This is a genomic window from Rhizobium mongolense USDA 1844 (assembly GCF_000419765.1).
GTDB classification, from domain to species: domain Bacteria; phylum Pseudomonadota; class Alphaproteobacteria; order Rhizobiales; family Rhizobiaceae; genus Rhizobium; species Rhizobium mongolense.
Genome location: NZ_ATTQ01000017.1, coordinates 1 through 57671, shown reverse-complemented (window position 1 = coordinate 57671; position 57671 = coordinate 1). Strand labels below are relative to the sequence as shown.

Annotated in this window: 50 protein-coding genes and 1 riboswitch; of the genes, 34 read left to right on the top strand and 16 right to left on the bottom strand. The window is 60.5% G+C overall.

Annotated features, from left to right (window positions below; all coding sequences use genetic code 11):
• The first annotated feature begins 102 nt into the window (after nt 1-102).
• Nucleotides 103-2061, top strand: coding sequence for a PBP1A family penicillin-binding protein (locus A3C3_RS0126670; protein ID WP_376774909.1), 1959 nt, complete (start codon nt 103-105; stop codon nt 2059-2061).
• Between the two features lie 232 nt (nt 2062-2293).
• On the opposite strand, the gene A3C3_RS0126665 is transcribed toward A3C3_RS0126670, so the two are convergent.
• The 3 genes from A3C3_RS0126665 to A3C3_RS0126655 are packed head-to-tail and all read right to left on the bottom strand — an operon-like array spanning nt 2294 to nt 5224.
• Complete coding sequence (locus A3C3_RS0126665) at nt 2294-2971, bottom strand: ABC transporter ATP-binding protein (protein WP_022717630.1); 678 nt, start codon at nt 2969-2971, stop codon at nt 2294-2296.
• On the bottom strand, nt 2968-4209 hold the full coding sequence (locus A3C3_RS0126660; RefSeq protein ID WP_022717629.1) for an ABC transporter permease: 1242 nt from the start codon (nt 4207-4209) through the stop codon (nt 2968-2970). The genes A3C3_RS0126665 and A3C3_RS0126660 overlap by 4 nt, the downstream gene beginning before the upstream one ends.
• A gap of 7 nt (nt 4210-4216) precedes the next feature.
• Nucleotides 4217-5224 carry an efflux RND transporter periplasmic adaptor subunit gene (locus tag A3C3_RS0126655; RefSeq protein WP_051154523.1) on the bottom strand — a complete coding sequence of 336 codons (1008 nt, stop codon included), beginning with the start codon at nt 5222-5224 and terminating at the stop codon, nt 4217-4219.
• Nucleotides 5225-5363: 139 nt separating this feature from the next.
• Here A3C3_RS0126655 and A3C3_RS0126650 point away from each other — a divergent pair, with 139 nt between their 5' ends.
• The 9 genes from A3C3_RS0126650 (at nt 5364) to A3C3_RS0126610 (ending at nt 15222) form a co-directional block, all read left to right on the top strand.
• Nucleotides 5364-6053 (top strand): TetR/AcrR family transcriptional regulator, encoded by a 690-nt coding sequence (locus tag A3C3_RS0126650; RefSeq protein ID WP_022717627.1) that lies wholly within the window; start codon nt 5364-5366, stop codon nt 6051-6053.
• Nucleotides 6054-6463: 410 nt separating this feature from the next.
• A complete protein-coding gene (locus tag A3C3_RS0126645) occupies nt 6464-7810 on the top strand; it encodes an ABC transporter substrate-binding protein (RefSeq protein WP_028740029.1) in 1347 nt (448 codons plus the stop codon).
• Between the two features lie 55 nt (nt 7811-7865).
• The gene (locus tag A3C3_RS0126640; protein ID WP_028740028.1) at nt 7866-9167 is read left to right on the top strand and encodes a carbohydrate ABC transporter permease; all 1302 of its coding nucleotides are present in this window, start codon (nt 7866-7868) and stop codon (nt 9165-9167) included.
• 2 nt (nt 9168-9169) lie between these two features.
• Nucleotides 9170-10012, top strand: coding sequence for a carbohydrate ABC transporter permease (locus A3C3_RS0126635; protein ID WP_022717624.1), 843 nt, complete (start codon nt 9170-9172; stop codon nt 10010-10012).
• Nucleotides 10012-11067 carry an ABC transporter ATP-binding protein gene (locus A3C3_RS0126630; RefSeq protein ID WP_022717623.1) on the top strand — a complete coding sequence of 352 codons (1056 nt, stop codon included), beginning with the start codon at nt 10012-10014 and terminating at the stop codon, nt 11065-11067. Before A3C3_RS0126635 ends, A3C3_RS0126630 begins: the two co-directional genes overlap by 1 nt.
• On the top strand, nt 11067-11846 hold the full coding sequence (locus A3C3_RS0126625) for a glycerophosphodiester phosphodiesterase (RefSeq protein WP_022717622.1): 780 nt from the start codon (nt 11067-11069) through the stop codon (nt 11844-11846). Before A3C3_RS0126630 ends, A3C3_RS0126625 begins: the two co-directional genes overlap by 1 nt.
• Nucleotides 11830-12834 carry a LacI family DNA-binding transcriptional regulator gene (locus A3C3_RS0126620; RefSeq protein WP_022717621.1) on the top strand — a complete coding sequence of 335 codons (1005 nt, stop codon included), beginning with the start codon at nt 11830-11832 and terminating at the stop codon, nt 12832-12834. The genes A3C3_RS0126625 and A3C3_RS0126620 overlap by 17 nt, the downstream gene beginning before the upstream one ends.
• Nucleotides 12834-13655: an inositol monophosphatase family protein gene (locus tag A3C3_RS0126615; RefSeq protein ID WP_022717620.1), complete on the top strand. Its 822-nt coding sequence runs from the start codon at nt 12834-12836 to the stop codon at nt 13653-13655. Before A3C3_RS0126620 ends, A3C3_RS0126615 begins: the two co-directional genes overlap by 1 nt.
• Before the next feature lie 79 nt (nt 13656-13734).
• Complete coding sequence (locus A3C3_RS0126610) at nt 13735-15222, top strand: sulfatase (protein WP_022717619.1); 1488 nt, start codon at nt 13735-13737, stop codon at nt 15220-15222.
• Nucleotides 15223-15282: 60 nt separating this feature from the next.
• Here the strand turns inward: A3C3_RS0126610 and A3C3_RS0126605 are convergent, their stop codons facing one another.
• Nucleotides 15283-16200 (bottom strand): LysR family transcriptional regulator, encoded by a 918-nt coding sequence (locus tag A3C3_RS0126605; RefSeq protein WP_022717618.1) that lies wholly within the window; start codon nt 16198-16200, stop codon nt 15283-15285.
• A 123-nt stretch (nt 16201-16323) separates the two neighbouring features.
• Here A3C3_RS0126605 and A3C3_RS0126600 point away from each other — a divergent pair, with 123 nt between their 5' ends.
• The 3 genes from A3C3_RS0126600 to A3C3_RS0126590 all read left to right on the top strand — a co-directional run bounded on the left by A3C3_RS0126600 (nt 16324) and on the right by A3C3_RS0126590 (nt 19862).
• Nucleotides 16324-16935: a glutathione S-transferase family protein gene (locus A3C3_RS0126600; protein ID WP_028740027.1), complete on the top strand. Its 612-nt coding sequence runs from the start codon at nt 16324-16326 to the stop codon at nt 16933-16935.
• An 11-nt stretch (nt 16936-16946) separates the two neighbouring features.
• Nucleotides 16947-17894, top strand: coding sequence for a pyridoxamine 5'-phosphate oxidase family protein (locus tag A3C3_RS0126595; RefSeq protein ID WP_028740026.1), 948 nt, complete (start codon nt 16947-16949; stop codon nt 17892-17894).
• A gap of 204 nt (nt 17895-18098) precedes the next feature.
• Entirely contained in the window at nt 18099-19862 is a 1764-nt protein-coding gene (locus tag A3C3_RS0126590; protein ID WP_022717616.1) for an adenylate/guanylate cyclase domain-containing protein, read from the top strand.
• 44 nt (nt 19863-19906) lie between these two features.
• On the opposite strand, the gene A3C3_RS0126585 is transcribed toward A3C3_RS0126590, so the two are convergent.
• The gene (locus A3C3_RS0126585; RefSeq protein WP_022717615.1) at nt 19907-20809 is read right to left on the bottom strand and encodes a DMT family transporter; all 903 of its coding nucleotides are present in this window, start codon (nt 20807-20809) and stop codon (nt 19907-19909) included.
• Between the two features lie 149 nt (nt 20810-20958).
• Between A3C3_RS0126585 and A3C3_RS0126580 the strand changes: the two genes are divergently transcribed.
• Both A3C3_RS0126580 and A3C3_RS0126575 read left to right on the top strand, forming a co-directional pair.
• Nucleotides 20959-21816, top strand: coding sequence for a helix-turn-helix domain-containing protein (locus A3C3_RS0126580; RefSeq protein WP_028740025.1), 858 nt, complete (start codon nt 20959-20961; stop codon nt 21814-21816).
• Nucleotides 21817-22116: 300 nt separating this feature from the next.
• The gene (locus A3C3_RS0126575; RefSeq protein ID WP_028740024.1) at nt 22117-23379 is read left to right on the top strand and encodes a glycerate kinase type-2 family protein; all 1263 of its coding nucleotides are present in this window, start codon (nt 22117-22119) and stop codon (nt 23377-23379) included.
• Here A3C3_RS0126575 and A3C3_RS39280 read toward each other — a convergent pair.
• Entirely contained in the window at nt 23357-24415 is a 1059-nt protein-coding gene (locus tag A3C3_RS39280) for an AraC family transcriptional regulator (RefSeq protein WP_022717613.1), read from the bottom strand. The two genes, A3C3_RS0126575 and A3C3_RS39280, sit on opposite strands and share 23 nt — an antisense overlap.
• A 144-nt stretch (nt 24416-24559) precedes the next feature.
• On the opposite strand from A3C3_RS39280, the gene A3C3_RS0126565 reads away from it, so the two are divergent.
• The 7 genes from A3C3_RS0126565 (at nt 24560) to lpdA (ending at nt 32654) form a co-directional block, all read left to right on the top strand.
• Entirely contained in the window at nt 24560-25327 is a 768-nt protein-coding gene (locus A3C3_RS0126565) for a 3-hydroxyacyl-CoA dehydrogenase (RefSeq protein ID WP_022717612.1), read from the top strand.
• A gap of 21 nt (nt 25328-25348) precedes the next feature.
• Nucleotides 25349-26536: an acetyl-CoA C-acyltransferase gene (locus tag A3C3_RS0126560; protein ID WP_022717611.1), complete on the top strand. Its 1188-nt coding sequence runs from the start codon at nt 25349-25351 to the stop codon at nt 26534-26536.
• 12 nt (nt 26537-26548) lie between these two features.
• Nucleotides 26549-27676: an acyl-CoA dehydrogenase family protein gene (locus tag A3C3_RS0126555; protein ID WP_022717610.1), complete on the top strand. Its 1128-nt coding sequence runs from the start codon at nt 26549-26551 to the stop codon at nt 27674-27676.
• A 64-nt stretch (nt 27677-27740) separates the two neighbouring features.
• Nucleotides 27741-28973: a 3-methyl-2-oxobutanoate dehydrogenase (2-methylpropanoyl-transferring) subunit alpha gene (locus A3C3_RS0126550; RefSeq protein ID WP_022717609.1), complete on the top strand. Its 1233-nt coding sequence runs from the start codon at nt 27741-27743 to the stop codon at nt 28971-28973.
• Between the two features lies 1 nt (nt 28974).
• The gene (locus A3C3_RS0126545; RefSeq protein ID WP_022717608.1) at nt 28975-29988 is read left to right on the top strand and encodes an alpha-ketoacid dehydrogenase subunit beta; all 1014 of its coding nucleotides are present in this window, start codon (nt 28975-28977) and stop codon (nt 29986-29988) included.
• 3 nt (nt 29989-29991) lie between these two features.
• Nucleotides 29992-31251 (top strand): dihydrolipoamide acetyltransferase family protein, encoded by a 1260-nt coding sequence (locus A3C3_RS0126540; protein ID WP_022717607.1) that lies wholly within the window; start codon nt 29992-29994, stop codon nt 31249-31251.
• Between the two features lie 5 nt (nt 31252-31256).
• Complete coding sequence (gene lpdA, locus A3C3_RS0126535) at nt 31257-32654, top strand: dihydrolipoyl dehydrogenase (RefSeq protein ID WP_022717606.1); 1398 nt, start codon at nt 31257-31259, stop codon at nt 32652-32654.
• A gap of 191 nt (nt 32655-32845) precedes the next feature.
• Here lpdA and A3C3_RS0126530 read toward each other — a convergent pair whose 3' ends face one another.
• From A3C3_RS0126530 to A3C3_RS0126485, 10 genes are all read right to left on the bottom strand, one after another.
• Nucleotides 32846-33457, bottom strand: a complete 612-nt coding sequence (locus A3C3_RS0126530; RefSeq protein WP_022717605.1) for a thiamine phosphate synthase — start codon at nt 33455-33457, stop codon at nt 32846-32848.
• Nucleotides 33454-34227, bottom strand: a complete 774-nt coding sequence (locus A3C3_RS0126525; protein ID WP_022717604.1) for a thiazole synthase — start codon at nt 34225-34227, stop codon at nt 33454-33456. Before A3C3_RS0126525 ends, A3C3_RS0126530 begins: the two co-directional genes overlap by 4 nt.
• A gap of 3 nt (nt 34228-34230) precedes the next feature.
• Nucleotides 34231-34428 (bottom strand): sulfur carrier protein ThiS, encoded by a 198-nt coding sequence (gene thiS, locus A3C3_RS0126520; protein WP_022717603.1) that lies wholly within the window; start codon nt 34426-34428, stop codon nt 34231-34233.
• Entirely contained in the window at nt 34425-35408 is a 984-nt protein-coding gene (gene thiO, locus A3C3_RS0126515; RefSeq protein WP_028740023.1) for a glycine oxidase ThiO, read from the bottom strand. The genes thiS and thiO overlap by 4 nt, the downstream gene beginning before the upstream one ends.
• Nucleotide 35409: 1 nt before the next feature.
• Nucleotides 35410-37236, bottom strand: coding sequence for a phosphomethylpyrimidine synthase ThiC (thiC, locus tag A3C3_RS0126510; protein WP_022717601.1), 1827 nt, complete (start codon nt 37234-37236; stop codon nt 35410-35412).
• Nucleotides 37237-37328: 92 nt separating this feature from the next.
• Nucleotides 37329-37440, bottom strand: a riboswitch (TPP riboswitch).
• A 63-nt stretch (nt 37441-37503) separates the two neighbouring features.
• Nucleotides 37504-38259: a 2-dehydro-3-deoxy-D-gluconate 5-dehydrogenase KduD gene (gene kduD, locus A3C3_RS0126505; RefSeq protein WP_022717600.1), complete on the bottom strand. Its 756-nt coding sequence runs from the start codon at nt 38257-38259 to the stop codon at nt 37504-37506.
• 4 nt (nt 38260-38263) lie between these two features.
• The gene (gene kduI, locus A3C3_RS0126500) at nt 38264-39100 is read right to left on the bottom strand and encodes a 5-dehydro-4-deoxy-D-glucuronate isomerase (protein WP_022717599.1); all 837 of its coding nucleotides are present in this window, start codon (nt 39098-39100) and stop codon (nt 38264-38266) included.
• A complete protein-coding gene (locus tag A3C3_RS0126495) occupies nt 39097-39867 on the bottom strand; it encodes a GntR family transcriptional regulator (protein ID WP_022717598.1) in 771 nt (256 codons plus the stop codon). Before A3C3_RS0126495 ends, kduI begins: the two co-directional genes overlap by 4 nt.
• Nucleotides 39868-40062: 195 nt before the next feature.
• Nucleotides 40063-41988 (bottom strand): DUF5054 domain-containing protein, encoded by a 1926-nt coding sequence (locus A3C3_RS0126490; RefSeq protein WP_022717597.1) that lies wholly within the window; start codon nt 41986-41988, stop codon nt 40063-40065.
• An 11-nt stretch (nt 41989-41999) separates the two neighbouring features.
• Nucleotides 42000-43040, bottom strand: coding sequence for a LacI family DNA-binding transcriptional regulator (locus A3C3_RS0126485; RefSeq protein ID WP_028740022.1), 1041 nt, complete (start codon nt 43038-43040; stop codon nt 42000-42002).
• A 300-nt stretch (nt 43041-43340) separates the two neighbouring features.
• Between A3C3_RS0126485 and A3C3_RS0126480 the strand changes: the two genes are divergently transcribed.
• The 12 genes from A3C3_RS0126480 to A3C3_RS0126425 all read left to right on the top strand — a co-directional run.
• Nucleotides 43341-44702 carry an extracellular solute-binding protein gene (locus tag A3C3_RS0126480; protein WP_022717595.1) on the top strand — a complete coding sequence of 454 codons (1362 nt, stop codon included), beginning with the start codon at nt 43341-43343 and terminating at the stop codon, nt 44700-44702.
• Between the two features lie 77 nt (nt 44703-44779).
• Entirely contained in the window at nt 44780-45688 is a 909-nt protein-coding gene (locus A3C3_RS0126475) for a carbohydrate ABC transporter permease (RefSeq protein ID WP_022717594.1), read from the top strand.
• Nucleotides 45688-46518, top strand: coding sequence for a carbohydrate ABC transporter permease (locus A3C3_RS0126470; RefSeq protein WP_022717593.1), 831 nt, complete (start codon nt 45688-45690; stop codon nt 46516-46518). The genes A3C3_RS0126475 and A3C3_RS0126470 overlap by 1 nt, the downstream gene beginning before the upstream one ends.
• Nucleotides 46519-46533: 15 nt before the next feature.
• The gene (locus A3C3_RS0126465) at nt 46534-47634 is read left to right on the top strand and encodes an ABC transporter ATP-binding protein (RefSeq protein WP_022717592.1); all 1101 of its coding nucleotides are present in this window, start codon (nt 46534-46536) and stop codon (nt 47632-47634) included.
• Nucleotides 47635-47645: 11 nt separating this feature from the next.
• Complete coding sequence (locus tag A3C3_RS0126460) at nt 47646-49046, top strand: CehA/McbA family metallohydrolase (protein ID WP_022717591.1); 1401 nt, start codon at nt 47646-47648, stop codon at nt 49044-49046.
• Nucleotides 49047-49201: 155 nt separating this feature from the next.
• Nucleotides 49202-49933: a FadR/GntR family transcriptional regulator gene (locus tag A3C3_RS0126455; protein ID WP_028740021.1), complete on the top strand. Its 732-nt coding sequence runs from the start codon at nt 49202-49204 to the stop codon at nt 49931-49933.
• A gap of 64 nt (nt 49934-49997) precedes the next feature.
• Entirely contained in the window at nt 49998-51506 is a 1509-nt protein-coding gene (locus A3C3_RS0126450; RefSeq protein ID WP_022717589.1) for an ABC transporter substrate-binding protein, read from the top strand.
• Nucleotides 51507-51571: 65 nt separating this feature from the next.
• Nucleotides 51572-52519, top strand: a complete 948-nt coding sequence (locus A3C3_RS0126445) for an ABC transporter permease (protein WP_022717588.1) — start codon at nt 51572-51574, stop codon at nt 52517-52519.
• Entirely contained in the window at nt 52516-53388 is an 873-nt protein-coding gene (locus A3C3_RS0126440; RefSeq protein WP_022717587.1) for an ABC transporter permease, read from the top strand. The genes A3C3_RS0126445 and A3C3_RS0126440 overlap by 4 nt, the downstream gene beginning before the upstream one ends.
• Before the next feature lie 12 nt (nt 53389-53400).
• On the top strand, nt 53401-55185 hold the full coding sequence (locus A3C3_RS0126435) for a gamma-glutamyltransferase family protein (RefSeq protein ID WP_022717586.1): 1785 nt from the start codon (nt 53401-53403) through the stop codon (nt 55183-55185).
• Between the two features lie 3 nt (nt 55186-55188).
• Nucleotides 55189-55944 carry a DUF1028 domain-containing protein gene (locus tag A3C3_RS0126430; RefSeq protein WP_022717585.1) on the top strand — a complete coding sequence of 252 codons (756 nt, stop codon included), beginning with the start codon at nt 55189-55191 and terminating at the stop codon, nt 55942-55944.
• Between the two features lie 28 nt (nt 55945-55972).
• Nucleotides 55973-57671 (top strand): ABC transporter ATP-binding protein (locus A3C3_RS0126425; RefSeq protein WP_022717584.1); only part of this gene is annotated, 1699 nt, incomplete at its 3' end.

Sequence of the window (57671 nt, the reverse complement as noted above, 5' to 3'; positions counted from 1 at the left end):
ATCAAGAAAAGACAACAGACGTCTGGAGCTCGAACGCCAAATGAGAAGTTTCGGCGGGTATCTGCTGCTTTTGCATCGCTTTCTGCCAAAGCGCGGTCCCGCATGGCAGCCATTCGCGCCGGAACGACCGGCATAAAGCAGGCCCGTCCGCTGAAACTGCGGTCATGGAAAGGGCTCGTCGCGCTCGCTCCTTTGCTGGGCTTGCTGATCCTGGCCGGCGTTCTGACTTGGGCGTTGAAGGATGTGCCGTGGCAAGAGATTGCCGATGGTTCCATGAAGCCCGTCATTGTATTGGAAACGGCGGACGGCGAACCTCTTGTTCGGCAGGGGCCTTATCAGGGACCCTATGCAGGGTACGAACAATTCCCCCCTCACCTCGTGGATGCAGTGCTTTCAATCGAGGACCGCCGGTTTATGGATCACCACGGCATCGACCTGAAAGGGATTGCGCGCGCGCTAATACGGAATTTTGAGGCAGGCTCGGTCGTCCAGGGGGGAAGCACGATCACACAGCAGTTGATCAAGCTGCAGTATCTCGAAAGTGACCGAACGCTGAAGCGAAAGATCCAGGAACTGGTGATCGCGTTCTGGCTGGAATGGAAGCTCGGCAAGCAGGAGATCCTGACGCGGTACCTGAATTCGGTCTACCTCGGCTCCGGCGCTACGGGAATGCCGGCAGCGGCACGGATCTATTTCAACAAGGATATCGGTGCGCTCGATATTCCAGAATCGGCGATGCTGGCGGGTCTGCTGAAGGCTCCGAGCCAGTTGAACCCGATCGACAATTTCGAGGGTGCACGCCAACGCACGGCAACAGTGCTCGACGCGATGGCCGCCAACGGCAAGCTTACCCCGCAAGAAGCCGACGCCGCCAAGAATGAATTCGCCGAACTGCACCCGACGACACCGACGCCGCGCTCCGGCAGTTGGTTCGCCGATTGGGTTTCGCCACAAGCGAGCGAGATCGCGGGCTCCTCTCCCGGCTCGACGACAGTGCGCACGACGTTGGTACCGCGTCTGCAGGAAATTGCCGAACGGGTGGTGAGACAGGCTCTCGACGAAGAGGGAAAGGCTCGCGGCGCATCGCAGGCGGCGCTGGTCGCCATGACGCCCGATGGTGCGGTTGTCGCAATGGTCGGCGGACACGACTACAAGACCAGCCAGTTCAACCGTGCTGTCACGGCGATGCGTCAGCCAGGCTCCACATTCAAGTTGTTCGTTTATTATGCTGCGTTGAAAAAGGGGCTTTCTCTGTCGGATCAGGTCCTCGACGGGCCCATCGAGATAAACGGATGGTCGCCCCAAAATTCCGGGGGTGGATACCGCGGCTGGGTTTCGCTGGCGGAGGCTTTTGCTCGCTCGTTGAATGCCGCCACCGCAGCCCTTGCCCAGGAGGTGGGACTGGACAGTGTCGCCGCGGCCGCCAAGGAGCTCGGCATAAACGCGGCCCTGACGACGGCGCCTGCCTTGTCGCTGGGTGCTTCGGAGGTGAGTTTGCTCGATCTGACCGGCGCCTACGCATCGGTACGCCTTGGAAGGGCGCCCGTCGAGCCGTGGGGTATTGTCGAATTTCAAGCATCTGGCCAGCCCAGAGGCTTCCGCGTAGGTGCCCAAGTGCCGGCGTCTATCGACCTCTCTCCGTATCAGCCGGACCTTCTTGCGTTACTGCAGTTGGTCGTTGAGCGTGGCACCGGCCGCGACGCCGATCCCGGCATGTTTGCGGCCGGCAAGACAGGTACCAGTCAGGACAACCGCGACGCCTGGTTCGTCGGCTTCACGGACGCCCTGGTCGCCGGAGTCTGGGTCGGAAACGACGATGACGCGCCAATGAAGGGTGTCACAGGAGGCGCACTTCCGGCTCGCATCTGGCGGGAATTCATGCAGGCGGCGATGGCTGAGCCTGCACCGCAGATCGATCCGGATACAGGAATGATGACAAGCGAAGAGAACGCCGCACCGTCCTGCAATATCACGGCCTGCTCCCGCAGTTATCGTTCGTTCCGCGCTTCTGACTGTACCTACCAACCCTATTATGGCGCTCGGCGTCTATGCGAGAAATAGCCCAACCCGTTTATTCCTCGCCGCGACGAGATTTGAAACCGGAGAGACCTGGCAGTGCAACGTCATCTCGGCGATCTTGGTGGTTGGTCTATACGCATGCTTCGTTCGACCAGCGTCAGCCCGCATGATCGCCCTTGCCGTCCAGGTCGTCGCGCTTTTCGGAGCATTGGTCGGAGCCTTCACCATCGCCATTGGATTTCGACCACAGCCAAATGCCTCCGCTCGCACGACCTCAAGGATGGGCGATCTTGCCATCCATGAGATGAATGCGCCGCCCCATACGGGCCGCCATATCGAGATCATGGGTGACGGCGACAACCGTCTTGCCGCGTTCGCGCACGAGCCCTTCGAGGATCGAAAAGACCTGCTCAGAACTTTGACTGTCGAGGCTTCCCGTCGGCTCGTCCGCAAGCAGGATGGGTGGATCATTCGCAAGCGAGCGTGCCACAGCGACCCGCTGCCGTTGACCGCCGGAAAGCTGATCTGGCCTCTTATCGATATGGTCGGCAAGGCCAAGCGATGCCAAGAGTTCTTCAGCTCGCGCCTGCATGGCCGGCCGGCTCAAACGGCCAAGCTTGCGCATCGGGATCTCAACGTTCTGCCGCGCCGTAAATTCTGGCAGGAGGAAATGGAACTGGAAGACGAAGCCCAGCATAGAGAGGCGGGTTTCGGCGCGTTCCCTTTGGTCCATCGGATCGGTGTCTCTGCCGCCTATCGAAAGCCTGCCGCTCGTCGGCTCGTCCAGCAGTCCCAACAGATAGAGCAGCGAAGACTTGCCGGAACCGGAAGGTCCAGTGATTGCAACGAATTCCCGCTCACCGATCGTCAAAGACACATCCTCGACCAGTGTTACGGGGACGGTTTCCGTCAAGATGCGTGTGAGGTTCTTCGCTTCAATCAAGGCGCTCATGTCGCACCCCTTATGATATCCACGGGATTAAGGCGTGCTGCACGCCTAGCCGGGAGATAGCCGGCAAAAGCCGCCGAGCTGAGCGCGAAACCTGAGGCAATTGCGTAATGCAGAATGCTCCAGGCAATCGGCAGACGTGTTATTTCCTGCCCTGTCGCAGCAAGCTCGAAGCGCACCAGGGACAAGGCATAGACGAGCGAGAAGCCAAGCAGCCAACCGAGCGCTGATCCGCCGGCCCCGATGGCGACGCCTTCGAGCAGAAACAGGCGCTGCATGTCTGCCTCGGCAAAACCGAGCGACTTCATGATGGCGATATCGCGCGCCTTTTCGTGAGTAATCGTCGAGATAATATTGTAGATGCCAAAACCAGCGACCAGCATGATTGCTGCGACAACGGTGTACATGATGACATTGCGGATCACGAGCGCTTCGAGGAGCGATTCATTGGCCTCCTGCCAAGCCTCGGCCCTATAGCCGAGTTCGGCCTCGATCCGGCGCGCCACCACTGGTGCGTCATCGGGATTGGCAAGCTTGATGCGGATCTCATTGATGGCGTTGGTGCGCGCGCTCAGGATCTGCGCGTTCTTCAGCAGGACATAAGCTTCGCCCTCATCCCGGGCGGTCGTACCGGTATGAAAGAGCCCGACGATCTTGAAATTGCGCGTGAGACCCTCGGACGAAACCGCGGCAACTGTATCGTTCAGTCCGGCGCCGAGGCGTTTTGCCATCGTATCGCCGATGACGATATTGTTCCCGCCTGCCGCAAGGGCTCCGAAACTACCCTCCACGAAATCGCCGATGATAGGCGACACGCTGCGCTCGGCGACCGGTTCGATGCCGATCACGGATGCTCCGACCTCGCGGCTGGAGTAACGAATGACACCTTGCAGCTTCAGGTCCGGTGCGAGCCGGCCGGGTATCCATGCCTCGAGCCAGGAGCGCGCGGCAGTCGGATTGATGATGCCGCGGCGGTCCTCCCGCGGCCTCAGTCCGAAGATCTCCGTCGCATGGAATACGGTTTCGGCCGGCTGCTGTCGCGCCGTTCGCTGCTCGTCGGTGATCTCGACATGCGGCATGGTATTGATCAACTGTTCCACAAAATCGTCCTGTCCGCCCTGCATGAGTGCCGCCATGGCGATGGAAAACCCGACACCGACGGCAACGCCGAACACGGCAACAAGTGTCTGCCGGCCGCGGCCGGCAATATGGGTGACGGCGATCTCGAAAATCAGCCGCATCAGAACCTCACTTCGCAGCACCGGTTATCGTAACCCGGGCCCCATCCTTCAGGTCCTGCGGAAACGGTGAAATCACGCGCGCCTTTTCATCCAGACCGGACCTAATCTCGATGCCACTCGGGCCGCGGATACCGGATTTGATCTCACGCAGCCGGGCGGAGTTTCCTTCGACGATGAAGACTTTCTCAGCCTGCATCGCAACGGCGGGAACCAGCAGTGCATTTTCCGAGACGCGGACGATGACGTTCACATCAGTCGACATACCGATCATCAGCGGCGTGTCGTCGGGAAGACGCAGCTTCACGCGATAAGTCTTCGTCACCGGATCGCCCTTCGGCGTTATGCTGCTGACGGTTGCATCGAGGGTCTGATCCTTGAAGGCATCAGATTTGAGCAGGGCCTTCTGTCCCAGCCGGAGCCGAGGAATATCCTCCTCGTTGACATCCGCGACCACGAGCAGCGGTTTTTGTTCCCCAACCCAGAAGAGCGCCGTTCCGAGATCGGCGACTTCGCCCACTTCGCCGTCTTGGCGAAGCACGACACCATCGATCGGAGCGCGAATGATGAAGCTGTCAAGGCGTGCCCGTTGGCCGGCCGCCAGCGCCTTGAGCTGCTGCACCTCACTGCTTGCCCGGTCGACTGACTGCTGGGCTGCGGTGTTTTTCTCCAGCATCAAATTGTAGCGCCGAAATTCCTGCTCCGCCAGCGCGAGCCGCGCCTCGAGCTCGGCAAGGGCCGCCCTCGCCTCGCTGTCATCGAGGCGAGCAAGTATGTCGCCCCTTTTTACGGCTGCACCTTCGCAGTTGCATTGCTCGACGATCCGTTCGCGTACCAGCGGCGTGACTTTTGCCCAAGTCAGAGGTTCAACAACGCCACTGGCATAGACGATTTCGGCAGCACTACCACGCGCCGGGACGACGACCGATACGGGGATGGGGTGCCAGACATACCAAGCGGCCAAACCGCCTGCCAAGGAGAGAGCGACGACAACGGAAAGCAAGCGGAACGGTCTCACGCCATCTGCCTTGAACTGCTGCTGTTGCCGAACCTATAGCATTAGACCGACCGTCGGTCTATAAATCTGAAGAATTCGACCGCAGCATCGAATTCCGCTCCGCTGGTCAGGGGAACATACGAAAGAAACGAGCGCCGCGATGCGTGTCAGAAAACACCCAGAAATCCGCTCGGGCGAATTGTTGGATTGCGCTCAGCGGCTCTTCTTCGCTCATGGCTACGATCATACCACGATCAACGACATCATTCGCGAAGCAGGCGTGTCGAAGGGTGCCTTCTATCACTATTTTCCCTCCAAGGAGGCGCTGCTTGAAGCATTCGCTGCCCGCCTTGCCCGCGAAAGCCTTGAAGAGATTCGACCGCTCCTGGACGATCCTACGCTCGACGCCGTGGGACGGCTGAACATTTTGTTCGCAGGATCGCGGCGCCTCAAGGTCGAGCTTGCCCCGCAACTGCGAACAGTATTCGATGTCATCTCCCGCCCGGAAAACATCGTGCTGTTCCACCGCATCGATCAGGCTGTGACCCGCATCGTGGTCCCGCTTTTGGCCGATGTTCTCCGAAAGGGAACAGAGGAGGGTCTCTTCGACGCGCCAGACGCCGAAGCGTACGCAGAGATGCTTCTCCTCTTTCGGCTTTCCCTCAGCAGCGTGATGCGCGAGGCCCTGATAAGGAGCCGCGAGGGCAATGTCGAGCAGGCCGTGAAGATGCTCGACAATCGCCTCAGGCTCTATGGTACTGCCATCGATCGCGTCCTGAAGTTGCCCGAGGGAACGATCGACGTAGCTGAAACGAGCTTTGTCCGAGCTTTGCTTGATGACTCTCAATAAAATGAGAGCCGTTGCGCAAAACTTTGCCGGCCAACCCGCCGGATGAGATTTACGCGACCAGCGGTCAGGACCGGAATAGGACAGCGGGGGGCTACCGCGAAACGGTGGGTTCTGGGCAAGGCGACCGGATGGTTTGGAATATTCGCAGCGCTATACTGTTCTCCTGTCGAAGGAGGATGCGGTCCGAAGGGTTTTCGAAGCCGGATTCGGCGCGCTGCGAAACGTCGCTTGCAATGTTTTTCCACCGAGTCATAATAATTTTGCACACGTGCTCAATATTGTCACGCGGTCGTTACGCAGATCCCCTAGAGCGGAAACCGTTCGCGCTTTTCATGGGATCTCCGGGCCGGCCGTCAGCAATGGTGATGGCCCGCCAAGAGGCTCGCACCAATCTCTGGGGAGATGAAGAGATGACTATTTTGCCGACATTGAAGTGCATGACCGTCGCGGCCGCCATCCTAGCCTCGACGACCGCCCTGTCCTTTGCCAAGGATCTGACCGTTACGGTCTGGGCCGGCGGCACAGGCCCAAACGACGTCTATCGCCTCGACGCAATCGATATTGCAGCCGAGCAGCTTCAGCGAGAAGCCGCTATCAAGGGCGAAGACCTCAAGATCAAGGTCGAGAAAAAGGCCTATAGCGGCTGGGAGGACTTCAAGCAGGCGATGACGCTTGCCGCCGAGGCGAAAACCGCTCCGAACATCGTCGTCACCGGCCACGAGGACATTGGCCCCTGGGCACAGTCCGGCCTGATCGTGCCGATTGAGGACTATGTCGACCTCGATTCCTGGCCGCTTAACAACATCTATGAAAACCTAATGGACATTGCCTCCTTCAGCGGCACGGTCTACGGCATCCCGCAGGACGCCGAGTCTCGCCCGATGTTCTTCTGGAAGCCTCACATGAAGGCGATCGGATATAACGATGCTGATCTCGACGCTCTGCCGCAGAAGGTCCAGGACGGCAGCTACACGATGAAGAACCTGCTGGAAGACGCCAAGAAGATGCAGGACAAGGGCCTCGTGCAGCCAGGCTATGGCTTCTACCCGCGCTACACCAACGGTCCGGATTTCTGGCAATTTTACACGAGCTTCGGCGGGACGATGGAAGAAGACGGCAAGCTGGTCTTCGACAAAGCTGCGATGCAGCGCGCGTACCAGTTCTTCGCCGATGCTGTAAAAGACGGCGTCACCAAGAAGAACCATATCGGGATGCCGGCCGACCAGTGGTGGAAGGAAGTGGCTTCCGGCAAGGCCGGGATCTGGCACGGCGGCACCTGGCATTATGCCCGCTACGTCAACCAGGAAGGCTTGAAGGACTTTTTCGGCAACGTCATCTTCACACTGATCCCGGCCGGCGAGGGTGGCAAAGCCAACACGCTGACGCATCCGCTGGTCTATCTTCTGACCTCGGGCCACGACAAGGACGACACCGAGATTGCCGCCCAGTTGATCAAGATCGCCTCCGAGCCGCGCATCAATGTGCTGCATGCGGTCAAGTCCGCGCATCTCGGCATTTCGAAGTCGGAAACCGAGATCGAGCTCTACTCCTCCGACCGCTGGACGCGCGAAGCCACCGAGCGGCTTCTGCCCTACGCCAACGCGATGCCCAACAATGCCGATTTCGGCACCTACTGGAACATCATGTGGAAGGGCCTCGAGGCCTCCTGGACAGGCGCCAAGAGCGTCGATGCTGCCGTCAACGACGTAGAAGGCGAGCTGAAGAGCACGCTCGGCGACAAAATCATCATCCGCTAAGCGCAAGCAAGCCTCCGGGCGGCCTCATCCGCCCGGATATTTTGCGGAGGCTTTCATGAGATCGTCCAGAACGCTCGGGCTCATAATGATCGCGCCGGCCGCGATCATGATTGTGCTGTTCTTCTTGATGCCGGTAGTCCTAACCGCCGTCTTTTCCTTCACGAACATGACGACCGCCACGGGCATTTCGGGCGGCGCCTACCAGATCGCCCCAAATTCGCTCATCGCGCTCAAGGGCGAGATGCCGGAGGTCGTGCAGCAGCTTACCGAGCCGCGCTACGCGATCGACGAGGAGGGTATCAAGGGCGTCGAGGGCCTTGCGCTTGAGCCTGGCATCGCCATGGAGCTGCGCGAAAAACATCTCGGTGAGGTCTTCTCTTCACGCCGCGAAGCCGAGCGCATGATCAAGGATCTTAACGACCGGCCATCGACCCGGGACGTCAAGCAAATCTCAGAGCAGTTCAACCGCTCCGTTGCCAATCTGCGTTTCTCGAGCAAGGAGGACCTTTTCACCTCGCTCGACAAGTTCGGCTTCAAGATGACGCCGGAACAGAAGGAAGGCCTCGCCAGCGCGACCTACACCGGCTGGAGCTGGACGACGGAGAACTTCTCGCGCATCGCCTCGTCACCGGACATGGCGCAGATCCTTTTCAACACATTGCTCTACGTCGCCCTTGTGCTCGTGCTCTTCAACACGAGCTACGCCATGCTCCTCGCGATCTGGACTCACTACATGCCGAACACGCAGGCAACGATTTTTCGGTCCGTCTGGCTCCTGCCGCGCATCACGCCCGTCGTTATCTATGTGCTGATGTGGAAATGGCTCGCCTGGGATACCGGCTTCATCTCCACCTTCATGGGCAAGTTCGGCTACTCGCCGAAGAACTATCTTCTCGACAACGCTTATAACGCTTGGCTCTTCGTGGTGCTGATCAACGGCTTCATCGGCGCCTCGATGGGCATGCTGGTCTTTTCCTCGGCGCTGAAGGCGATCCCGAAGAGCCAGTTCTTCGCAAGCGAGGTGGATGGCGCCAGCCGCTGGCAGCAGATCCGCTACATCATCCTGCCGCAGATGCGCTGGCCGATCCTGTTCGTCACCTGCTACCAGACGCTGTCGCTGCTTGCCTCCTTCAACGAAATCCTCCTTTCGACCCGCGGCGGGCCGGGCAAGGCGACCGAAGTCTGGTCGCTTGCCGCCTATCACACGGCGCTCAATAACTATGCGGGTAATCTGGAATATGGCCTTGGCGCCGCCATGGCGCTCGTCCTCGTGATTATCGGCATCATCCTGTCGCTCGCCTATCTGCGCGTCTTCAATTACGCCACGCTGGTTGCGCGGCCGCTCATCGAGGATTGATCATGGCGGAGAAATCGCAGCCCTCAGCGAACTACCGCACCTGGCCGGTCATTCTGGCGCTCGCCATCGTCAGCCTGCCGCTGGTGCTGATGTATGCCTATCTCTTCATCGATACGATCACCGACAAGCAACCGGCGGCGCTGATGCCCGATACGCTTACCCTGCGGCACTGGACATTCCTTTGGCAGACGCCGCCTGGAAGGCCGAACATCTGGCTGGTGACGCTGAACACGCTGATCTTCACCGCGAGTACGACGGCCGTCGTACTCCTCGTCTCTTCCATGGCGGGCTATGTGCTGTCGCGGCTGAACGTGCCTGCCCGCGGCTTCTTCCTTGCCGGCGTCATGGTGCTGCACGCCTTCCCGTCGGTCACACTCATCATCGCGATCTTCATCGTACTGCAGATGGTCGGACTCTATAATTCACTGATCGGCGTCATCCTTGTGAAGGCCGCAATCGATCTGCCACTCGGCATATGGCTGATGAAAGGGTTCTACGACAGCGTGCCCTGGGAGATAGAAATGGCCGGTGTCGTCGACGGTGCCTCGCGCTTTAGGGTCTGGCGCAGTCTCGTGCTGCCGCAGGTGCGTCCTGCGATCATGGCGCTGGCGCTCTTCTCCTTCCTTTCGGGCTGGGGAGAATTCATCCTGCCGCAGGTATTGGCCCCAGGCGGTCAGGTACAGGTGCTCTCGGTGTACCTTTCGGGGCTGATCGCCGATGACAACAATTTCGACTTCGGCACCTTCAAGGCGGTAGGCGTGTTCTACGTGATCCCGGTGCTGCTGCTTTACGGATTCTTCCACAAATATCTCATGAATATCTATGGCGGCGGGAGCAAAGGCTGATGCGTATCCTCCTCGACAATTTCTCGAAGAGCTTCGGCGCCACCAAGGTCATCGAGAACATGAACCTGCAAGTGGCCCACGGCGAGATGCTAGCCCTGCTCGGTCCTTCGGGCTGCGGCAAGTCGACGACGCTCTTTGCCGTTTGCGGCATCCATCGCCCCACTGGGGGCCGCATCCTGTTCGGTGACCGCGATGTTACCGATCTTCCGAGCCAGGTGCGAAATGTCGGCGTCGTGTTTCAGTCCTATGCGCTTTATCCGCACATGACGGTTGCCGAAAACATCGGCTTTCCCCTGAAGGTCAAGGCCATGCCCTCAGCCGACATCCGCAAGGAGGTCGACCGCATCGCCGCTCTCGTGCAGATCGGCAACTTGATGGGCCGCCACCCCTCTGAGCTTTCCGGCGGGCAGCAGCAGCGCGTGGCGCTCGCCCGCGCGCTGATCCGCAAACCGGACGTCCTGCTTCTCGACGAGCCGCTCGCCAATCTCGACGCAAAGCTCCGGCTGGAGATGCGCTCGGAAATCCGCCGCATCCAGCGCGAGACGGGCATCACCGCGATCCTGGTCACCCACGACCAGGTGGAAGCCATGAGCATGTGCGACCGCATCGCCATCATGAAAGAAGGTGAGATCATACAGATCGCAACACCGGCAGAGATGTATAGCGACCCGCGCACCGCCTTCGTTGCCGGCTTCCTGGGAAACCCGCCGATCACCTTCCTGCACGGCGTGGCGGCAAAGGGTGTCTTCTCCATTCCAGGCAGCGAGATCAAAGTTCCACTCCCCGCTTCGGTGGACGCCTCCGATGGCGCCAAGCTGATGCTCGGCGTGCGGCCGGAGCACTACAATCCAACCGGCGACGTGCCGGTCACAGGCGTCGTGAACTTCGCCGAAACGCAGGGCCGTGAAAATCTTTATGACGTGCGGCTTGCCGGGGGACCACTGCTGCGCTCCATCCAACCGGTCCGCCACGACATCAAGATCGGCGACGAGGTCACTTGGGCAATCGACAGCCGCAACGTGTTCATTTTCGACGAAGACGGACGGAGGCTCTGATGCAACGCGATTTCTCAGCCTTCTTCGAGCGCTATGGCTGGCCTGCCGGCAAGGGCCGGCTGCCTCTCTGCATCGGCCATCGTGGCGCGAGCGGGTATGCCCGCGAAAATACGCTCGCCGCCTTCCGTCTGGCGGCGGAGCTCGGGGCAGAAATGTGGGAGCTCGACACGCAGTTGACCAAGGACGGCGTCGTCGTCGTTTCCCATGACGACCATCTTAAGCGCGTCTTCGGCGTGGACAAGCGTATTTCGGAGATGGTGGCAACCGAGCTTGCCGCACTGGACGGCGTCGACGTCCCGACCTTCGAGGCGGTCGCCACCCTTGGCCGCGAGACCGGGACCGGGCTCTATATTGAGCTGAAAGCACCGGGAAGCGGCCTCCCCTGCTGGCAGCAACTGCTCGAAAAGGGCCAGCGCTTCGCCTGCCTCGGCTCCTTCGACATCGCACAGGTCCGCGAGCTTCGCGAAGCCGGTTGCGACTATCCGCTGTCTGTGCTTGTTCGCGTCGGCGATAATCCGCACGTGATCGGCGACGAGGCGGATGCCGACATCTTGCATCTTTGCTGGGAGCGCGCCGGCGAGCGGCCGCAAGATCTGGTCACCCCGGCGCTGATGGAGCGCGCCTTCGCAAGAGGCCGCGAGATCGTTTTGTGGCATGAGGAAAGAGGGCCGATCCTCGATGAGATCATGAAGCTGCCGGTGCTTGGTATCTGCACGGATCTGCCGGATATGATGCGCACCGGGCCGGGTGGGGAAAGAACGTTTGGCAGACAAGGATAAAGGACCGCGCAGAGTAACGTCTTTCGACGTGGCGCGCGTTGCGGGCGTCTCGCGCGCGGCCGTATCGCGCGCCTTCACGCCGGATGCGAGCGTTTCGCCGAAGACCCGCGAAAAGGTCTATCAAGCGGCCAAGGAGCTCGGCTACCGCGTCAACTACCTCGCGCGGAGCCTGACGAACAAGCGCTCCGATCTCGTCGGCGTCGTCGCCGCCGGGCTAGACAACCCATTCCGTACGCTTCAGATCGAGCATCTGGCGCGCACGCTCATTCTCCGCAATTTCCGTCCTATTCTGTTGCCGACCTCCAAGGAAGCTGATACCTCGACCGTCATCGGCCAGCTTCTGCATTATGCCGTCTCCGGCGTAATCGTGACATCGGACGCACCGCCGACGGAAATCTGCGAGCAGTGCGCCGCCGAAGGCGTGCCGATCGTGCTGATCAACAAGGGCGACGAGATTCCCTTTGTCGACCGCATCATTTCCGATGACCAGACCGCCGGAAATCTGGCCGCCGATCACCTGGTCGATAAAGGCGCCAGGCGTCTCGCCGCAATTGCCGCTTCCTCCGTCTCCTACACGGCACGCCGCCGCAGCGAGGCCTTCCTTGCCCGCTGCCGCCAGCGCGGCCTCGAGGCGCAGCTCTTCACCGTCGCGCTAAACGACTACCGAAGCGGCTTCGACGCGGCATCCGGGCTCATCTCCTTGGGAATCGACGGCGTCTTCTGCGCCAACGACTACATGGCCTGCGGCGTGATCGACCGTCTGATGTCGGGCCGCAGCCGCGAAGACGTACCCGCCATGCGCGTAATCGGCCATGACGATATTCCCCAGGCAAGCTGGGCTGCCTATGAGCTCACAACCATCCGCCAGCCTTGCGACCTGCAGGCCGACCAGGCGATCGGCTTGCTGATGAGCCGGATGGCTCAGCCGGATATGACGGCGCGCGTAGAATTCACGCCCGTTTCGTTGATCAAGAGAAGGACTGCCTGATGAGTTCCGCATTCGATCCCTCCGCCCTTGAGGCCCGCACTGCGGCGGCGATAGAGATCGCCCGCCATGTCGGCCGCGAGGCGGCCCGCTTCCGCGCGGAAATGGGTTCGGGATTGAAGGTCGAAAACAAGGGCCTGCAGGATTTCGTGACCGTCGCCGACCGCAATGCCGAGCGGGCCATTCGCGACGGACTGCTTGGGCTGTTCCCGCAAGACACCTTTGTGGGTGAGGAAACCGGCGGCGGAGCCGGCAGCGCTGGAACCTGGGTGGTCGATCCGATCGACGGTACGACGAACTACATTAGAGGCTTCCGCCACTGGGGCGTATCGATCGCATTTTGCGCCGAAGGCTGCCTGGAGATCGGCGTCGTTTACGATGCCGCCAAGGATTCTGTCGTCTCGGCAATCCGTGGCAGGGGCGCGTTTCGCGAGGGAACACCCATTCGTGCTGCGACGACGAACGATCCGGCCAATGCCATCTGCATTCTCGGCCATTCGCGCAAAACGAGCTTCGACGAGCACCTTGCCGTCTCCCGGCGCCTACATGAGCGCGGCATGGACTACCGCCGCATGGGCGCGGCCGCGATCGACCTCCTACGTGTCGCAGAGGGTGCGGCCGATCTCTATTACGAGCGGCATCTGAACGCATGGGATATGCTCGCAGGCGCACTCATCGCTTGCGAAGCGGGCGCGAAAGTGGCCATGCCCGCGTTATGCACTCTTCTGTTCGAAGGCGGCCCTGTCGTCGCCTATTCGCCGGGGCTTGCCCGGGAATTCGAATTCATCATGGAGATCGAGGGCCTGGCGCCGATGACGGACTGACCGGACTGCCATGCGCAACGCCCAGGCGTGGGCGGGCTGTGCCTGTCGTCAGGAGCAACCGCGTAAGAGGAGATTGCCAATGAAAACCGTCTTTGTTCTCTTCGATTCCCTCAATCGCCACATGCTCGGCTGCTACGGCGGATCTCGAATACCAACGCCGAACTTTGACCGCCTTGCCGGGCGCTCGATGGTCTATGACAAGCATTATGTGGGCTCGCTGCCCTGCATGCCGGCACGGCGGGATCTCCTGACAGGCCGCCTGACTTTTCTGCATCGCAGTTGGGGGCCTCTCGAACCATTTGACAATGCCTTTCCCGAGCTTCTCAAGCAGAAGGGCGTGCATAGCCACCTGATCACCGATCACTACCATTATTGGGAAGACGGCGGCGCGACCTATCACAATCGGTATTCGACCTTCGAGTTCGTGCGAGGTCAGGAGTCGGATCCGTGGAAGGCAATGGTGCAGCCACATTGGGAGCGTCTACGGGAAAAATATCACGAAGCACAGACCGGCGGCGGCCCGATCAGCAAGTATGGGCCATACATGATCAATCGAGAATTCATAAGGCAAGAAAAGGACTTTCCCTCTGTACAGTGCTTTGCGCATGGTTTGGAGTTTCTCGATCTCAATCGCCAGGCTGATGACTGGCTCCTGCAGATCGAAACATTCGATCCGCACGAACCCTTCTTCGCGCCGGAGCGCTTCAAGGAACCTTTCAAAACCGGATGGAATGGGCCAATCCGTGACTGGCCCCGCTATGGACGGGTTGAGGAACTGCCGGAAGAAGCTGATGAACTCAGAGCGAACTATTACGCGATCGTGTCACTATGCGATTTTTTGCTCGGCCAGCTGCTCGATTACTTCGATACACATGATATGTGGAAAGACACCGCGCTCATCGTCACAACCGATCACGGGTTCCTTCTCGGAGAACACGATTTTTGGGCCAAGAACCGCATGAACATGTACGAGGAGATCGTACACATCCCCTTGTTCATCCATGATCCGCGCAGGCTTGCTGCGGGAAGGATTGACCGGCTGACCCAGTCCATCGACGTGGGGCCGACATTTCTCGATATATTTGGAGTAGATGCCCCGCCTGAGACAGAAGGGCAGTCGCTTCTGAAGCCGAATTCCAAGGATGCGGTTATCTTTGGCTATTTCGGCGGCGCAGTTAACGTAACCGATGGCCGCTATACCTACCACAGGTTTCCAGCCGATCTCCTGAAGCAGGATATCTATCAGTATACGGTTATGCCTACGCACATAACGCGGCCATTCACGCCGGAAGAATTATCAGGGGCGACGTTGGCCAAGCCGTTTTCGTGGACCAAGAATGTTCCTCTGCTGCGGGTGCCGGTGACCGAGAGATCGCCGATGTTCGACAATTATGGGCCTGGAGCATTGCTTGAGAAACAAACGCGTCTCTATGATCTGGCAACCGATCCCGGGCAAGAGAGGCCCCTTCAGGATCCCGCTCGGGAACGGTGGATGCTTGAGTTGATGAAGGCCCTCATGCGTTCAAACGATGCGCCTGCGGAAGCCTTCAAACGCCTCGAACTATAAGTGACGGCATTGCCCGGACGTCGCCGTGAGTCTCTCGCGGCGTGCGTTTTTCGCTGGCGTTCATCTGCCTTTCGAAAGCTCTGCATTCACGCCCGCGCGGCGTCGCAAGCGTTCTGCCGCGAAATCCACGAAGGCACGCACCCGGGCGGAAACCATGCGCCCTTGCGCGTGAACGATGTGAACCGGCACCGGCTCGCGTTCGTACTCTGCAAGCATGACCCTGAGACGGCCGGCCTGTATCTCTGGCGCCACCTGGTAGGACTGGAAGCGGGAAAGTCCCCAGCCCGCCACAGCGGCCGCGATCGCTGCGTCATTCGTATTGCAGATGAGCCTGGCGCTGATGGGCACGCGAATGCTGCTGTCCTTTCCGAACAGCCATTCCGAATGGCCAAAAAGGCCGTCGCGTCCGATCATTCTGTGACCCGCAAGATCCTCCGGCTTTTTCGGCTCGCCCTGACGGGCGAAATAGTCTGGCGAACCGCAAAGCACCTGCCGGATAGACCCGATCCGACGCGCGACGAGGCCGGAGGCGGGAAGTGATGCGATACGCACAGCAACGTCCAGACCTTCCTCAACCAGGTTGGTGACGCGATCCACGAATACGGTTTTGACCTGCATGGCAGGATAAAGATCGAGAAAATCGAGTATCACAGGAAGCACGTGGATGCGCCCGAAAAGCGCAGGCGCCGTCACGGTCAGCAATCCCGCCGGATGCGTGAAGCTGCCCGCCGCATTGGCTTCCGCCTCGGCAATTTCCGCGAGTATCCGTCGACAGTCGGCCATATATCCTTCGCCAGCTGCCGTCAGCTTTAGCGAACGGGTCGTGCGGACGAGGAGTCGCGTACCGATCAAGCTTTCCAGTCTGGATACCGCTCGCGTTACCGACGGAGGGCTCATATGCAGGACTTTAGCGGCTGGTGCGAAACCGCCGCTGTCCACCACCTGTACGAATACCCGCATCGCCTGCCACCGGTCCATCAACCTCTCCTAGGCCGAGTCTATTATTTCAACTTATGAAATGGTTTAGTGCCTTTTTTCACTCTTACCATCATTGATCTTAATAATCATGATGCAGCCGACCTTATGACTCAGGAGGCTGACATGAAGCTCTACTATCATCCGCTGTCGGGCCACGCCCATCGTGCGCGACTCTTTCTCTGCCTGCTTGGCATCGACCACGAGCTCGTGCTCGTCGATCTGGCGAAACGGGAGCACAAGCAGGCTGAATTCCTCAAGCTGAACCCGTTCGGCCAGGTCCCGGTGCTCGACGACCACGGCACCATTATTTGCGATTCCAATGCCATTCTTGTCTATCTTGCGAAGAAGGGAGGACGCAACGACTGGCTTCCCGAGCATTCCAAAGGTGCCGCCGCCGTCCAGCGATGGCTATCAGTGGCGGCCGGTCAGATCGCGCATGGTCCGGCGCAGGCGCGGCTCATCAATGTTTTCAAGGCGCCCTATCGCCCGGAAGAAGTCATCCCGCGCGCTCATGCCATACTGGTGCTCATAGAGGCTGAGCTGGAAGGCCGGGACTGGATCGCTGCCGACCGAGCGACGATTGCCGATGTCGCCCTTTACAGCTACGTGGCCCGCGCCCCGGAGGGCGGCGTGGATCTCAAGGACTATTCAAACATCCGCGCCTGGCTAGACCGTGTCGAGGCGCTGCCCGGCTTTGTTGACTTCCAGAAGACCCCAGTCGGCCTTGCGGCTTAAGGAGTATCGCTGTGGAAGGTCCAACTTTGTTTGCGTCGCCATGGCATCATGGCGAAATCGCCCTCCAGACGCGGCTCGGCGTCGAAGCGCGAATGGATGAGATCGGGCGCCGCGTCGTGCGCGATCATCTGATCGACCAGCACAGGGAATTTTATCCGCTGCTACCGATGGTGGTCTTAGGGGCCGTGGACCGAGACGGAGACGTCTGGGCCACTCTTCGTTCCGGTCGGCCGGGCTTTCTCCATGCGCCGGATTCCGCCAGGCTCTCCGTCGAGCTGGAAAGGGAGTTTGCCGATCCTGCCGAAACCGGCATGGACCACGGCTGCCCTCTCGCCCTTCTTGGCATCGATCTCGACACGCGCCGCCGCAACCGCTTGAACGGTACATTGCACCGGCATGCGCGCGGCTTCGATGTTTTGGTCGATCAGAGCTTCGGCAACTGCCCGAAATACATCCAGCTTCGGCAGGTCCGGTTCGTTCGCGATCCGGCGCGGCCTTCTTCCGTGCCACCGCGTCAAAGTTCTGCGCTTGACGGTGCTGCCCGCGCACTGGTGGAGCAGGCGGATACCTTTTTCGTCGCTACCTATGTAGACGTTTCCGGAGCTCGACAGGTCGATGTGTCGCATCGCGGCGGTCGTTCGGGCTTTGTCCATATCGGCGAAGACGGGTGGCTGACGATTCCCGATTTCACTGGCAACCGCTTCTTCAACACACTTGGCAATATCATGCTCAATCCGCACGCCGGGCTTGCGTTTTTTGACTTTTCGACCGGCGATCTCCTGCAACTGACCGGCGAGGCGGAGCTGTTGTTCGATCACCCTTGCGTCAAGCCCCTGGACGGGGCCGAACGCTACTGGCGTTTTCGTCCACGCCGTGTTGTCTGGCGCGCTGACGCACTGCCAATCCGCTACGACTTTGCCGAATGGTCACCGTTCGCACTCGCCACGGGCACTTGGTAGCAGTCGCCAGAGGAAGAGCGTCGCAATCGGCGATTGCCGTCCCATCTCCGGCGGCACCCACGTATAAAAGCATCGACTAATTTAGATGGTCGATTTCCTCGACGTGCTGTAAAATCGAATGTCGGGCGCCCCAACCGGGAGATTATCGTACTTTGGGTTAGCGCTCTCGCGAAATAACGTCATTCTTGTTTGTTGGCACATGAAATGGAACAGAGATTAGCCGCGATCCTGGCGGCCGACATGGCAGGCTATAGCCGGCTGATGGAGATCGATGAAGCAGGCACGCTGGCCCGCTTGAAAACTCACCGAATCGAACTGATGGACCCCGCGATTGCGAAGAACAAGGGTCACATCATTAAGACGACCGGTGACGGCATGCTTGTCGAATTTCAGAGCGTTTCTGATGCGGTAAAGTGCGCCGTGGAGATCCAGCAGCGTATGAAGCGGCGCAATTCGGACGTGCCCCAAGATCGGCGGATCGAATTCAGGATCGGGATCAACCTCGGCGACATCATTTTTGACGAGCAGGATATTTTTGGTGACGGTGTGAATATTGCTTCTCGGATCGAACAATTGGCCGACGTCGGCGGCGTCTGCATCACCGCGGCCGTAGCGACACAAATTGTCGACCGGCTCGAAGTCGCCATCGAGGATCTGGGAGAAAAGACGCTTAAAAATATAAGCCGTCCGGTTCATCTCTTTCGCCTCGGGCTCGAAGCGTCCACCCTCCCCGCTCGATTGGACGGATCGGACGCGAACCGATCTGTCGCGAAACCTTCGATCGTTGTGCTGCCATTTATCAATATGAGCGGCGACCCCGATCAGGAGTTTTTCGCCGATGGTCTTACTGAAGACATCATCACCGAACTATCCCGCCGTCACGAGCTGTTCGTCATTTCGCGCAATTCGAGCTTTGTTTATAAAAACCGCGCCGTGAACGTACGCGAAATCGCGGAAAAGCTTGGGGCTCAGTACTTGGTGGAGGGAAGCGTTCGCAAGATAGGCGACAGGGTCCGTGTGACCGTCCAGCTCATCGATGCAATCAGCGATGCTCATATCTGGGCAGACAAATACGATCGGAAGCTTGACGACATATTCGCGATACAGGACGAGGTGACGGGCGCGATAGTGGCCACTTTGCCCGGTCGCGTCGAAGCAGCCCAACGCGACCAGCTTGCACGAACAAAACCAGCGAATATGGCCGCCTATGAGTGCGCGCTTGCCGCCAAGGTGCTGCATCACAAGGGCACTGTCTCGGACAATCAACAGGCGCAATTGCTGATAGACAGGGCCGTCGCGCTCGATCCAGGTTATGCCCATGCCCATGCGTGGCGTGCGTGCATTCTGGGCCAAGCCTGGGTCAACGGCTGGTGCGAAGACAAGGATGCAGTTTGGGATGAGATCGTTGCCGCGTTGGATCGGGCGCTGGCGCTGGATGACAACGACGCTGACGTCCACCGGATTTTGGCAGCGGTGAACGTCAATAACAATGCCTTGACCACAGCGCGGTATCACCAGGAGCGCGCGCTTTGCCTCAATCCAAATTATGACTTGGTGGTGGTTCAGCAAGGCGAGCTGCTGACGTGGCTTGGGCGGCCCGAAGAGGGGATAGAATGGATCCGTAAAGCAATGCGGCTCAATCCTCATCACCCCGAGCGGTTTTGGAGCCACCTCGGAAAATCACATTTTGCTGCGCATCAGTACGGCGAGGCAATCGAAGCATTTATGCATCTGTCAGTTATGGACCACGTCCAGCATGCCTTCGTCGCTGCATGCTACGGCTGGCTCGGTGATGAAATCGCCGCTACAGGTCATCTCGAGAAAGTAAGAACGCTTGCCCCGCAATTTGACATACCGTCATTTCTGGCAACGATGCACTACGCTCAGGAATCCGATGTTCAACACCTTCGCGAAGGGCTCGTCAAAGCGGAAAACAACTGCGACGACACATCACCAAAGGCAGTTTAAATTGCGGATTTATTTGCGGCAGTACCGCCTGCCAGATCCAACACTCACGTCGGGCTTGCTGGGGCGGCTCGCTGCAGCCTGATGGGCCTGCCGAACATGATGACGTTGCCGCCAAGCGCGAAGATGAGGCCGAGCACGGCCTCGGCGGTCCAGACGTAGCCTTCAAAGAGTGTCGAGACCGTTAAGGCGACGAGCGGAAACAGCACTGTCGCGTAGGAGGCGCGCGCCGGCCCCCATCGACCAACGAGCGCCAGATAGGCGAGGAAGCCGACGACGCTTCCCGGGATCGCAAGATAGAGCAGCGCGCCCGTATAGACCGGCGATGGATCGAAAGTAAGAGGCAGGCCTCGGACAAGTACAATGGCGCCCAGCGCCGCCACGCCGCAGACCATCGCATAGGCCGTCGTCGACGAAAGATCGAGCCCCAGCCTTTGATGGCGAGCGGAGAGGAAATTGCCGAGCGAGAAGCAATAGGTGCCGGCAAGTGCCAGCAAAAGGCCAAGTCCACCCTGAGGCGTGGTGTGGAGCGCGCGCATCTCATCTGCAAAAAGAAGCATCAGGCCGACGAGCCCAACGGCGCCTGCCAGCATCACACGGCCGCTCGGGCGATTTCCTTGAAGGAGCCAGCCGTTCGCCGCGTTAAATAGGGTTGCCATTGCAAAAACGACCGAGACGATGCCGCTCGGCAGCATGCCGGCGGCATAATAGAAGCAGAGAAAATTGCAGCAGAACAGGCAAAGGCCCTGAGCGCCGACTGTCAGCCAATGCTTCAATGGCGGTTGCGGCAGGCGCCGGCGCAGCGCCAGCAATCCAAGCAGCACAATGGCTGCGAGCGCGAAACGGTAGAGGATCGAAACCTCCGCGGGCACAATGCCGACCTGCAGCTTGATCGCAAACCACGTGGTGCCCCAGATAAGGACGGTGAGAACGAAGAGAAGCGGCGCCATGAGCTGTCTTTCCTGTCGGAGGCATTGAACGGCGTCTTCTATGGCGCTGCACCACCTGCCGCTATCATAGACTTGCGCGACTATCGAAATCTTGCGGTCTTCGGCAGCACCCAGTTGCAGGAGATGCCGCCGCGGCCTTATGAGAAAGCATGCAAACGGGATCGATTTCATCCGCTTTGGAAGGTGTGGGCGCCAAGCTGCTGCGGCAGGTTGATCTCGGCGGCGGCCTGACGATTGCGCAATGGCGAAACTTCGCCAACAGCCGCCTTTCCTATCGCGATCCCGGGCACCACACCGTTAGCCTTTATCTCGATGGTGCCGTGCGCCGCATGGACAGCGGGCAGTCTGGGGTAGGCTCGTCGGGAGCGCTCTGTCTGCTACCGGCAGATGGTGACAGCGCCTGGCACGTCCTCCGCGACGTCTATTTCTGTCATATCTACATCTCTCAGAGCCGGTTCCAGCGGCTGGCCGGCGAAGTCTTCGATCGCGACAGCCGAACCTTGACGCTTCCCGACTTGAGTTTCTTCTCCGACGGCTTCGTTGCGGACATCATCAACCGGGCGATCCTGCCGAATGATTGGTCGGAAAGCACCAACCGCCTTTTGCTTGCCCAGGCAGCTGATCTCATCTTGCTTGAAGTGCTGCGCAAGAACGGTCCGGTGCGATCCAGCAACTTCGTGCTCCAGGGCGGGCTTTCGCCCCATAATTTGAAACGCATTACACAATTGATCGATGCCGATCTCGCTGGCGACCTCAGCCTCGACCGGCTTGCCGCGGAGGCGGGCCTCAGCTCCTATCACTTCGCCCGGATGTTCAAAGTGACCACGGGCCAGACGCCTCACCGTTTCGTGCAGGAGCGGCGGCTTGCGGTGGCTTACGAAATCGTCCGAGCCGGCAAGGTCAGCATCACCGAAATCGCCGCTGCCTGCGGATTCTCGACACCGGCGCATTTCGCCGCAAGCTTCAAGGCGAAATTCGGCACGAGCCCGTCGGCCATCCGCCTCTGACGGCACGCAAGAACGTGCCCAACGCGTTCACCGGATGAAGCACTTATACCGGTTATCGGTAGCCTCCGGAGTCGGCCCGACGGGGGCGGAAGAGTGGGAGTCGAACCCACAAAAGACCGTCTTTCGGACCCTCGGCGTCACCAATACCAGTCTCGCGCGCCGCTTGGCCTCGTCGATGACGCGAATACACAAAACTGGCCAAACCTGCCTTGCCTAAGCTGTTAATCTCTTGGAAGCTGCAGCTTGAAGAGATGCCGGGCGCAAGAGCTGGCCGGCGATGCAGTTTCGAAAGATTTTCCTGTGATTGTTTCATCGCCCCGCAACTTTTTGACGTCCTTGTTTTACGCCGCTGTCCGTGCCGCCGATCCCTTGTCGGGTATCAAGGCGCATCTGCCTGCGAAGCCAAAAGGCCGAACGGTCGTGATCGGCGCGGGCAAGGGAGCAGCACAAATGGCTCGCGCGTTTGAAAGCGTCTGGGACGCGCCGCTTGCTGGCGTGGTCGTGACGCGCTACGGCTATGGCTGCGAAACACAGAAGATCGACATCATCGAAGCCGCCCATCCGGTGCCGGATGCCGCAGGTCTTTCCGCATCGAAGCGTCTGGTCCAGACGGTAAAGGATCTGGGGCCGGAGGATCTGGTGATTGCGCTGATTTGCGGCGGCGGCTCGGCCCTTCTGCCCGCACCACCCGCAGGCCTGACACTCGATGATGAAATCGCGCTTAATGAAATGCTGCTGGCCTCCGGAGCGCCGATCTCGGCGATGAACGTCGTGCGCAAGCATCTGTCCACCATCAAGGGCGGGCGGCTCGCGGCGGCCACGAAAGCGCGCGTCGTCAGCCTGATCGTCTCGGATATCCCGGGAGACAATCCCGCCCATGTCGCCTCAGGTCCCACCGTTCCCGATCGCTCCACCCGGCATGAGGCTATCGAGATCGTCCGGCAATATGGCCTGCAGCTTCCGAAGGCAGCGCTCGACCACCTGGGCTCACCGGCCGCAGACGCTCCCCTTCCGGACGATCCGATCTTTGCCGGACACGAACATCACATCATCGCTTCGGCTGGCGTGTCGCTCGAGGCCGCCGCTCAACTGGCGAAGTCCAATGGCATCACCCCCGTGATCTTGTCGGATTCGATCGAGGGAGAATCCCGTGATGCTGCACTGGTGCACGCGGCAATCGCCCGTGAGGTGCTTGGCCGCAACCGACCGTTCGAAAAGCCAGCGGTCATTCTTTCGGGCGGCGAGACCACCGTGACACTGCGCGCCAAAGGCGGCAGGGGCGGGCGCAACGGGGAATTTGCGCTTGCCGCCGCACTCGCAATCGACGGACACGACATCCATCTCCTGGCAGCCGACACCGACGGTATCGACGGCTCGGAAGACAACGCCGGCGCATTTGCCGACGGCACCACCGTCAGGCGCCTGCGCGAAGGCGGCCTCGATCCCCGCCGCCTGCTTGATGGCAATGACAGCTATTCGGCCTTCCAGGCTATCGGCGACCTCTTCGAGACTGGCCCGACAGGCACCAACGTCAACGATTTCAGGGCGATCTTGGTTTGCTGATGGCGGAGCCAGGGGCCGGCGTGTTAATCGTCTGCACCGCTTGCCTGCTTTCCCGGCGGAAAGCATCCGGGCTCGTCGACATCCATTTGCGGAAGGCCCGGAAAAATGCGCTGGGTTCGGAATAGCCGAGTTGTGTGGCAATGTCGCCGATCGTCTTTGGCGTATTGAGCAGCATGTCGACGGCCATATCGCGGCGGATATCATCCTTGATGCCGGCATAGCTCTGCCCTTCGTCACTCAGGCGATGACGCAGGGTGGAAGCCGGCATGCGCAGGTCGGACGCAAGGTCCACGAAATTCGACCAGGCAGCCGGCGGCAGCCTGCTCAGTCTCCGGCGGACGCTGGAAGCGAGCCCGGCATCATAGCGATAGCGCACGAGGATGTTCGCCGGTGCGCCACGCAGGAACTGTTTTAGTGCCTGCTCGGTCCGCGAAACCGGCAGGTCCAGCATGGCACTGTCGAAACCCAGCCGGCTGACGGGTTGAGAGAATCCGACGGGGGCACCGAAGAAGAGCCGGTAATCGGCTCCCTGTTTTGGCTCATCACAGCGGAAATCGACGAGCCGGATGGGGATCCGGCGGCCCACCAGCCAGCAGGTGATACCATGCAAAATGATCCAGTAGGTGCGATAGGCGAAAGCCGAGCGAGGCCCGCCGGCGTCCGCAAGCTCGATCTCAGCCAGGCCGTCACGGACGACCAGTTCGCCGCGCGGATCCTCCAGGACGACATTGAGAAAGCGCAGTGCCCGGCGTAACGCCTGGCCGAGGCTTCGTGCGTGCAGCACGCAGTGGCAGAGCAGCGTGAAGCTTCCGCTGCGCATCGGCCTTCCGCCCATTCCGAAGAATTCGTCATCGAGCTCGGCCGCAATCGCGAGCCACAGTGCACCATAGCGCTCGGCCGATATCGGCTGATCCACACGCTGAGGCAGTCCGAGCGCAGCAATGAGCGGGGCTGTCGGTTTTCCCATCCGGCGCAGGCTTTCGAGTGCCTCTTCGACGAATCCCGGTGCGATCATGCGCCTTTCGAGTTCAGTCATCCCCTTCCCTCTTCGTGTGGTAAAATTGTCCAAAAATATGAAGCAGTTCCGTCATCGCTTGCAATAGTGGGACGACATAAAGTCCGTGCTATTCTGGCTGGGCGCTACATGAGAGGAGCATCGTAGGGCTGTGGGAGATGATCCATGCTGATTCGTGGAGGAACCTTCATCGTCACAGGCGGCGGGTCCGGTCTCGGCGCAGCAACCGTGCGGATGCTGGTCGAAGACGGGGCGTGCGTCGTCATTGCGGATCTTAATGAAGAGGCAGGTGAGATGGTCGCCGCAGAGCTCGGCGCGCAGGTTTCATACCTGTGTGCCGACGTGACCAGCGAGGAAGATGGTGCGCGCGTTGTCGCCGCTGCGCTCGATACCTTCGGTGGCCTGCGTGGGCTCGTCAACTGCGCCGGTATTGCCCCGGCCGAAAAGGTCATTGGACGCGATGGGCCGCATCGGCTCGAGAGCTTTTCGCGCGCGATCGGCATCAATCTGATCGGCACCTTCAACATGACCCGCCTCGCCGCGTCCGCCATTCAGCAACAGGAGCCGGATGGCGAAGGCGAGCGTGGCGTCATCATCAATACCGCCTCGGTTGCCGCCTTCGACGGCCAGATCGGCCAGGCGGCCTATTCCGCCTCCAAGGGTGGTGTGGCCGCCATGACGCTGCCGATTGCCCGCGAGCTTGCCCGCCACGGTATTCGCGTCGTGTCAATCGCTCCCGGCATCTTCGAAACACCGATGATGGCAGGCATGCCGCCTGAGGTTCGCGAATCACTCGGCAGGAGTGTGCCCTTCCCGCCGCGGCTCGGCCGGCCTGCTGAATTCGCCGCTCTGGTGCGCCATATATGTGAAAACAGCATGCTAAACGGCGAGGTCATTCGCCTCGACGGCGCATTGCGGATGGGCGCGCGTTAGGCGCTGTCAGGGAGGAGTAAAATGCCATTGCAGGATCCTGTCGTGATTGTCGGCTCGGCACGCACCCCGATCGGCGGATTTCAGGGCGAGCTCAAGGATGCTACGGCGCCCGCGCTCGGAGCTGCCGCAATACGGGCCGCACTTGAACGCAGCCGCGTCGAGGCCGGGGCTGTTGATGAAGTGATGTTCGGCTGCGTGCTGCCGGCCGGCCAGGGCCAGGCGCCGGCGAGGCAGGCGGCCATCGGCGCTGGCCTTGCCTTTTCGACCGGCGCCAGCACCGTTAACAAGATGTGCGGCTCCGGCATGAAAGCGACGATGATTGCTCATGACCTCATTGCCGCAGGAAGTGCTTCGATCACCGTCGCCGGCGGCATGGAAAGCATGACGAATGCGCCCTATCTCCTCGATCGGGCACGTAGCGGCTACCGGCTCGGCCACGGGCGCGTTGTCGATCATATGTTCCTCGACGGGCTTGAGGATGCTTATGACAAGGGACGTTTGATGGGCACTTTCGCGGAAGACTGCGCCGAGGCCTATCAATTCACACGCGCCGCACAGGATAGCTATGCGATCGCCTCGCTGACGCGGGCGCAAAAGGCGATCGAGGCCGGCTATTTCGATGAAGAGATCACACCGGTGACCATCAAGACCGGCAAAAGCGAACTGACGGTTGCGCGCGACGAACAGCCGGGCAAGGCAAAAATTGAAAAGATTCCGGCACTGAAGCCTGCCTTCCGCGACGGAGGAACCGTGACCGCTGCCAATTCAAGCTCGATTTCCGATGGTGCGGCCGCCCTCGTCCTCATGCGCCGCTCGGAGGCCGAACGCCGCGGATTGCAGCCGCTTGCCACGATCACTGCCCAGGCTACCCATTCGCAGGCGCCCAATCTCTTTGCAACGGCGCCGGTCGGCGCTCTTGAGAAGCTTTCCGATCGCGCCGGCTGGACGTTTGACACAGTCGATCTCTTCGAAATCAACGAGGCTTTCGCCGTCGTCGCCATGGCTGCGATGCGCGATCTCCATCTGCCGCACGACAAGGTCAACGTGCATGGCGGCGCCTGTGCGCTTGGCCATCCGATCGGTGCATCGGGAGCACGTATCATTGTCACGCTGCTTGCGGCCCTTGAGCGATACGACCTGAGGCGCGGCATGGCCGCACTTTGCATCGGCGGCGGCGAGGCAACTGCAGTCGCCCTCGAACGGCACTAAGGGAGGAAGCAGATGATTCTTTCCGACCTACAGCAGCAAATTCGCGATCTCGCGCGCGATTTCGCCCGCGAGCGCCTGGCGCCGGGCGCAGCCGCCCGCGACCGCGATCACGCCTTCCCCCGCGAGGAACTGAAGGAAATGGGCGAGCTCGGCCTGCTCGGCATGCTCGTTCCGGAAGGCTTTGGAGGCTCCGACACCGGCACTGTCGCCTATGCTGCCGCGCTCGAAGAGATCGCCGCCGGCGACGGACCGTGCTCGACCATCATGAGCGTCCATAGCTCGGTTGCCTGTGTGCCGATCCTGAAATTCGGCAATGAAGAACAGAAGCAGCAGTTCCTGCCGAGGCTTGCGAGCGGCGAATGGATCGGAGGTTTCGCACTGACCGAGGCGCAGGCAGGCTCCGATGCCTCAAACCTGCGCAGCCGCGCGCGCCGCAACGGCGATCATTATGTGCTCGACGGCGCCAAGCAGTTCATCACGTCGGGCAAGAATGGCCAGATGATCATCGTCTTCGCAGTCACCGATCCCGAAGCCGGCAAGAAGGGTATCACCGCCTTCATCGTGCCGACCGATACCCCCGGTTACGAGGTGATCCGTGTCGAAGAAAAGCTTGGTCTCCATTCGACCGATACCTGCCAGATCGCCTTCAACGGCATGCTCATCCCCGCCGAACTCAGGCTCGGCGCGGAGGGGGAAGGTTACCGCATCGCGCTTGCCAATCTCGAAGGCGGGCGGATCGGCATTGCCGCGCAGGCGGTTGGCATGGCACGCGCGGCCTATGAGGCGGCGCGAGACTATGCGCGCGAGCGTGTCGCTTTTGGCAAACCGATCATCGAGCACCAGGCCGTCGCCTTCCGCCTTGCCGACATGGCGACGCAGATCGAGGCCGCGCGCCAGCTCGTCCTCCATGCAGCGGCATTGCGCGAAGGCGGCCTGCCCTGTCTTTCGGAAGCGTCGATGGCGAAGCTCTTTGCCTCCGAAATGGCAGAGCGGGTCTGTTCCGACGCGATCCAGATCCATGGCGGCTACGGCTATATGGCCGATTATCCGGTCGAGCGGATCTACCGGGATGTCCGCATCTGTCAGATTTATGAGGGAACGAGCGATGTGCAGCGCATGGTGATTGCACGCAATCTGTAAACCAGGGATGAGCCGTCCCTTCCTGGAGGAGAGGAGCGGACGGCAAAGGGAGGAATGAGACCATATGACGGAATTCGCTCAACTGAGCTTGCACGTCCCCGAACCCGCCGTCCGTCCGGGCGGCCAGCCTGATTTTTCCAACGTCAAGATCGCCAAGGCAGGCGCGGTACCGCGACCTGAGGTGGATGTCGCGCCTGAGGACATCCGCGAGCTCGCCTATTCGATCATCCGCGTACTTAATCGCGACGGTGAGGCAGTCGGCCCGTGGTCGGGCATGCTTTCTGACGACGAACTGCTCATCGGCCTTCGCCACATGATGAAGCTCAGGGCCTTCGACGCCCGCATGCTGATGGCGCAACGCCAGGGAAAGACATCCTTCTACATGCAGCATCTCGGGGAGGAAGCCGTCAGCTGCGCCTTCCGCAAGGCGTTGCGCAAGGGCGATATGAACTTTCCGACCTATCGCCAGGCGGGACTGTTGATCGCCGACGACTATCCGATGGTCGAGATGATGAACCAGATCTACTCGAATGAGAGCGACCCGCTGCACGGCCGTCAGCTGCCGATCATGTATTCCTCGAAGGACCACGGTTTCTTCACGATCTCCGGAAATCTCGCCACGCAATATGTTCAGGCAGTCGGCTGGGCGATGGCGTCGGCCATCAAGAACGATAGCAAAATCGCCGCCGGCTGGATCGGCGATGGCTCGACAGCCGAATCCGACTTTCACTCCGCGTTGGTTTTCGCCTCCACGTACAAAGCTCCGGTGATCCTCAATATCGTCAACAATCAATGGGCGATCTCGACGTTCCAGGGCATCGCCCGCGGCGGCTCCGGTACTTTCGCTGCCCGCGGTCTCGGCTTCGGGATCCCGGCGCTGCGTGTCGACGGCAACGACTATCTCGCCGTCTATGCCGTTGCCTGCTGGGCAGCCGAGCGCGCCAGGCGTAATCTCGGCCCGACGCTGATCGAATATGTGACCTATCGCGTCGGCGCCCATTCGACGTCGGACGATCCGAGCGCTTATCGTCCGAAGACGGAATCTGAGGCCTGGCCGCTTGGCGATCCGGTTCTTCGCCTGAAGAAGCATCTGATCATCAGGGGCGTCTGGTCCGAAGAACGTCATCTTCAGGCGGAGGCCGAGATCATCGACGAGGTGATCGAGGCGCAGAGAAAGGCAGAGCAGCACGGCACACTGCATGCCGGGGGCAGGCCTTCCGTGCGCGACATCTTCGAGGGCGTCTATGCCGAGATGCCGCCGCATATTCGCCGCCAGCGGCAGAAAGCGGGTTACTGAGATGGCCAGAATGACGATGATTGAGGCCGTGCGCAGTGCCATGGACGTATCAATGGCCCGCGACGACAGCGTCGTGGTGTTCGGCGAGGACGTCGGTTACTTCGGCGGTGTTTTCCGCTGTACGCAAGGGCTTCAGGCAAAGTACGGCAAGACCCGCTGTTTCGATACGCCGATCAGTGAATCCGGCATCGTCGGAACGGCGATCGGCATGGCGGCTTACGGGTTAAAGCCCTGCGTCGAAATCCAATTTGCCGATTACATGTATCCAGCCTACGACCAGATCACTCAGGAGGCCGCCCGCATCCGCTACCGCTCGAACGGCGATTTCACCTGCCCGATCGTGCTGCGTATGCCAACCGGCGGCGGTATCTTCGGCGGTCAGACGCACAGCCAGAGCCCGGAGGCGCTCTTTACCCATGTCTGCGGCCTGAAGGTTGTCGTGCCTTCCAATCCTTTTGATGCCAAAGGCCTGCTCATCTCTTCCATTGAGGATCCGGACCCGGTGATGTTCCTGGAGCCGAAGCGGCTCTACAACGGTCCCTTCGACGGTCATCATGAGCGCCCTGTCACCCCCTGGTCGAAGCATGACCTCGGCGAAGTACCCGAGGGACATTATACCGTCCCGATTGGCAGGGCCGAGATCAGGCGGTTGGGATCAGCCGTGACAGTCATCGCCTATGGTACCATGGTGCATGTGGCGCTTGCAGCTGCGGAAGATGCCGGCATCGATGCCGAAGTCATCGACTTGCGGAGCCTCCTGCCGCTCGATCTCGATACCATCGTACAGTCGGTCACGAAGACCGGCCGCTGCGTCGTCGTCCATGAGGCAACGCTTACGTCCGGCTTTGGCGCCGAAGTGGTGTCGCTCGTGCAGGAGCATTGTTTCTACCATCTGGAAGCGCCGGTCATGCGTGTCGCCGGTTGGGACACGCCCTATCCGCACGCACAGGAATGGGACTATTTCCCCGGGCCTGCGCGTGTCGGGCGGGCACTTGCAGAAGTCATGGAGGCGTAAGCCATGGGCGAGTTTACGATCAAGATGCCCGATGTCGGCGAAGGCGTGGCCGAGGCTGAGCTTGTCGAATGGCACGTGAAGGCCGGTGACCCCGTGCGCGAGGACATGGTGATCGCCGCCGTCATGACGGATAAGGCGACGGTCGAAATCCCTTCTCCCGTTAGCGGCACCGTCGTCTGGCTCGGTGCAGAGATCGGCGACCGGATCGCCGTAAAGGCGCCGCTGGTGCGCATCGAAACGGCCGGTGAAGGCGGCGAGATTCGGACCGAAATCTCCACGGCTGTACCGCCCGCGAAAACGCCTGAGCCACCGTTGCCTGCATTAGACCTCACAAAGGCAACGGTACCAAAAGCCGGTATTGCGCCTCCTGCAGTTGCTGCGATGCCCGCCGAAAAGCCGCTCGCCTCCCCTGCCGTCCGGCTCCTTGCCCGGGAAAACGGCGTCGATCTCAGGCAGGTGACGGGAAGCGGTCCTGCCGGCCGTATCCTGCGCGAGGATATCGACCAGTTTCTCACGCACGGTGCGGCCCCCTTCCCGGCGCAAGCGGTTCCAGGAAGAAAGACTGCGACGGAAGAGATCAAGCTTACCGGCCTTCGCCGGCGCATTGCCGAGAAGATGTCGCTGTCGGTCTCCCGCATTCCCCACATCACCTATGTCGAGGAGATCGACATGACGGCTCTGGAGGAACTGAGAACCACCATGAACGGCGACCGCAGGCCGGAACAGCCGAAGCTTACCGTCCTGCCTTTCCTGATGCGGGCAATCGTCAAGGCGGTTTCCGGACAGCCAAACCTCAACGCCACCTTCGATGATCACACAGGCGTACTCACCCGTCATGCGGCCGTCCACATCGGCGTTGCCGCGCAGACGCCCGCCGGGTTGGTGGTACCTGTCGTGCGACATGCGGAGGCGCGCGGCATCTGGGATTGCGCCAGCGAGATGAACCGGCTTGCGGAGGCGGCGCGCACGGGTTCAGCGACGCGTGATGAGCTCGGCGGCTCGACGATCACCATCAGTTCGCTCGGCGCGCTCGGCGGCATCGTCTCGACGCCTGTGATCAATCATCCCGAAGTCGCCATCATCGGCGTCAACAAGATCGCCGTCCGTCCGGTCTGGGACGGCACGCAGTTCGTGCCGCGGAAGATGATGAACCTCTCGTCAAGCTTCGACCATCGCATCGTAGACGGATGGGATGCTGCCACCTTCGTCCAGCGCGTCCGGATTCTTCTCGAAACTCCGGCACTCATTTTCATCGAAAGCTGAGTTTTATGAAAGAGATCGTCTGCAAGCTCCTCGTCATCGGCGCCGGTCCTGGAGGCTATGTCTGCGCCATCCGAGCGGGCCAGCTCGGCATCGACACCGTCATCGTGGAGGAAAGCAAACCGGGCGGTACCTGCCTGAACGTCGGCTGCATTCCGTCCAAGGCGCTAATTCATGCGGCAGAAGAATTCGCCGTAGTCCGCCGTATGGCTGCCGGAAGGAGCCCGATCGGCATCCGTGTGGGGGACGCTGCCATCGACCTGGCGAAAACCATCGGTTGGAAGGATGGTATCGTTGGCAGGCTCACCAGCGGTGTCTCAACGCTGCTTCATAAGGCGAATGTCAAGATCGTCCACGGACGCGCGGCTTTCCGCGACGGCAAGACCGTGGAGGTGGAGACGGAGACAGGCGCGCAGATCATTCGCGCCGACACCGTGGTCATCGCCACCGGCTCGGAGCCGGTCGACCTTGCAAGTCTTCCCTTCGGTGGCCGCGTCATATCCTCAACCGAGGCCCTGTCGCTTAAGGATCTGCCGGAGAAGCTTGTGGTTGTCGGCGGCGGCTATATCGGCCTCGAGCTCGGCACTGCCTTTGCCAAGATGGGCTCCGAGGTGACCGTTGTCGAAGCGATGCCGCAGATCCTGCCGCAATATGATGCCGATCTCGTGCGCCCTGTGCTACGCAAGCTCGGAGAACTCGGCATTCACGTGCTGACCGGTGCAAAAGCGAAGGGGCTCTCTGGCGACGGAAATGCCCTCTTTGTCGAGGCGGCGGACAGTCAGGAACAGCAGCTGCCGGCCGACCGCATCCTGGTCACGGTCGGACGCAAACCGAAAACCGCAGGATCGGGGCTGGAAGAGCTCGATCTAGATCGTTCAGGTCCTTACCTGCGCATCGACGAGCGCTGCCGCACCTCGATGCGCGGCATATATGCGATCGGCGACGTCACCGGAGAGCCGATGCTTGCTCACCGCGCCATGGCGCAGGGCGAAATGGTGGCCGAGATTGTGGCCGGCCGGAAGCGTGCCTGGGACAAGCGCTGCATTCCGGCGGTTTGCTTCACGGACCCGGAGATCGTGACGGCGGGTCTTTCGCCCGGCGAGGCCCGTGCTCAGGGCTATGAGATCCGCGTCGGCCAGTTTCCCTTCAGCGCCAACGGCCGCGCCATGACGATGCATTCGGACGAAGGCTTCGTGCGCGTCGTGGCACGGGCCGACACCAATCTTGTCCTCGGCCTTCAGGCCGTCGGCGCCGGAGTTTCGGAGCTTTCGGCCACCTTCGCACATGCCATGGAGATGGGCGCGCGCCTGGAGGATATCGCCGGTACGATCCATGCCCATCCGACACGCAGCGAAGCAATCCAGGAAGCAGCCCTTAAGGCACTCGGCCATGCATTGCACATCTGACGCGTAGTTGCGGACGGTCCGTAGATTGCGATGGTGGGATTAGCGCGCCGATGTCAGAGCCTAGTTTTTGCATCTTCCATTTCCGTGTGAGACGGGAACCTTGTCTTGTGAGCACGGCAGACAGTGGCTTTCGGTCGGGCAGACGTCATGTGCGTTTCTCGCGGCCTTGGTAGTCCTCCCGATCATGACATCTATGGGCTTCTCCATCTGGCGGTGGCCTTTAGCCACTGCCTGGTTCTTGCCTCTGGATCGCTGTTCAGCGTGATGTCGGTCACAACGGCCGCGCTGTCTGCGCCATGGGCAAAGACGCCGTCGATGCGATCGACATTCAGCCCGCCGATGGCGACAAGCGGCAGGCCGGCGATGCGTGTTTTCCATTCGCTGAGCCGTTCCAGCCCTTGCGGCGCCCATTTCATCTGCTTCAGGATCGTCGCATAGATGGGGCCGAGCGCGACATAGTCCGGCTTTGCCGCGAGCGCTGCCTCCAGCTCGGCACCGTCATGGGTCGAGAGCCCGAGCTTCAGACCGGCCTCACGGATCGCGGGAAGATCTGCTCCGGCCAGATCCTCCTGTCCCAGATGGAGGAAATCGCATCCCTCCTCGATCGCCAGTTGCCAGTGGTCGTTGATGATCAGCTGGCATCCATTTGCGGAGCAGATCGTCTTTGCGTTGCGGATATCAGCACGGATTTCTGCCTCCGTCCGGTCCTTGATGCGCAGTTGAACCAGCTTGACGCCGAGCGGGACCAAGCGGCCGATCCACTCTGCACTGTCGACAATCAGATAGAAAGGGTCGAGCCTCATGCAAAGACCGCCCTACCGATCACCGGTGTCGAGGGCACGGCCATCTCGCGCGGCTCCAGCATACCCGCACCGAATGCCTGATGGCCGGCCTTAATCGCCCTGGCGAAAGCCTCGGCCATGGAGACGGGATCGCCGGCGCCCGCCACAGCGGTGTTGAGAAGAACCGCATCGAAGCCGAGTTCCATGACGGTAGCTGCATGCGAGGGCCTGCCGATGCCGGCGTCGACGATCAGCGGCACTTCGGGAAAATGCCCGCGGATCGCCCGAAGGGCAGAGAGATTGAGCGGCCCGGCGGCACTGCCGATCGGCGCGCACCAGGGCATCAAAACCTTGCACCCCGCTTCCAGCAAGCGTTCCGCCACGACAAGATCATCGGTCGTATAGGGGAAGACTTCGAAGCCCTCACCCGAGAGGATACGCGCGGCTTCAACCAGCCCAAAAACATCGGGCTGCAGCGTATCGTGATTGCCGATCACCTCAAGCTTGATCCAGTTGGTCTGAAACACCTCGCGCGCCATCTTCGCCGTCAGCACCGCTTCGGAGACGCCATGGCAGCCGGCCGTATTGGGCAGCACACGTACGCCGAGCGACCGGATCATGTCGAAGAACGCACCACCGTTCCGGCCGCCGGCGGTTTCACGGCGCAAGGAGACGGTGACGATCGCAGTCTGAGATCGCTGGACGGCTTCAGCCAAGATTGCCGGTGAGGGATAGCGAGCCGTTCCCAGAAGAAGGCGCGACGCAATTTCGGCTCCATAAAGCTTCAGCATGGTTCAACCTCCCTGCATCGGCGTCAGGATTTCTATCCGGTCATTCTCGTCAAGCGCATGGTCAGCCCGATCCTCCCGGTGGACGAGCTCGCCGTTGACGGCGGTCGCGAGCCACTCGCCTTCGTAGTCCATCAGCCTCAGTAGCTCGGAAAGCGTGTTGGCACAGATATTCTGAGCTTCGCCATTGATAATCAGTCTCATGAAACCATTCCTTCTCGTTGGCTTCCTTGTTGGAGTTTGCCGAATACTAGCTCCGCAGCTTCGGCCGCCATTGCCGGTGCCAGCAAAAAACCGTGACGATACAAGCCGTTGACGAATACTGTGTTTGCGTCGCGGACGGCGCGGGGAAAGTTGTCGGCGAAGGCGGGGCGGATTCCGGCCCCGGTCTCGACGACGGTTGCGTCCGCAAAGGCCGGATGAAGCGCGTAGGCTGCGTTCAGCAGTTCCATCAACGAGCGTGCCGAAACCGGCCCGTCGAAATCGGTTTCGATCATCGTGGCACCGACCATGAAAAGCCCGTCGCCGCGGGGGACGATGTAGAGCGGGATGCGCGGATGCAGCAGGCGAACCGGGCGGGCAAGGTCCACCTCCCAGGTCTTGAGATAGAGCATCTCGCCGCGAACGCCGCGCAGCCCGCCGGCCTTGCCAATCTGCGCCGCACCCGTGCAGTCGACACAGTCGTCGAAGCTGCCCTCGTCGGCATCTCGAAAGAACGACACGCCCTGCGTTGCAAGCCTCCACCGCAGCCTTGCGAGCGTCCGGCGGGGATCAAGATGGGCTTCGCGCGGAAAGAACACGCCTTGCCGGAAGCGCCCGGCAAGGGCGGGTTCCAGCCCAGCAATGGCCTTCCCATCGAGCCATTCACAACCGGTCGTGCGGCTGGCGAAGCGTTGCAGTTCACCAAGATCGCGGGCCGGCGCGACCACGAGCGTGCCATTGCGTCGCACTTCTCCCGGCACCATCACCTCCCACCGGTCGGCGGCATCGAGGCCCTGTGAAAGCACAGCCTCGCCAGCACTTTCCCGCTCGCACCAGGGCGCCAGCATCCCACCGGCAAACCAGGATGCGGCACCCCTGAAACCCTCATTCGGATCCACGACCGTCACATCTGCACCGCGGGCGTGAAGCGCATGGGCAACCGCGAGGCCGGCAACGCCGGCCCCTTTGACAAGCACGCGCATCTCAGTCGCCCGAGCGCTGAAGCGCATCGAGTGGAACGTAGAGATCGCCACCCTCGCGGAATTTTGCCGCCATCGCATCCAAGCCCTCCTTCTGCGCCTCGGCGCGGATGTCGTGCGAAATTCGCATGGAGCAGAATTTCGGGCCGCACATCGAGCAGAAATGCGCGACCTTGTGCGCCTCTTTCGGCAGCGTTTCGTCATGGAAGCTGCGGGCTGTTTCCGGATCCAGCGAGAGATTGAACTGATCCTCCCAGCGGAACTCGAAGCGGGCGCGCGACAGCGCGTCGTCGCGAAGACGCGCGGCCGGATGTCCCTTGGCGAGGTCGGCGGCATGCGCTGCGATTTTGTAGGTGATGACCCCGGTCTTGACATCATTCCGATCGGGCAGCCCCAGATGCTCCTTTGGCGTGACATAGCAAAGCATGGCCGTCCCGAACCAACCGATCATCGCAGCCCCTATGCCTGAGGTGATATGGTCGTAGCCGGGTGCGATATCCGTCGTCAGGGGCCCGAGCGTGTAAAAGGGCGCCTCGCCGCAGACGGCAAGCTGCTTGTCCATGTTTTCCTTGATCTTGTGCATCGGAACATGGCCTGGCCCTTCGATCATCACCTGGCAGTCCTTCGCCCAGGCAATCTTCGTCAGTTCGCCAAGGGTTTCGAGCTCGGCGAACTGCGCTGCGTCATTGGCATCGGCAATCGAGCCCGGCCGCAGGCCGTCGCCGAGCGAGAAGGACACATCATAGGCGCGGCAGATATCGCAGATCTCTTCGAAATGCTCGTAAAGAAAGCTCTCACGGTGGTGATGCAGACACCACTTCGCCATGATGGAGCCGCCGCGCGAGACGATGCCGGTCACCCGGTTGACGGTCAGCGGAATGTAGTGGAGCCGCACGCCGGCATGAATGGTGAAATAGTCGACACCCTGTTCCGCCTGTTCGATCAGCGTGTCACGATAAACCTCCCATGTCAGGTTCTCGGCAATGCCTTCGACCTTCTCCAACGCCTGGTAGAGCGGCACGGTGCCGATCGGCAATGGCGAATTGCGGATGATCCATTCGCGGATATTGTGGATATTGCGGCCGGTCGAAAGGTCCATGACCGTATCGGCACCCCAGCGAGCCGCCCAAACCATCTTTTCGACCTCTTCGGCCATCGACGAGGTGACGGCGGAATTGCCGATATTGGCGTTGATCTTGACCAGGAAGTTGCGGCCGATGATCATCGGTTCGGCCTCGGGATGATTGATGTTGGCGGGGATGATCGCGCGGCCTGCGGCAACTTCCTGCCGAACGAATTCAGGTGTGACATAGTCGGGGATATGGGCACCGAAGCTTTCGCCGTCGCGCACCATGGCCTCGCCTTGTGCCTTTCGGCCGAGATTTTCGCGGATGGCGATGAATTCCATTTCCGGCGTGATGATGCCGGCACGCGCATAGGCAAGCTGGGTGACGGCCTTGCCGTTCTTGGCCCGCAGCGGCGGGCGCTGGCCGGGAAATTCGGGCGTCAACCGCTCACCGCTGGCAAAACCATTGTCTTCCGGGCGCACGTGGCGACCCTCATAGGCCTCGACGTCGCCGCGGGCCAGCACCCAGTCGCGCCGAAGCCGAGGCAAGCCCTCTTCGATGCGAATATCGGCCCCCTCGACCGTGTATGGGCCGGACGAATCATAGACGGTGACTGGCGGCTCGCCTGCGGTCGGATGAACGCTGATTTCGCGCATAGGCACGCGAATGCCGGGATGGATATCGCCCGCAACATAGACTTTGCGGGATGCCGGCAACGGGCCGGTGGTAACGGTCGGGGTGATGGTCTTTGCGGCAATATTCATGGTTTGAGGCTCCAAGTTGTGATTGGAGACCCAGTCCTCAGCCGGAATGATGGAAAGACGCCGGCATGGATTCCACGCGTGAATTCCAGGCCTTTCGAGCGCTCGCACCGTCCCTACGCCAGTATGAACTGGATCAGGTTCAACGGGTCACTGCGCGCGACAGCAGTATCTCAGCCCCTTGCCGGGACCCCCCTGGTGAATGTTCAAAGGTTAAGGTCGGGTGTCGCCGGTGTCAAGACGAGCCGCTCACGTCACCCTCCTTTGCAGTCAGCGTGCCAGCCACCCGCCGTCGACCGGCAGGACGGTGCCGTGGACGTAGTCGGACGCCGATGAGGCGAGAAACACCGCCGCACCGCCGAGTTCGGCGGGCACGCCCCACCGCCCTGCCGGGATGCGTGCCAGAATGGCGGTACTACGGTCCGGATCTTCGCGGAGCGCCGTCGTGTTGTTGGTGACAAAGTAGCCGGGCGCGATGGCGTTGACATTGACGCCTTTGCCTGCCCATTCGCAGGCAAGCAGCCTCGTGACGCCGGCAAGGCCGCTCTTCGAGGCCGTATAGGACGGAATCCGGATGCCGCCTTGGAAGGACAGCAGCGAGGCGATGTTGATAATCTTGCCCCTGCCCTTTTCGATCATGTGGCGGCCAGCGGCCTGAGATAGGAAGAAGGCCGTTTTGAGATTGGTGTCGATGACGGCGTCCCAGTCTTCCTCGGTGAAGTCGATCGCATCGGCGCGGCGAATGATACCGGCATTGTTGACGAGGATGTCGAGTGCACCGAAGGCCGAGAGCGTTTCGGCGACGATACGCTTTACCGGCGCGATCGTGCCAAGATCAGCCTTGATGGCATGGAAGCGCGCGCCAGCCTCCGTGACCATCGCCTCGGTTTCATCCATGGACGAGCGGCCGACGGCGGCAATCGAGGCACCTGCTTGCGCAAGCGCCATCGCAATGCCCTGCCCTATGCCAGTATTGGCGCCGGTGACGATGGCCACGCGGCCGGAAAGATCAAATGGGTTTGCCATGGACTTACCTTAGATCTGCGATCGCGATCTGATCCATGTCGGTGAAGCTCTTGTTGTCACCGGCCATCGCCCAGATGAAGCTGTAATTCTTGGTGCCAGCACCCGAATGGATCGACCACGGAGGCGAGATGATCGCCTGCTCGTTTGCGACCAGCATGTGCCGGGTCTCCTGCGGTTCGCCCATGAAATGGAAGATGCGCTGATCGGCATCGAGATCGAAGTATAGGTAGGCTTCCATGCGCCGGTCATGGATGTGGCTCGGCATGGTGTTCCAGATGCTGCCCGGCTCCAGCATCGTCAGGCCCATGGTAAGCTGGCAGGATTGGCACACCTCGGGATGGATGAACTGGAAGATTGATCGCTTGTTGGCAGTTGCCGCTTCGCCAAACGTTAGATGCCGAGCCTGTTCGCGCGTCAAGAGCACTGTCGGATGCGGTTGATGTGCCGGCGTCGAAACGAGGTAGAACTTGGCGGGGTTACCGGCATCAGCACTTTCGAAGCGGATGTCCACCGCGCCCTTGCCGATATATAGGCAATCGTATTTGGCGATATCGTACGCCTTGCCGTCGATCAGGACGCGGCCTGCTCCCCCGATGTTCAGCGCACCGAGCTCGCGTTCGGCAAGGAAGGTTTCCTGGCCGATTGCCTTTGGCGCCGTCAACGTGAGTGCGGCGCCGAGTGGCATTGCGCCACCGACCACCATGCGGTCGTAATGCGAATAGGTAAGCCTGATTTCGCCACCTTCGAAGACGGTGTCGACAAGAAAGTGGCGTCGCAGTGTGTCGGTGTCGTAGGCGCGGACGGCCTCGGGATGGGAAGCGTGTCTTACGTCGACTTTCATTGAAAATGTCCTTTCTTTTCAGAGCATACCATTGGTTTTTTCGCATCCTCGATAAAGTAATTCGGGTCCCAGATTTCGGCCCTTTCGACCTCGTGCAGAAGTCTGCCGAGATGGAGGTCCATGGCCTCGACGGCGCCCTTCTTGTCGCCCTTGCGCATACAGCAGATGACGGTCGAATGCTCCTCGATGACGCGGGTAAGACGGCCATCCTGCGGCAACGTCAGGAGGCGGTAACGGTCGCTGTGCACCTTGACCTGCTCGATGATTGCCCAGATGCCGGAAAAGCCGGCGATATCGCTGATCAGTTTGTGGAAGTCGATATCAAGCTGGTGGAATGCCGTCACATCGCCATTTTGAAGGCAGGCGCCAAGATCGTCGAGATTGCGATCGAGCAGACGGATGCCGGCGGGCGTCATCTTGTCGACGGCATGGCCGACGGTGGTTATCTCGAGGGCTTTGCGCACAAGGATGGCTTCATAGAGCGCGCGGCGCGGAATGCGCGAGACGAACGTGCCGGATTGGGGAAAGATATCAACGAGGCCATCGTCGGAAAGACGTAAGATCGCCTCGCGGATCGGCGTTCGGCTGACGCCGAAGTGCGCCTCCAACTCCTTCTCGCTCAACAAGTCCATCGGCTTGCGCCGAAGCGAGAGGATGTCATCGCGCAAAACATCGTAGACTAGGGTTGCGGCGCGAGGAGCTGTGGCACGCTGGTGGGAAAGTTGGGTTACGCCCGCCAAGGAGCGCTTCTTGCGCGCTTCGCTCATTGGCCACGTGTATTGTCAAATCGCAGTTTGAAAGATCGACTGCCTTGCACCGTTTGCCCTCCCGCAGGCCTTCGGCGGAAGTAGTATATTAGTATCCGACCCCGGGCAAACAGAAAATCGCTCGATGAAAAGCGGCTAGAGAGGACCGAGTGAAAGCGGCAAATATGCGCAACCAGGAGGCTGGAGGCTGGCTTCTTAGGTGACACTGAGTCGGTAGCGCGCCGAAAAGTCGCCTTCCCACCACATGGGAAAGTTCGTGCCCCATTTATTGTTGTGCAGGTTGAAGCGCACGCCGTCGGCAAAGTCAGGCAACGCTTTGCAGAAAGTCATAAAATCCCAGTTTTGCGGTGCGACGAGCGGCGTGTCGAATGGTTCGATGGACAGCACAGTCCCATTCATGTCGCCACGAACGCCGCTAACAGCCTGGAGTTGAGCGCCGCCGCTTCGAGCAATATCGCCGCTTTTGTGCCAGAGCCCCATCTTGAGCAAGCTCCATTCGGACTTTGCTTCGGGCGTGAAGGAAAGAAAGCTTGCCTCCGGCATGCGGTTCGCCGCTTTTGAATGCATCGTCAGCCGAAACTCAAGACCATCGCCGTGCGGTAAAAATTGCAGCATAACATGCTCCGGCGCGCCGTATCGGCTAACCGCTTCATCGGGCATCGCAAGCAGCACCCCTGCTCGACCAGCGCCCTTCAAGGCAGGCATGTAGGTTCTCGACAGCGCAGCACCGGACCTGGCAAGCCCCGGCTTGTCGTGATCGAGGATCGCCCATTCCTGACGATGCGTAAGATATGTATCCATATGCCGGCCGACATCGCTGGCGTCATAGCTCTCGTAGCGATAGGCAATCAGCGATCCGCTGCGACCGGCAATCTTCCTGCCGGAAGGCACCGTAAGAGCGGAAATGTCGCCGGTTACAGGATCAAGATCAATGGCCCAACCGCCGGCCGAAAGGCGCTGCTGGCGCTCGCCCGCCGGGATCATGACGGGCGCGGAAAGCTCGGTTAGAGCGGCCTTTGCGGCGCTGGCATCGGCGCCATCCAGCTGCCGTACGGCTTCATCAAGATAGGAGCGCTGCTCATTCCAGGAGGCTTCCGTATAGGCAAACCGGTAGTCGCTCGCCCGGGCTGTTTCGAAATCCTCACGGGACCAGGCCTGGTCGTCTCGGAGATAGGATTTGATGTCGACGCCACAGGTATGTTCCGCAACCAAAGTAAGCTTGCGGCCGAATGCGAGCCGGGCGGAATTCAGGCCCTCAACTGCAAAGCGGTCATAGAGCCGCTGCAACGCGAGAAACTGTGCGGTTTTCTGCGGATCGCTGGCAATGCCGTGAATCCAGCTGTCACCGAGCTCGAGCTCCATGCGGGGAAAGCGTTCGCGTTCTTCCCAAAGAAGCGCCCCGTAGTCTTCGAGCGTCGCTGCACGGATGATCGCATCGGGATCACGCTGGTGCATCTGCCGGTAGACGTCGGCTGTCTGCGCCACGCTTTGCGGGCCGATATTATCGCTCGTGTGCGCAAAGCCCAAACCCTCGGAAACACCGTCCGGGAAGTATGTTTCGCCATAGGAACGCTGATACATCACAACGATCTCTTCGCCGCCCGGCGCGCGCCAGCGAAAGATATCAGGCACCTGCGGCGGCGGCGAAGCAGTATTGACGCCGAGATGCAGGAAACGAATGCCGGCTTCGGCAAGCAGCGGCACCATGCCGAGCGTGTGTCCCGGTACGTCCGTCATCTTCGCTGCAATTGTCTTCTTGCCGAAACGCCGATCCAATTCCTGCGAGTAGGAAAGACCGGCCCGGAAAAGGTCGGGCGACATCAACTCCGTATGCGTGGTGAATGGCAGGCCGTGCCAACGGATGAGACCGCGTTCGATTGCCCGCTCCAGTTTCGCCACCTCTTCCGGCCGGCACGAATTCAGATGGTCCCAAATCAACCAGGCACCGGTGGTCCAGATGAACTTCGGATCACCTGGATCTTCCGCGTAAAAGTGCTCGCCCGTCTCGATCGCCTGGGGAATGAAGCGCTCGTGATACTGGCGGCGGACCTTTTGCGCATGGTCGGTGAAACCGATGTCGAGATGAGTCTTGAAGACCAGATGCACACGCTTTTGTGTCATGAACGTTCCATTCAGCCCACCGTGCTGCGCACGACGAGACGGGTGCTCAGCGTCTCGATCAAGGGTCCGGCGTCGGGTGCCTTGAGCCGCCTGAGGATCAGCCGGACGAGCGCCCGGACCCGATCTGGCAGATCGATCCGGACGGTCGTGAGATTGTAGCTCTTCCAATGCGACTGCGGGATGTCGTCGAAGCCGACGATCTTGACGTCGCCCGGCACCGACAAGGAAAGCTCGTGACGCAGCGCATCGATTGCGCCGAACGCGCCGACGTCGTTGGAGGCAAAGATGGCATCGGCTCCATCGCCGACACGGAAGAGGCCTACCGTCGCGCGATAGGCAGTATCGTAGGTGTAGTCGCCAGGTACGAGGATCGGCGGCGCCATGCCGCGCCCTACAAGAACCTGCGTGATGATGCGTTCACGCTCGGTATTGGCTAGCGATTGCGGCTTTCCGCCAAGATAGGCAACGCGGCGGGCGCCATAGCCCTGCAGCAACGCAACGGCCTGCTCGATGCCCTCTTTCTGCCCCACGACCAACCGGTCGTAGAGGCTGGCGGACGGCTTTCCGCCAAACTCTTCTGCATCATCATAAATGATGTAGATCGGCACTGCGCGATCGAGAAATCCGGAAAGCACGTCCGGCTCCACATTCTCCGTAAAGGCAATGACCGAATCCGGATTGAAACCGCGCATATAGGTGAGCAAGGTCTGGTCCATGCTCAGATCGGCTTTCGCCTTAAAAAGCAAAGTGGCAAAACCCTCCGCTTGCAAGGCCGTCGTCAATGCATCGATTTCCTGGCTTTCCCAGGGACTGCACACGTCGGGCACGATCATGCCGACAAGATGCGATCGTCTCGTGACGAGCGAACGCGCCGCCATATCCGGCGTATAGTTCAACTCCCGAGCAATCTGCAGAATACGGTCGCGCTTTTCCGGCTTCAAAGATGCATTTGGGTTGAACGCGCGCGAAACGGCAACCCGCGAAACATTGGCTTCGCGCGCTACCAGATCAGCGGTCGCACGTGCCGTTTTTCTGTCGCTGCGTTCACTCATGAAAGACATTTGGTGTTGGAATTGAAAACGTGTTCATTCATCGTGCACTTGAGAGTGGCAAAACGTCAAGCACGAATAATGCAGTTTTCGTGGGAACGCGCAGCTCTGCTGTTTTGTCCTGCTTTCATCCATCGAATATTCCAGCGCGCGCAACCCGCAGTGTTGACAAAAATGAAAGCGTGTTCATTCTGATGACTGGATGAGGTGGACGTGGCTCGGAGGAGGATCCGGTCCGTTCCGATGCACCGAACCCAAAAGCGCCTGGTCTACAACCGGACCAAATTCTAGGGAGGAATTGCAATGCGCAAGGGCATACAGTCTTTATTGCTTGGCGTTTCGGCGGCAGCTGCCCTGTCGGGCTCTGCCATAGCCACCGACCTCGACATCACCTGCCGCTGCGTCGTCGGCGGCGTGAACAGCGGTACGGCCGAATGGATTCAAAAGAAAATCATCCCGGCCTTCACCGAAAAGATGAAGGCGCAAGGCAAGGACGTTACGGTCAAGCTGACCCAATTCGGCGGCGAAGATGAACAGTTGACGCAGCAACTGGCGCTCGACTTCTCGACCGGCGCCGGTCCGGACGTTTCAGCTTTCGACGGCTTCCTCATTCCGAGCTTCGTTCAGGGCGGACTCTTAAAGCCGCTTGAAGAAATAGCAGGTCCGGACGTCGCCAGTTGGGATGGCTGGAGCCATATCGCCGATGGCACCAAGGCTCTGATGAGCTACCAGGGCAAGCCTTACGGAATTGCACTCGGCACCGATGCACGCATGATCTTTGTGCGCAGGGATCTCTTCCAGAAGGCCGGTCTTGATGCAGATAGCTGGCAACCGAAATCCTGGGGCGAACTGCTTGACGCTGCGCGCAAGATCAAGGCTGCCGATCCAGATTCCTTTCCACTGCAGCTGAATGCTGGCGTTTCCATGGGCGAAGCAACGACCATGCAAGGTTATTGGATGGCGCTTCTTGGCACCGGCGAGCAGGTCACCGACGAAAATGGAAAGTACATCGTCGCCAGCCAAGGCATTCTCGATACGCTGAGGCTTTACAAGACCATCTATGTCGACGACAAACTTGGCGATCAGCGCGCCCAGCTCTTGGCAGACGGCCGCAATCGTACTTTTGCAAATTTCCGCGACGGCAAGACGGCGATGCTCGTCGAAGGAGACTGGTTCTACCGCTCGGTGACGGCACCGGGGGCCGAATTTACCGTCGCCGACCGCGACAAGGTCATGACCTGGAAGAAGATGCCGGCCGCACAGCCGGGCAAGGGCCTGCGCGGCCAGGATTTCGTCACCATCTCCGGCGGAACGGGCTTCGTCATCAACCCGCATACGGATGCGCCGAAGGAGTCCTGGGACCTGCTCTCCTTCATGAACAGTCAGGAGCAGTTGACAGCGTTCCAGGAGATCCAGCCGGCGATCCGTATCCGTGACGACGTCGCAATCCCGAACTCGCCGTTCCTGACGGAAACGGCAAAAACGCTGCTGCCGATCACGACGGCGCGTCCCAACGACGCCAATTACAATAAGGTGTCCACGGAGATCCAGCGCATGACGGAAAGCGTCGTCTCCGGCGAAATGTCGCCTGAAGACGCGATGGCCCAGTACAAGGCCGCCATTGTCGCCATCGTCGGCGAAGAAAACACCGTCAGCCGTCTCTGACCGGCCGGAACTGGACCCGGCCGGATTTACGGCCGGGTCCAATCAAGCGAACGCAAACCGTCATCGGGTTTTCAAGCATGAAGAAGTTCTCCCTGCTTTCCACGCGCGCGGGCGCAGTTTTTTTGGCACCCGCCGCCGCACTGGTTGGCGTCTTCGTCATCATCCCCTTCTTCTGGGTAATCTTCGTTTCCTTCACGAACCGGACGCTGCTCGGACGAACGGCGCTCGATCCGGAATTCGTCGGTTTGCAGAACTACGTCGCGCTTTTTAATCCGGCGACCTTCTTCACACGCGGCCAGTTCGGCTTTTCATTGGTCCTGACAATTCAGTTCGTGTTGCTGTCGGCACTCGTCGGCCAGGCGCTGCTCGGCCTCGTGCTTGCCTGGCTCAGCCAGTCTGTCCCAGCGTCCGTCAAAGCCTTTCTGCAGACAACCGTGATTGCGGCCTGGATCCTTCCGGAAGTGGTGATCGGTTTTGCCTGGTTTGCCTTCCTCGACTATGACAATGGTACGCTGAACATGATCATGCGCAGTCTCGGCTTGCTGCCGGGAGACTGGCTGCTGCAGCAGCCATTCTGGGTGATCGTTTTCTTCAACACGTGGCGCGGCGCCGCCTTCTCGATGATGCTTTTCAACTCGGCTTTCCAATCGATCCCGCCAAGCTATTTCCAGGCCGCCGATGTCGCCGGCGCAACCTCCTGGCAGAAGCTGCGCGATATCGCCCTGCCGCTGATCCGCGGCCATGTTGTTACCGACCTCATCCTGATTACCATGTGGACTTTCAACGTCTTCACGCCCTTCCTGCTGACAAACGGCGGGCCATCCTACCGCACCGAAATTCTCTCCATCTATACCTACCGGATCGCCTTCAAGGATTTCGAATTCGGCAAGGGTGCCGCCGTAGGCGTCGTGATCATGCTCATCAATCTGGTATTCGCACTCGCTTATCTGCGTATCGCCCGCAAGAAGACGGCGGAGGCCGAGTGATGCAGATATCGCGCGCAGTCTATGTGCAGCGCTTGGGCTTTTCGGCTGTTGCCGCGCTGCTCGGGGCCATTTTCGCGCTGCCGCTCGTCTGGTTCGCCTTTGCGCCCTTCAACGCGCGCGCCGAGCTCGGCCTTGCCATCCCCAGGCCGTTCACGCTGGCGAATTTCGCAACCGTCTTCCAAAACAGCTTCGCCATGCAGGCGCTGTTCAACAGTCTCGTCCAGGCCTTCGGCGGCGTCGTCTTCGTCGGCGCTGCGGCAACGCTCGCAGCCTATGCGCTGTCCCGCTCCTCAGTCCCGGGCAAGGGCGCGGTCACATATATCCTGCTACTCTTTTCTTCCGTGGTGTCCGGCTCGGCGGCAATGGTGCCGATCTTCCTGATCGTATCGGCGGCGGGTCTCATCGACACGCACCTTGCTGTCATCCTTGTCTTTGCGGGCGGGCTGCTGCCGACAGCGATGTTCATCCTGCGTGATTTCATCGACGCAATCCCACGTTCTTACGAAGAGAGCGCCATGGTCGCCGGCGCATCGCCGCTTCAGGCCTTCTTCGACGTGGCGTTGCCCGTCATCCGGCCCGGGATTGTCGTGGTCGTCGTCTGGGCCTTCGTGAATATCTGGGGCAGCTTTCTCATCCCCTTCATCTTGCTGCGGAGCGACAGTCTGATGCCCGCCTCCGTGGCGATCTACTCGTTTTATTCCGAAGCCGGCACGCCGATTGTCACATTGCTTGCCGCCTATTCTCTTCTCTATTCGCTGCCGGTCATCGTGCTCTACCTCTTCGTAAACTGGAAGTTCGGCTTCCGGTTCTTCGGTGGCATCAAGTCGTAATCGGAAATCAGTCTCATGGCCTCTGTCGAATTCCAGAACGTTTCCAAGAGCTTCGGCGCCTTCAACGCCGTGCCAGACATCAGTTTTTCGATCGCCGACGGAGAATTCGTATGCCTGCTCGGACCTTCAGGCTGCGGCAAGACCACCAGCTTGCGAATGATCGCCGGCCTGGAAACGCCGACCTCCGGCAAGGTGCTGATCGGCGGCAAGGACGTCACCTTTCTTCACCCAAAGGACCGGAAGATTTCGATGGTCTTCCAGGACTATGCCCTTTATCCGCACATGAACCTTGCCGACAACATCGCCTATCCCTTGAAGGTCCGCGGCGAGGCGGAAGACAAGCGTCATGCGCGGGCCAAGGAAGTCGCCGACGTGCTTAAGATCGGCGATCTCCTCAAGCGCTTGCCGAGCCAGATTTCCGGTGGGCAACAGCAGCGCACCTCGCTTGCCCGAGCTCTCGTCTATCCAAGCCAGGTCTATCTTTTCGACGAGCCGCTCTCGAACCTCGATGCCAAGCTCCGCCTCGAGGCCCGCGGCTTCCTCAATCATCTGCAGCGCGACATGGGCATGACGGCCGTCTACGTCACCCACGATCAGGCCGAGGCCATGGCGCTTGCGACCCGCATTGCGGTCATGGACAAGGGGCGTATCGTGCAATTTGCCCCGCCGATCGAAATCTACCGCCGCCCGGCAACCACTTTTGTCGCGAATTTCGTCGGCAATCCGCCAATGAACCTCGTTCCGGTCGAAGCCATGGTCGCAGAAGACAGGCTAAAGCTTCGCGCCGAAGGGCTGACAGTTGATGGCCTTGCGGTCTCCGCGGCCATCGCACGTGCGGCAGACGCAAAAACGATGACGCTGGGCATCCGCCCCGAGCATCTGCGCATCGCACGCCCGGGCGATGCGAATGTCATTTCCGGCATGCTCTTTGCGAATGAAAACATGGGGCCGGAAAGCCTGGTGACCATGGAGCGACAGGACTCAGGGCGCGTGACGGCCCGCATCTTCACCGACGACGAAATCAAGGTCGACAACCGCGTGGCGCTTTCCTTCGATACAGCGAATGTGACACTTTTCGACGCCACCGGTGCACGCATTCCCGTCATTGGCGAGTAGGCAGACATCGAATGCGCGAAATCGCCGTCCATGTGTCCCGCGCCGATCAGGTTGACAACCCCTATTTCTACGTAGCCTTCGACGTTCCCGTAGGGACGACGCGGATCGACGTGGCAATGCGTTATGCCAAGGCCGAGAATTGCATTGTCGACCTCGGCCTGCTTGATCCGCGCGCCACCGACTATCCATCGACCGCCGGCTTCAGAGGCTGGAGCGGTGGAGCGCGCGATCGCTTCTTCGTTGCGACGGACGATGCCACACCCGGCTATCTCCATGGCGAGATGCCAGCGGGCCGCTGGCAGGTGATGCTCGGCCTTTACAAGGTTCCGGCAGAAGGTGCCGATGTCTTCCTCACGATCGATTGCGACAGGGCGAAGCGTAAACTGGAACCGCCTCCATCCCGCACGTTCCCGGTGCGCAAGGGCGCCGGCTGGCATCGTGGCGATCTTCATTGCCATACCTACCATTCCGATGCCGCCGGCTCCCCGGAACTACTGCATGAAGCAGCAAAACAGGCCGGCCTCGATTTCCTTGCGATCGCCGACCACAACACGATTGCCCAGCGGCGCTATTTTCATCCGAATTCCTCAGCCGGTCTCGTCTTCGTTCGCGCCATGGAAGTGACGACCGGCGCCGGCCACGCCAATGTCTTCGGCGTCGACGACTGGATCGATTTCCGCATGACGAAGCCAGGGGACGCCCATACACTTGCGCGTCTGGTGCATGAACGCGGGGGCCTCCTGTCCATCAACCATGACAAGCCGACGATCCCTTGGGACTACGAGCTTCCGGAGACCGATTGCATGGAGGTCTGGCAATCCAACTGGATGGCTTGGAACTGGATATCGCTCGAACGCTATCAGCAGCGCCTTTCTTCCGGCCTGAAGATTTCCGCTATCGGCGGCAGCGATTTCCACCAGCCCGCACGCCTGATGCCGGAGGGTCCGCTTGCCCTTGCCCGCCCGACGACCGTCCTTTGGCTTGAAGAACTCTCCGAAGAGGCAATCCTTGCCGCCATGAAGGCAGGCCGCGGTTACATTACGGAAAGTCCATCCGGCCCCCACCTGGCTCTTACAGTCAACGGCAAGCCGATGGGCGAAACAGCGTCCGGTCCGGTTTTTGCCAAAGCCGAAGTGGGTGGCGCAAAAGGCGATCGCCTCGTGTTTCTGGACGCCACCGGCGTGCTTGTCGATCAGCCGATTGAGGACGATGCGTGGACGGGCCGCTTTTCCGGTATGCCGAAGACTTTTCTGCGCGCCGAAGTCATCGCCGAGGCGAGCCGCGCACGGCTTTTGTCGGAATTCAAAGCGGCGATATCCGGCAGGAGCCTGCCATGGCAGCTTCACGGTTCCGATATCCGCAGCCAGCCGATCCGCCGCGCGCTCAGCAATCCCGTCTATATAGAAGCCTGATGGGCACCATACGCCCAGCGCAGGACCACCCAAATACCGTGCAAGGCAAGCCAAATCGCTCAAACTTTGTGCATTGCAGAATCTGCCCAAAAATTCGCTTGACGCGTCGGCCAATTTGGTCTGGATTGAACCAATAATCAATTGGTACGGACCATTTGCCAATGGACGAAGCCGCCGGGAACTCAAACCTTGCACTGGACAAGCTCCGGACGCTGCTCCGTTCGGACGGACTGTATGCGGACGGCAAGCTGCCGACGGAGCGCGCGCTTTCGCAAACCTTTGGCGTTAGCCGCCGCGCGGTGCGCCGTGCATTGGAGGTCCTGGAAGCCGAGGGGTTAATCTGGCGGCGTCAGGGCTCGGGCACCTTTGCCGGGCGACGTCCCGATGGCTGGAGCGAACATGTCGGTTCGATCGTCGCCGGGACCGACCTGATGGAAGTCATGGAAGTGCGTTTGCGCATTGAGCCGCAGCTGGCCCAGCTTGCCGCCATGCGCGCCAAGGCCGCCGATATCGAGCGCATGTATGAGCTCGTCAAGAAGATCTACGAAAGCACCGATGCCGACGGCCGCGAACTCTGGGATGGCGCACTGCACCGGCAGATCGCCCAGTGCGCCGGCAACCAACTTTTCCTGGCGATCTTTGATGTCATCAACAGGGTGCGTCAGGACGAGGCCTGGCAGACGATCCGCGAGCGCGCCCGCAGCGCCAGCAAGACGCGCACGGTCACTTACAGCCAGCATACCGCAATCGTCGAGGCGATTGCTGCCCGCGACCCTGCCAAGGCGGGTGAAGCCATGCGCCAACATCTCTTGACGCTCCAGGAAAGCCTGATCCGCATTACCTCGCTAGACCACCACGAACCGAAGACCAAACAAGAACTCGCCTAAGCGAGCCAGACGCAGAGAGGCAGTTACCGCCCTCATGAAGCAAAGAACAACAGAGGAGTATGGCATGACGATCGCCAGATTCGTGACGACCCTTCTTGCGGGCGCGCTGATTGCGCTACCTGCTTTCGCTGCCGAACTAAAAATCGGTCTGCAGGATGATGCCGACGTGCTTGACCCCGCACAGTCACGCACCTTCGTGGGCCGCATCGTCTACACCGCAATGTGCGACAAGCTGGTCGATGTTACACCCGACCTGAAAATCGTGCCGCAGCTTGCGACCGAGTGGAACTGGTCCGGCGACGGCAAGCTGCTGACCATGAAGCTGCGCGTGGGCGTAAAATTCCATGACGACACGCCGCTTGATGCCGAAGCCGTCGTCACCACGATTGAGCGCAACATGACGTTGCCTGAATCGCGCCGCAAGAGCGAGCTCGCCTCTGTTGAAAAAGTTGAAGCAGTCGCACCCTATGAAGTGAAATTCACGCTGAAGAGCCCGGACGTGACCTTGCTTGCCCAGCTTTCAGACAGAGCCGGCATGATTGTCTCGCCAAAGGCGGCAAAGGAGCTCGGCGCGAATTTCGGCAATCAGCCGGTCTGTGGGGGTCCCTTCAAGTTCGTCGAACGCGTACAGCAGGACCGCATCGTGCTCGAGAAGTTCAAGGATTACTGGAACAAGGACAATGTCTTCATCGACAAGGTCACCTACCTGCCGATCCCTGATACGACCGTGCGCCTTGCCAACCTTCGTTCTGGCGACCTCGACATGATAGAGCGACTGGCCGCCACCGACGCAGCTTCGGTCAAGGAGGATGCGAGCCTGACCTATGCGGACGTGGTCAATATCGGCTACATGGCGCTCTATGCGAACATCTCCAACGGCCCGCGGGCCGACAATCCGTTCGGCAAGGACAAGCGATTGCGGCAGGCCTTTTCGCTTGCGATCGACCGCGAGGCGCTGAACCAGATCGTCTACGAAGGCACTGCTGTGGGCGGCAATCAGCCGTTCCCGCCCAATAGCCCATGGTTCGACAAGGACATTCCAGTTCCTGTCCGCGATCTCGACAAGGCGAAAGCGCTCGTGAAGGAAGCCGGCTTCGATCGCGTGCCCGTAGAAATGCAGATCCCAAACAACCCGGTCGCGGCGCAGATGATGCAGATCGTCCAGTCGATGGTCGCCGAGGCGGGGTTCGACGTCAGTCTGAAATCGACGGAGTTTGCGACCCTTCTGTCCGAGCAGACGGCAGGCAACTACCAGCTCAGCCGCTCCGACTGGTCCGGCCGCGTCGATCCCGACGGTAACATCCACCAGTTCATCACCTGCAAGGGCGGAATCAACGATACCAAATATTGCAACCCTGAAGTCGACAAGCTGCTGAATGAGGCCCGTGCCTCGACCGACGATGCCGTGCGCAAGCAGAAGTATGACGCCGTCGCAGCAATTCTCAACGAGGACCTGCCGATCATCTATCTCGGCCACCAGTCCTGGATCTGGGCGCTGCATAAAAACATTACCGGCTTCGTCCCCTCGCCGGACGGCATGATCCGCCTCGCCGGCGTGAAGAAAGCCGGCTGATCCGAACAGACCCGCATGGCGGACCAGTATCCGCCATGCTCCCGGTGCCGTGTCAGGACCTGCTCATGTACGCCTACATTGCCAAGCGGCTTCTGGTCGCCATTCCGACGCTACTGATCATCTCGATCTTCGTCTTCTCGTTGCAGAAGCTTTTGCCGGGCGACCCCATTCTCGCCATGGCAGGCGAGGAGCGCGATCCGCAGGTGATCGAATACCTGCGCGAAAAATACCGGCTGAACGACCCGGTACCCTATCAGTATGTCTCGTGGCTCGGCTCAGTTCTGAAGGGCGATCTTGGCATATCGCTGCGTACCAACCAGCCGGTTGTGGAACTTGTGGCCGAAAAGCTGCCGGTGACCATCCAGCTCGCGATCATGTCGATGATTTTCGCTTTCGCCATCGGCGTGCCGATGGGGATTTTAGCCGCGGTCAAGAAGAATACGGCCTTCGACTACCTCGCAAATCTCATCGCACTTTCAGGTCTCTCGATCCCGAATTTCTGGCTCGGCATCATGCTGATCCTGCTGGTCTCGGTGAAGCTCGGCTGGCTTCCCGCTTCCGGTTACGAACCCTTCTTCAGCAACCCGCTACGCTCAATTGAAACGATGTTGATGCCATCCTTTGTGCTTGGCAACGCACTCGCCGCCACGCTCATGCGTCACACCCGCTCTGCGATGTTGAGCGTGCTCAGCGCCGATTACGTCCGCACCGCCCGGGCGAAGGGGCTTTCCGAGCGCTCCATCGTGCTTGAGCACAGCTTTCGCAACGCCGTCCTGCCGATCGTCACGCTGAGTGCACTGCTCTTCGGCGAATTGCTTGCAGGTGCGGTCTTGACCGAACAGATCTTCACCATTCCCGGCTTTGGCAAACTCATCGTCGATGCCGTCTTCAACCGCGACTACGCGGTCGTCCAGGGCGTCGTGCTTTGCACTGCAATCGGCTTCATTCTGATGAACCTGTTAGCTGACATCGTCTATGTCCTTCTCAACCCGCGAATGAGGGCCGCCCTATGACTGCTCTCGACCAGATCACCATTGCAACTGATCAGCGCCCGCCGAGCCGAGCCTGGCGCAAGCTGAAGGCGAACAAGGGGGCGATCGCAGGCCTCGGGATCATCGCCTTCTTCGCCATTCTCGCGACAGCAGCGCCGCTATTGCCGATCCCGGACCCCAACGCGACCAGCTGGTCTGCGATCCGCAAGGCGCCGTCAGCCGCCCACTGGCTTGGAACCGATGACATTGGCCGTGATATCCTCTCCCGCATGGTCTGGGGCGCACAGGCCTCGCTGATGGCGGGTGTCTTTTCGGTGGCGATTGCGGTTGTGATCGGCGTGCCGTTCGGCCTCATCTCCGGCTATTTTGGCGGGTGGACGGACCAGATCATCTCACGCGTCACCGAAGCCTTCCTCGCCATGCCGTTCCTGATTACCGCGATCGCACTTGCGGCGTTCCTCGGCCCAAGCCTGACGAATGCGATGATCGCCATTGGTCTTTCGGCCATGCCGATTTTCGTTCGGCTGACCCGCGGCCAGGTGCTTGCCGTCAAGACGGAGGAATATGTTGAGGGCGCACGTTCCATCGGGCTTAGACACTTTAGCATCATCAGCCGCTATATCCTGCCGAATGTCTTTGCGCCGATCCTCGTGCAGGCGACGCTGACGATCGCGACAGCAATCATCGCCGAAGCGAGCCTTTCCTTTTTGGGCCTCGGTCAGCAGCCGCCTGCCCCCAGCTGGGGCTCGATGCTCAACGTTGCCAAGAATTTCCTGTCCCAGGCTCCCTGGATGGCGATGTGGCCGGGTGCGGGAATCTTCCTCGTCGTGATCGGCTTTAACCTTCTCGGCGACGGCCTGCGCGATGCGCTCGACCCGCGCGAAGCATGAAAGGATTCTGAAATGACCACGTTCACCACCCGTCCTGAGATTTTGGGCACCTTCGGCGTCGTCACATCAACCCATTGGATCGCCTCCGCCGTTGGCATGAGCATACTCGAAAAAGGCGGAAACGCGTTTGATGCAGCGGTCGCCACCGGCTTCGTGCTGCAGGTCCTCGAACCGCATCTTTGCGGTCCGGGCGGCGACATGCCTGCGATCTTCTATTCGAAGAAGAAGGACAAGGTCGAAGTCATCTGTGCGCAAGGGCCGGCCCCGGCCGGCGCCACAATCGAGCACTATACATCTGAAGGTCTGAGCCTCATCCCCGGCAACGGCCTGCTTGCGACCGTCATTCCCGGCTCTTTCGATGGGTGGATGCTGATGCTTCGAGACTATGGGCGCCTGACCGTCCGCGACATCCTCGAACCGGCAATTCATTATGCCGAGCACGGTCACCCTGTCCTTGAGCGCGTGTCTGCGACAATCTCCGGCCTTGCATCTTTTTTCGAAAGGGAGTGGCCGACCTCGCACGAGACCTGGCTGCCCGGCGGTTCGGTCCCGGTGCCGCATTCGAACTTCAAGAACCCGGTGCTTGCCGAAACCTGGAAGCGCGTCATCGCAGAAGCCGAAGCAAAAAAAGGCCGTGAGGCGCAAGTCGAAGCTGCGCGCGATGCGTTCTATCGCGGTTTCGTTGCCGAAGCGATTGACAGATATGCTGGCTCGACAGAGGTGATGGATGCAAGCGGCAGTCGGCACAAGGGCGTCATCAGCGCAAACGACATGGCAAAATGGTCGGCTGCGATCGAAGAGCCGCTGATCTATCATTATCACGACTGGACGGTCGCAAAGATCGGCCCATGGGGCCAGGGCCCGGTGTTTTTGCAGACGCTCTCGCTTCTGAAGGAGATCGACATCGCCGGAATGGACCCGGCCGGCGCCGAATTCGTCCACACGCTCACCGAGGCGATGAAACTCGCCTTTGCCGACCGTGAAATCTACTATGGCGACCCGAAATTCGCGGAAATCCCGATCGAGCATCTGCTGTCGGATGCTTACGCGGACGCGCGCCGGAAGCTGATAACCTCCGAGGCATCGCTTGAATTGCGCCCCGGGCGCATTCCGGGCTTCGAAGCCCAATACGACCTCACCATGGACATGCTCAACGCCACCTCGAAGACGGGCGCCGTCTACGAGCCGACCATGGCGCATCTTTCCGAAAAGCGCGGCGACACCGTCCACATCGATGTGATCGACCGCGAGGGCAACATGGTTTCCGTCACGCCGTCAGGCGGTTGGCTGCAGTCCTCACCGATCGTGCCAGGCCTCGGCTTCTGCCTGAATTCGCGCGCGCAGATGTTCTGGCTGAAGCCCGGCCTGCCGGCGTCGCTTGCGCCAGGCAAGCGTCCACGTACGACGCTGACGCCATCCTTAGCTCTCTACGAAGGTCGGCCCACGCTCGCCTTCGGCACGCCCGGCGGCGACCAGCAAGAGCAATGGCAGCTCTCCTTCTTCATGCGCTATGTGCATCACAAGATGAACCTGCAGGCCGCAATCGATCAGCCTCTCTTCCACACCTCGCATTTCCCGGGCTCCTTTTATCCACGTACCCGCGAGCCGGGCAGCCTGATGGCGGAGGCGAATTTCGGCACTGAGGTTCTCGATGCATTGCGCAGGAAAGGTCATAATCTGACGGTCGCCGACCCATGGACCGTCGGCCGCCTTACCGCTGCGCGCCGCGACGCCGATGGCCTGATGCGGGCAGCCGCAACACCGCGCCTGATGCAGGCCTATGCTGTCGGGAGATAAGCCATGACCTGGTCGATCGTTGCCCGCGACCCTGAAACCGGCCACCTGGGCATTGCCGTTGCCAGCCGCTTCTTCGCCGTGGGCGGCCTTGTCCCGCATATTCGCGGCCGAATCGGCGCGGTTGCGACGCAGGCTTTCGTCAGCCCGCTTTACGGCATCGACGGGCTTGTCGCACTTGCGTCAGGACAGGCTCCGGCGGATATTCTGCGTGAACTGACCGCCCGCGACGAAGGCCGCGATCATCGGCAGTTCCATTTAATCGACGCCAAGGGGCGGAGTGCAGCATTTACGGGCGCCCGATGTATCGACTGGGCAGGCCACCTTACTGGGGAGGACATATCCGTCGCCGGAAATATGCTGGGCGGACCGCAGGTGCTCGAAAAGACGCTCGCCGTCTATCGCAAGACGTCCCGGCTGCCGCTCGCCGAGCGGCTGATCGAGGCCATGCAGGCCGGCGAAGATGCAGGCGGAGACAAGCGCGGCAGGCAATCGGCGGCCCTGCTCGTTTATCGCGATCAGGATTACGCCTGGCTCAATATCCGCGTCGACGACCATGCCGATCCGCTTTGCGAACTTCGCCGCCTCTATGCCGTCGCCCAGGAGCGCTATCTGCATGTCGCCGAGACGATGGCGACGCGTCAAAACCCGAGCGGATTGATCGACCGCCGCGTGATCGACGAAAAGATCGCTGCCCTTGAAGCTGCACGTATCGCCGAAGGGCGCGCGTCGGCCTCCTTTGCAACGCCGCTCAAGCTTTGAAACGCGAACAATCAAGCAGGGAAACGAAATGGGTGAAGCCGCAAAACCCGTGCTCTCGGTCAAGGGCCTGACGACGTCGTTCCTCCTCGATGGCCAGTGGAAGCCGGTGGTCCGCAACATCGCCTTCGATGTGATGCCAGGTGAAACGGTGGCCATCGTGGGCGAAAGCGGCTCCGGCAAGAGCGTCACATCGCTCTCGATCATGCGACTGCTGGCCAGGAACCAGAGTCGCATCGACGGCAAGATCGTCCTGAACGGCAAGGATATCCTTGCACTTTCCGACAGGCAGATGCGCCGCGTGCGCGGCAACGACGCCGCAATGATCTTCCAGGAGCCGATGACGAGCCTCAATCCGATTTTCACGATCGGCCGGCAGATTTCCGAAGCGCTCACGTGTCACGGCGACATGACCCGGTCCGAGGCGCGGGGTGAAACGATCCGCCTTCTGGAAAAGGTCCGTATCCCGAATGCTTCCTCGCGCTTCGATGAATATCCTCACCAGTTTTCCGGCGGCATGCGCCAGCGGGTGATGATCGCCATGGCGCTTGCCTCCAGGCCGAAACTTCTGATTGCCGACGAGCCGACGACGGCGCTCGACGTGACGATCCAAGGCCAGATTCTCGATCTCATTAAACTGCTGCAGGAAGAGGAAGGCATGTCCGTTCTCTTCATCACCCATGACATGGGCGTCGTCGCCGAAGTTTCGGACCGGACGATCGTGATGTATCGCGGCGAGGCCGTCGAGACAGGCTCGACCAGTGATATCTTCCTCCGCGGCAAGCACCCTTATACGCGCGCGCTGCTTTCCGCCGTGCCGCGACTCGGTTCAATGGCCGAACAAAAATGGCCGCTCCGGTTTCCTGTTGTCGATACCGCGACTGGCGAGCGGAGCGAGCCGGCAGCAGTGGCCGATACGGTCGTCAGCAAGACGCCGGTCCTCGAGGTCAAGAACCTCACCACGCGATTTGCTGTTCGCGGCGGGCTTTTCGGCGCAAAGACCGGCGCCGTCCATGCGGTCGAGAATGTCTCCTTCGATCTCTTTCAGGGCGAGACCCTGTCGCTTGTCGGCGAATCCGGTTGCGGCAAATCGACCACGGGCCGCTCCATCACCCGCCTCGTCGAACCGAACGCGGGAAAGGTCATCCTTGACGGCTATGATGTGACAACCCTTGATTCATCGAGCCTGCGCCGCATGCGGCGCAGCATCCAGATGATTTTTCAAGATCCGTTTGCAAGCCTCAATCCGCGGATGACTGTGGGGACAGCGGTCGCAGAGCCAATCATCGAGCACGGCCTCGCCAGCCGCGTCGAGGCGCGCAACAAGGCTGCCGACCTTCTGGAAAAGGTCGGTCTTTCAGCCGATATGGCGTCGCGCTTTCCGCACGAGTTCTCCGGCGGTCAGCGTCAGCGCATCTGCATTGCCCGGGCGCTGGCGCTCGATCCGAAGGTGATCGTCGCCGATGAAAGCGTCTCGGCGCTCGACGTCTCGATCAAGGCGCAGGTCATCAATCTGATGCTGGACCTGCAGCAGAGCCTCAACCTCGCCTTCCTGTTCATCTCGCATGACATGGCCGTCGTCGAACGCGTCAGCCACCGTGTTGCGGTCATGTATCTCGGTGAGATCGTCGAGATCGGCCCGCGTGCTGCCATCTTCGGCAACCCGCAGCACCCTTATACGAAGACGCTGATGGCGGCCGTTCCCGTGCCCGATCCGGATCGCCGGCGCG

Bases quoted from the DNA above. Each gene is read 5' to 3' on its own strand.
- A3C3_RS0126460 (WP_022717591.1), top strand. From the start codon at position 47,646: ATGCGCGAAATCGCCGTCCATGTGTCCCGCGCCGATCAGGTTGACAAC.
- A3C3_RS0126610 (WP_022717619.1), top strand. From the start codon at position 13,735: ATGAAAACCGTCTTTGTTCTCTTCGATTCCCTCAATCGCCACATGCTC.
- A3C3_RS0126490 (WP_022717597.1), bottom strand. From the start codon at position 41,988: ATGACACAAAAGCGTGTGCATCTGGTCTTCAAGACTCATCTCGACATC.
- A3C3_RS0126475 (WP_022717594.1), top strand. From the start codon at position 44,780: ATGAAGAAGTTCTCCCTGCTTTCCACGCGCGCGGGCGCAGTTTTTTTG.
- A3C3_RS0126585 (WP_022717615.1), bottom strand. From the start codon at position 20,809: ATGGCGCCGCTTCTCTTCGTTCTCACCGTCCTTATCTGGGGCACCACG.
- A3C3_RS0126590 (WP_022717616.1), top strand. From the start codon at position 18,099: ATGGAACAGAGATTAGCCGCGATCCTGGCGGCCGACATGGCAGGCTAT.
- A3C3_RS0126635 (WP_022717624.1), top strand. From the start codon at position 9,170: ATGGCGGAGAAATCGCAGCCCTCAGCGAACTACCGCACCTGGCCGGTC.
- thiS (WP_022717603.1), bottom strand. From the start codon at position 34,428: ATGAGACTGATTATCAATGGCGAAGCTCAGAATATCTGTGCCAACACG.
- A3C3_RS0126545 (WP_022717608.1), top strand. From the start codon at position 28,975: ATGGCCAGAATGACGATGATTGAGGCCGTGCGCAGTGCCATGGACGTA.
- A3C3_RS0126560 (WP_022717611.1), top strand. From the start codon at position 25,349: ATGCCATTGCAGGATCCTGTCGTGATTGTCGGCTCGGCACGCACCCCG.
- A3C3_RS0126440 (WP_022717587.1), top strand. From the start codon at position 52,516: ATGACTGCTCTCGACCAGATCACCATTGCAACTGATCAGCGCCCGCCG.
- A3C3_RS0126605 (WP_022717618.1), bottom strand. From the start codon at position 16,200: ATGGACCGGTGGCAGGCGATGCGGGTATTCGTACAGGTGGTGGACAGC.
- A3C3_RS0126540 (WP_022717607.1), top strand. From the start codon at position 29,992: ATGGGCGAGTTTACGATCAAGATGCCCGATGTCGGCGAAGGCGTGGCC.
- A3C3_RS0126525 (WP_022717604.1), bottom strand. From the start codon at position 34,227: ATGCTGAAGCTTTATGGAGCCGAAATTGCGTCGCGCCTTCTTCTGGGA.
- A3C3_RS0126480 (WP_022717595.1), top strand. From the start codon at position 43,341: ATGCGCAAGGGCATACAGTCTTTATTGCTTGGCGTTTCGGCGGCAGCT.
- A3C3_RS0126435 (WP_022717586.1), top strand. From the start codon at position 53,401: ATGACCACGTTCACCACCCGTCCTGAGATTTTGGGCACCTTCGGCGTC.
- A3C3_RS0126645 (WP_028740029.1), top strand. From the start codon at position 6,464: ATGACTATTTTGCCGACATTGAAGTGCATGACCGTCGCGGCCGCCATC.
- A3C3_RS0126665 (WP_022717630.1), bottom strand. From the start codon at position 2,971: ATGAGCGCCTTGATTGAAGCGAAGAACCTCACACGCATCTTGACGGAA.
- A3C3_RS0126445 (WP_022717588.1), top strand. From the start codon at position 51,572: ATGTACGCCTACATTGCCAAGCGGCTTCTGGTCGCCATTCCGACGCTA.
- A3C3_RS0126600 (WP_028740027.1), top strand. From the start codon at position 16,324: ATGAAGCTCTACTATCATCCGCTGTCGGGCCACGCCCATCGTGCGCGA.
- kduI (WP_022717599.1), bottom strand. From the start codon at position 39,100: ATGAAAGTCGACGTAAGACACGCTTCCCATCCCGAGGCCGTCCGCGCC.
- thiC (WP_022717601.1), bottom strand. From the start codon at position 37,236: ATGAATATTGCCGCAAAGACCATCACCCCGACCGTTACCACCGGCCCG.
- A3C3_RS0126555 (WP_022717610.1), top strand. From the start codon at position 26,549: ATGATTCTTTCCGACCTACAGCAGCAAATTCGCGATCTCGCGCGCGAT.
- A3C3_RS0126550 (WP_022717609.1), top strand. From the start codon at position 27,741: ATGACGGAATTCGCTCAACTGAGCTTGCACGTCCCCGAACCCGCCGTC.
- thiO (WP_028740023.1), bottom strand. From the start codon at position 35,408: ATGCGCGTGCTTGTCAAAGGGGCCGGCGTTGCCGGCCTCGCGGTTGCC.
- kduD (WP_022717600.1), bottom strand. From the start codon at position 38,259: ATGGCAAACCCATTTGATCTTTCCGGCCGCGTGGCCATCGTCACCGGC.
- A3C3_RS39280 (WP_022717613.1), bottom strand. From the start codon at position 24,415: ATGACTGAACTCGAAAGGCGCATGATCGCACCGGGATTCGTCGAAGAG.
- A3C3_RS0126565 (WP_022717612.1), top strand. From the start codon at position 24,560: ATGCTGATTCGTGGAGGAACCTTCATCGTCACAGGCGGCGGGTCCGGT.
- A3C3_RS0126465 (WP_022717592.1), top strand. From the start codon at position 46,534: ATGGCCTCTGTCGAATTCCAGAACGTTTCCAAGAGCTTCGGCGCCTTC.
- A3C3_RS0126450 (WP_022717589.1), top strand. From the start codon at position 49,998: ATGACGATCGCCAGATTCGTGACGACCCTTCTTGCGGGCGCGCTGATT.
- A3C3_RS0126615 (WP_022717620.1), top strand. From the start codon at position 12,834: ATGAGTTCCGCATTCGATCCCTCCGCCCTTGAGGCCCGCACTGCGGCG.
- A3C3_RS0126630 (WP_022717623.1), top strand. From the start codon at position 10,012: ATGCGTATCCTCCTCGACAATTTCTCGAAGAGCTTCGGCGCCACCAAG.
- A3C3_RS0126485 (WP_028740022.1), bottom strand. From the start codon at position 43,040: ATGAGTGAACGCAGCGACAGAAAAACGGCACGTGCGACCGCTGATCTG.
- A3C3_RS0126430 (WP_022717585.1), top strand. From the start codon at position 55,189: ATGACCTGGTCGATCGTTGCCCGCGACCCTGAAACCGGCCACCTGGGC.
- A3C3_RS0126580 (WP_028740025.1), top strand. From the start codon at position 20,959: ATGCAAACGGGATCGATTTCATCCGCTTTGGAAGGTGTGGGCGCCAAG.
- A3C3_RS0126640 (WP_028740028.1), top strand. From the start codon at position 7,866: ATGAGATCGTCCAGAACGCTCGGGCTCATAATGATCGCGCCGGCCGCG.
- lpdA (WP_022717606.1), top strand. From the start codon at position 31,257: ATGAAAGAGATCGTCTGCAAGCTCCTCGTCATCGGCGCCGGTCCTGGA.
- A3C3_RS0126650 (WP_022717627.1), top strand. From the start codon at position 5,364: ATGCGTGTCAGAAAACACCCAGAAATCCGCTCGGGCGAATTGTTGGAT.
- A3C3_RS0126495 (WP_022717598.1), bottom strand. From the start codon at position 39,867: ATGAGCGAAGCGCGCAAGAAGCGCTCCTTGGCGGGCGTAACCCAACTT.
- A3C3_RS0126530 (WP_022717605.1), bottom strand. From the start codon at position 33,457: ATGAGGCTCGACCCTTTCTATCTGATTGTCGACAGTGCAGAGTGGATC.
- A3C3_RS0126470 (WP_022717593.1), top strand. From the start codon at position 45,688: ATGCAGATATCGCGCGCAGTCTATGTGCAGCGCTTGGGCTTTTCGGCT.
- A3C3_RS0126625 (WP_022717622.1), top strand. From the start codon at position 11,067: ATGCAACGCGATTTCTCAGCCTTCTTCGAGCGCTATGGCTGGCCTGCC.
- A3C3_RS0126660 (WP_022717629.1), bottom strand. From the start codon at position 4,209: ATGCGGCTGATTTTCGAGATCGCCGTCACCCATATTGCCGGCCGCGGC.
- A3C3_RS0126670 (WP_376774909.1), top strand. From the start codon at position 103: ATGGCAGCCATTCGCGCCGGAACGACCGGCATAAAGCAGGCCCGTCCG.